We start from the raw sequence: 56234 nt of genomic DNA, 5'->3' as shown, positions 1-56234 counted from the left end.
CGCGGCCGTGGTCGACATCGCCGCCGGGACCGGCGTCTTCCTCCTCGCCTCCGCCCGCTATCTGGCGTCCTCGTGCGGGCGGCCCGTGGCCGAGATCGTCACTTGCTGCCTCTACGGTGCCGACATCGACCCGGTCGCGGTCGACATCGCCAAGCTGTCCCTCTGGCTGCTCTGCGAGGACCCCTCGCTCCCGCTGACCTTCCTCGACGACCGGATCCTGTGCGGCAACTCGCTCGTCGGGCTCGTCGACGCCGAGGAACTTCCTGGCGGCCTCGCCGACCCGAAGGCCTACGCCGACGCCATGGTCGCGGTCGCGCTGCCGTTGGGCGGTCGGCCGGGGAGGCGGCTGACCGAGGCGTACGCATCGCTGGGCCGCTGTCGGCGCCTGCCCGTTCCCGCCGTCCGGCCGATCCACTGGGCGCTTGCCGCGCCCGAGGTGATGGCCCGCGGCGGCTTCGACGCGGTGGTCGGCAACCCGCCCTACCTCGGGGTGAAGCGGGTGCGGGACGCGATCGGCCAGGAGCTGAGGGACTACCTCGCGCACACGCTCGCCGCCGGCACGACGAGGCGGGCCGACTACATCATCTACTTCCTGCTCCGGGCCGCTGCCCTCAGCCGCGGTGAGATCGGGCTGATCACGACCGACTCGATCAGCGAGGGAGACACTGCTCGCTTCGGCCTCGGCACGCTCCTGGACCGCGGCTGGCAGGTCGCTCGGGCGGAGCGATCGGCCCCGTGGCCGACGGCGGGCGTGCGGTTCGCGAAGATCTGGCTCACCACCCGGCCGCTCGAGAGCGCGTGGCTCGACGGGCGCTCGGTACCGGCGATCACCGGGACGCTCGAGGACGGCTTCTCGCTCCCGGAGCCGGCACGGCTGGACCTCGAGGTCCCCCTTCCGCACGGCTATCAGGGCACGATCGTGCTCGGGCGCTCGCTCGTGCTGACCCCGTCCGAGGCGGAGGCGCTCGGACGCGGTCCGCTCGGGCGCACCGTGCGGCCCTATCTCAGCGGTGAGGACCTGGTGACGCCCTGCGGCTCGACCGCCTCCCGCTTCGTGCTCGACGTCGGCAAGCTGGGCCTCGAGGAGCTCGCCGAGGACCGCGCGCTCGCGCGTCGGGTGCGCTCGAAGGTACGCGCCGAGCGCCGCCGCCAGTTCGTGAAGTACCCCCAGCTCAAGGAGCGCTGGTGGGGCTTCCTCAGCCCCGTCGACGAGCTCTACCGCGACGCCGCCGGGCTCTCGCACGTCATCGCGTTCAGCAAGCACAGCAAGCACCTGTGGCCCGTCCTGGTCGGTGCCGACCACGTCTTCTCCAACGGGCTGGTCGTCTACCCGACGCAGGACGCGGCGGCGTACGCGTTCCTGGCCTCCGACCTCCATCGCGTCTGGGCGGTACGCGCCGGCGGCACCATGCTCAACACCGCCTACCGCTACAACCCCTCGCGCCTGCGTGCCACCTACCCGTTCCCTGCGGACCTCGGGCCGCTGCGCCCGGCCGGCGTTGCGCTCCTCGCGGCCCTGGACCGGGTCGGCGAGGAGCGCCGGCTCGGCATCACCGGCGTACTCAACCTCGTCGGCGACCCCGACACCCACGACCCCGCGACCACCGACCTCAGGCAGGCGATCGCCGACGTCAACCACGCCACCGCCCGTCTCCACGGCATCGACGAGTCCCTGGCAACCCCCGACTTGACCCCCTCCGGCTTCGGCCTCACCCCGACCCGCCAGCGTGCCCTCATGGCCGCTCTCGTCGACCAGAACCTCGCCCTCGCCGAGAAGGCCCAAGCGCCGGCCGAGACGTCAGGTACGTCGGCCGAGACGTCACCACGGTGACGCCTCGGCCGACGGGGGTGACGCCTCGGCCGACGGGGGTGACGCCTCGGCCGACGGGGGTGACGCCTCGGCCGACGGGGGTGACGCCTCGGCTAGACCGGCGTGGCGGGACCACCCTCGCCCGGAGCGGTGAAGTCGACGGTGCGCTTGGCATTGGCCAGGGCGGTGACGGTGGCGGTGCCGATGGTGCCCTCGCGGTCGAAGACCTCGGCGGTGCCGACGGCGATGCCCTCGCGAGCGACGTGGTCGATGGTGGCGAGGCCGACCTCCATGCCGGCCGGCCGGCGGGCGAGGGCCAGCGAGATGTCGGTGTTGATCCACTCGACGCCGTTGCTGCCCCAGTTGGTGACCATCGAGGTGGCATCGGCGATGGAGGCCACGGTCTGGAACGGGGTCATCGGCTCGCCGGCGACGGTCGGTACGGCGACCTGCCAGGTGACGTGGCGCCCGGAGTTCTGGTGCTTGCCGAAGTCGTCGGACCAGGGGTTCTCGGAGACGAAGAACGGTACGTGCGGCTCGGAGGTCGGCGGCGCGATCTCGAGCGGCGGGGGAGTGGCGCGGTCGGTCGCCGACCAGACCTCACCGGCCGGGTTCTCGCCGGCGAGCAGGTAGGTGCAGGTCGCCCGGGCGACGACCCGCTCCTCGCCCTCGCCGGAGGACTGGACCATCTCGGCGTCGAGCAGCGCGATCCGCGGGCCGTTGCGTACGACCCTCGTGCGGATCCGCGTCGGCATCATCCGCGGCGGTCGGAACAGGTCCACGTGATAGCGGGAGGGCACCAGTTCCGAGGCACGTCCGAGCTCCTCGATCTGGTCCTCGAGGCCGCGGGCGATCAGGCCGCTGGCGGCCACTCCGTGCATGTGGTCCTCGGCCCACATGCTGCGAGCCATCGGCGTAGGCTCGAAACCATCATCGGTGCGCTGGAAGAATGCGAGATCCATGCGGACATTCTAGAACGTGTCCTAACTTCGGATTCAGTTGCGAAAACCGGTAAAGAGTAACGGTTCCGTCATCAAAAGCGCTCCAAAACCACGTACCATCGCACCAAAAGCAGCCCCCGATCGAAGAGGATGACGATGAGCACCACGCCTCCCTACCAGGTGACCGACCCCGCAACGGGCGAGGTGATCGAGACCTTCCCGTTCGCCACCGACGCCGAGGTGGAGGAAGCGCTGGAGCGGTCCAAGAAGGCGTACGCAGCCTGGCGCTCGACCCCGATCGAGGAGCGTTCCGCGATCGTGAAGCGCGCCGCGGACCTCTTCACCGAGCGGGCCGCGGAGCTCGGGAGGATCATCCGCACCGAGATGGGCAAGAAGGCCTCCTCCGGCGCCGGTGAGGCCGAGTTCTCCGGCGAGATCACCGCCTACTACGCGGATCGCGGCGCCGACCTGCTGAAAGAGACCGATCTTCCCGGCCACGAGGGCAAGGCGGTCATCCAGCGCCTCCCGCTCGGCCCGGTGCTCGGTGTCATGCCGTGGAACTACCCCTATTACCAGGTCGCCCGCTTCGCCGCGCCCAACCTGGTCGCCGGCAACACCGTCATCCTCAAGCACGCCGAGAACTGCCCGCGCTCCTCGGCCGCGATCGCGAAGATCTTCGAGGACGCCGGCCTTCCCGAGGGCGTCTACCAGAACCTCTACGCCACCCACGAGCAGATCGCCACGATGATCGCCGACCCGCGGGTCCGCGCGGTGTCCCTGACCGGCTCCGAGCGCGCCGGCACGGCGGTCGCCGAGGCCGCCGGCCGCCACCTGAAGAAGGTCGTCCTCGAGCTCGGCGGCTCCGACCCCTACATCATCCTCGACTCCGACGACATCGACGAGGCCGCCGAGACCGCCTGGGCGACCCGGTTGGAGAACGTCGGCCAGGTCTGCAACGGCAACAAGCGGATGATCGTGAACGAGGGCGTCTACGACGACTTCGTCGCGGCCCTCACCAAGCGCGCCGCGGCGATGAAGCCCCTCGAGGGCGAGGACGGCGACGACACCGCCTACTCCCCGCTGGTGGCCCGCAAGGCCGCCGAGGCGCTGCGTGCGCAGATCCAGGACGCCGTCGACAAGGGCGCCACGCTCCACGCCGGCGGCGAGATCTCCGACGGTCCCGACGCCTTCTTCGCCCCCGCGGTCCTCACCGGTGTCACGCCGGAGATGCGCGCCTACACCGAGGAGCTCTTCGGCCCGGTCGCCGTCGTCTACAAGGTGAGCACCGACGAGGAGGCCGTCGAGCTCGCCAACGCGGTGGAGTACGGCCTCGGCGGCGCCGTATTCTCCACCGACGAGGCGCGCGCGATCGCTGTTGCCCAGCAGCTCGAGGTCGGCATGGCCAACGTCAACACGCCGGCCGGCGAGGGTGCCGACGTCCCCTTCGGCGGCACCAAGCGCTCCGGTTTCGGTCGCGAGCTCGGCCCGCTCGGGATCGACGAGTTCCTCAACAAGCGTCTGTTCTACGTCGAGCGCTGAGCACGCCTGATCGGTCCCGCCAGATTCTGAGAGAATCCTGGCGTGGCTGAGAAGGTGACCTTCAAGAGTACGTCCGGACCCATGCTGGCCGGTCTCATCGACCTGCCCGAGGGTGTGGTGCGTGGCTGGGGCGTGTTCAGTCACGGCTTCACCCTCGGGAAGGAATCTCCGGCGGCCGCGCGGATCTGCAAGCAGCTCGCGGCCGAGGGCGTCGGGATGCTGCGCTTCGACAACCTCGGCCTGGGCGACTCCGAGGGCGACTGGGGCGACGGCTCTTTCACCCACAAGGTCGCCGACACCGTCGAGGCGACCCGCTTCATGGCCGAGCGTGGCACCCCGGCGGAGCTGCTCGTCGGCCACTCCTTCGGTGGTGCGGCTGTCCTCGCCGCAGCCAACGATGCCGTCGGTGTCGACGCCGTGGCCACCGTGGGTGCCCCGTTCCAGCCGGCACACGTCGAGCACAACTACGACGCGGTGCTCTCCCGCGTGCTCGAGGACGGCCAGTCGCCCTGGATGGCCGGCGGCAAGTCCCTGACCCTGCGCAAGCACTTCGTCCATGACGTACGCCGCGCCGATCTGCGCCAGAAGATCATGCAGCTCAAGAAGCCGCTCCTGGTCATGCACAGCCCGACCGACACCACGGTCGGCATCGAGAACGCCTCCGACATCTTCAACACCGCCCGCCACCCGCGCTCCTTCGTGGCGCTGGAGGGCTCCGACCACCTCCTCACGAAGAGGGGCCAGGCCCAGCGCGCCGCCCGGATCATCTCGGCGTGGGCGGATCAGTACCTGATCGACTGAGGCTCATCCGAGGCCTGGCTGAGCCCCGTGTTTGATCAATTGACAGAAAACGCGGAACGAGACTACCGCTAACGGGTGTGGGTGGGGTTACACTCGCTGCAAGCGCCCGGCTCGTGGACGTTCGTCGTGGGGACCGAACGAGTCACTGGCCCGGTCGATGAGGCGCCGATCGCGCGTATCCGCTGTTTGGACGCGGTCGTCAGTCGTCTGCCATTGATCTGCGTGAGCCCTGGGAGGGCGACCGGCCGATGAGGGTCGGCTTTTGGACATGCCACTCACCCGTGCGTGGCCCCAAGGAGGAATCAGTTGGCTCAGGGAGCCGCTACCCGGCGCAACAACCGGTCCGGCCGTTCGCGTAGCAACGGCAATGCCGGCAAGTCCGGGCAGAACGGTCGCCGCAAGGGCGTCCACAAGGACAACGAGGGCATCATTCCGGTGCTCGCGCAGGTCGTCCGCGAGGTGGAGTCGGCCGTGCAGCGCCGCTCGGCGATGCCCGACGTACGGACCAAGTTCCAGGTCGTCGCGCTCCTCGCCCGAGACGAGCGCCACCGCGTGCTCGAGGACGAGACCCTCAACGAGGGTCGCCGCGCCGAGCAGCTCAAGCGTCTGGACGGGATCGCCACGATCCTCGCCAAGACCGCGACCATGGACTCGCGCCTGTTCGAGCTCCTCGCCGAGGATGCCGAGATCTCCGATGCCGCCGTCGACCTCAAGCACGAGCTGATGGCCCGCGGTGGCGTCGACGTGCCGGAGGACGAGGACGAGGACGAGGACGAGACGCCCGCCGTCGTGGTACCCGACAAGCGCGTGGTCCCGACGAGCGTCATCCAGCGTCAGCTCTCCAACCCGTTCCTGGTGCCCGACTTCACCAACGCCCGCCCGCCGGTGCACGCCCGCCGCCTGTCCGGCTGGGAGCTCCTCGGGCCACTGTTCCGAAGCTTCGAGTACGCCGACTCCGGCCCCTCCTGCATGCCGCTGCCCGAGCCGCCCGCCTACGGCCCCGGCCACATCGACGCGCCCGGCAGCCGCGAGCTCATGCACCACCAGGCCCAGCTGGTCGCCTCGGCGGCCGAGGGCCACCGCTCCTACCTGCTGGCCGACGAGCCCGGCCTCGGCAAGACCGCGCAGGCGCTGCTCGCCGCGGAGGCGGCCAACGCCTACCCGCTGCTCGTGGTCGTGCCCAACGTCGTCAAGGCCAACTGGGCGCGCGAGGTCAACCTCTGGACGCCGTCGAAGAAGGCGACCGTCGTGCACGGCAACGGCGAGGACATCGACGGCTTCGCCGACATCATCGTGGTCAACTACGAGATCCTCGACCGTCACGTCGGCTGGCTCGGCGAGTTCGGCTTCAAGGGCATGGTCGTCGACGAGGCCCACTTCATCAAGAACAAGTCCTCGCAGCGCTCCCAGCACGTCCTGGCCCTCTCGGAGAAGATCCGGACGCGTACGGCCAACCCGCTGCTGATGGCGCTGACCGGCACCCCGCTGATCAACGACATCGAGGACTTCCGGGCGATCTGGCAGTTCCTCGGCTGGATCGACGACGTCAAGCCGCTCAACGGCCTGCTCGAAGGCCTCGAGGAGACCGGGCTGACCCCGCAGGACAACAGCTTCTACGGCGCCGCCCGCCGCGTCGTCGTCAACCAGGGCATCGTGCGCCGCCGCAAGATCGACGTCGCCAGCGACATCCCGGCGCGTCGCGTGGCCGACCTGCCGGTGGAGCTCGACGATGCCGAGGGCCGCTCGATCCGGGCCGCCGAGGCCGAGCTGGCCAAGCGGATGATGCAGCGTTACGACACCGCGATCGAGACCCGGGTGACCGGCGCCAAGCCGGCCCCCGGCGAGCTGGACCTCGAGCTGATCCGCCGCGTCGCCACCTGGGAGCGCGAGGACCAGGACGCCTCCACCGGCGAGAACGTCTTCGGCATGATGCGCCGCATCGGTCGCGCGAAGGCCTCGCTGGCCGCCGACTACGCCGCCCAGCTGGCGCGCAACGTCGGCAAGGTCGTCTTCTTCGCCAAGCACATCGAGGTGATGGACACCGCGCAGAAGCTCTTCGAGGAGCGCGGCATCCGCTACTCCACGGTCCGCGGCGACCAGACCTCGAAGGCCCGCGAGAAGGCCATCGACGAGTTCATGAACGACCCCGAGGTCAAGGTCATCGTCTGCTCGCTCACCGCCGCCGGTGTCGGCATCAACCTGCAGGCCGCCTCCAACCTGGTCCTGGCTGAGCTCTCCTGGACCGACGCCGAGCAGACCCAGGCGATCGACCGTGTCCACCGCATCGGTCAGACCGAGCCGGTCACCGCTTGGCGCATCATCGCCTCGCAGACCATCGACACCCGGATCGCCGAGCTGATCGACTCCAAGGCCGGCCTCGCGGCTCGCGCCCTGGACGGCTCCGACGAGGAGGTCACCGACTCCGCCGACGTGCAGCTCGAGGCCCTGGTCTCGCTGCTCACCGACGCTCTGCGCAAGCGCGAGTCCGGCCGGCGCGGCCGACGCGCCGCCTGAAGCCGACCCGGGACTCGTCCCGGCCCATCCGGGCCCCATCTCAGGGGGAATCCTGAGGCGGGGCCTGGGTGGTGCGGCGTACGCTGGATCACATGTTCTGGATTATCTTGCTGGTCATCGCAGCGGCTGTCGGTGGATACGTGTTCCGGGTTCCGATCGTCGCCAAGCTGACCGGGCAGCCACGCAGCCGCATCGAGCGGCAGATCGGGCCGAAGGCCAAGCGCCTCCCCTGATCCCCACGAGCAATCTGCACGGGGAATCCTCAGTGGTGCACGTGCGTTGAGACGTACGTGCCCGCCGATCCGGCGCGCCACCCACCCCATACCGGAAGTGAGAGCCCCATGCCCACCGTCGAGCTCGGAGCAGAGAACTTCGAGAGCACCGTCACCGACAACGAGATCGTCCTCGTCGACTTCTGGGCGTCCTGGTGCGGCCCGTGCCGCCAGTTCGGCCCGATCTACGACGCAGCCTCCGCAGAGCACCCCGAGATCGTCTTCGGGAAGGTCGACACCGAGGCCGAGCAGGCGCTCGCCGGTGCCGCCAACATCACCTCGATCCCGACGCTGATGGCCTTCAAGAAGGGCAACCTCGTCTTCTCCCAGCCCGGCGCGCTCCCCGCGCCCGCGCTCAAGCAGGTCATCGACGCCGTCGTCGAGCTCGACATCGACAAGGCGCTCGCTGACCAGGCCTCGAAGGAGTCCGGCGAGTAAGACTCGTCGCGGATCCATGGCTCGCATCAGGTTTGATAGCGCTGTGACCGAACCCGATAGTGCCGCCCACGACGAGCTCATCCGCCTGCGCGGCAGCATCGACAACCTCGACGCCGCCCTTGTCCACCTTCTCGCCGAGCGCTTCAAGTGCACCGAGCAGGTCGGCCGGCTGAAGGCGCGCGCGGGCTTCCCGCCCGCCGATCCCAGCCGCGAGGCGGTTCAGATCGAGCGACTGCGCCGGCTCTCCGACGACGCCGGCCTCGACCCCGAGTTCGCCGAGAAGATCCTCAACGTGATCATCGCCGAGGTGATCCGCAACCACCGCCAGTTCGTCGAGGACTGAGCGGACTCGACCTCAGCCGAGCACCCGGTCCAGCCAGGCGTTCCAGAACCGACGGTCCGGGTCGAAGCGGCGAACCAGCTCCTTGAAATCGTCCCAATGCGGGAAGCTCGCGCCGGGATCCGCCGTGGCGAAGAGCTTGCCCCAGTGCGGCCGGGTGCCCGCCGGAAGCCGTTCCTCCAGGTCGGGCAGGAGATCGCGTACGCCGACGGGGTCGGCCTTCCAGGTGAAGTGCAGCGCCAACGTGTCCGTGCCGTAGGCGGGGGAGAGCCACAGCTCATCGGCGGCGACTGCGCGAATCTCGCTCACCTGCAGGAGCGGCCGGACCCGGTCGGCGAGCGATCGGACGGCGTCGACCGCCTCCTGTGCACGATCGAGCGGCACCAGGTACTCGCTCTGCAGCTCCGCGCCGACGCTCGGCTGGAAGTCGAGGCGGAAGTGGGGCAGCCGCTCGTGCCAGGGTCCGGGCACGCCGAGCTGCTCGGTGCACGGGGCCGGGTCGAGGCCGGGAACGACGTGCCGCGGCCCGGTCGCGAGCACCGTCCCGGGGAGCTCCGGAGTCGTCGAGCGCGACTTCACCCAGACCCGGGCGGCCGACCCGTCCGCGCTGCGCGCGGTTACTCCCTCGCTCGGCACGAGCGGACGAGCAAGCTCGCCGCTCGACCTCGCTCCGGTCGTCTCGGGTTCGTCGGCCCAACGCGTGAAGATCGACACCGAGTAGGCCGCGCCGAGGATCTCGGTGAGGTGTTCTCGCAGGTCAGCGTAGGTGAGACCCTCGTGGACCGTCTGTGCGACCTGGTAGGTCGGGGAGGTCAGCAGCTCGAGATGGGTCACGATCCCCAGCGCGCCGATGCCGACCACGGCCCCGGCGAAGTCGGGCGAGCCGACCTCCAGCCGCACCAGGTCGCCGCGCCCGTCGACGATCTCCAGCGCGGTCACGGAGGTGGCCAGCGAGCCGTTGCCGACCCCGGAGCCATGGGTGCCGGTCGCGACCGCGCCGGCGACCGAGATGTGGGGGAGCGAGGCCAGGTTGGGCAGCGCCCGGCCGTGCTCCTGCAGCCAGGCGGCGAGCTCGCCGTAGCGCATCCCGCCGGGAACCCGGACCACGTCCCCGGCCAGGCTCGGCGACGTCCCCAAGCCGTCGAGCGAGACCAGCACCCCCGGTGTGTCCGCGAGATCGGTGAAGGAGTGCCGAGACCCCAGTGCGCGCAGCCGCGGCTCGCGCCGCACGAGGTCGCGTACGTCCTCCACGGAACGTGGTCGCGCCAGCTCGCGCGCGGTGTAGTCGTAGCTGCGTGCCCACGTCGATCCGGGAGCTTCGCGGGCAGAGGTCTCGGTGGGCATGGACCGGATCGTAGCCGGGATCCAGCTTTGGTGCCCGCCTTCAGAAAACGTTATCGACAACGATTGACAAAGTCGCGCGCCTGTCGCCATCCTGATCCCTGTCTGTGATGCCGATCACACTTAGTGCACCTGGAGGCACCGTGAAACTTCGTCACATCGTCGTGACCGTGGTCGCGGCGGCGACCGTCACCGCGACCGCGTCATCCATGGCCCAGGCCGAGCCACGTGGCTTCCGGCCCCCGTCCGACTCGCTCCGCTCCTACGCTTCCCAGATCGGGCTGCACCTCGGTGTCGCCGCCAATCCCGAAGTGCTTGCCGACGAGGATCTCGCCGGCATCGCCGCGAACGAGTTCTCCAGCATCACCCCCGAGAACGAGATGAAGTGGGAGACCGTCGAGCCGACCCGTGGCACCTACGACTGGTCGGGCGCCGACGAGGTCGTCGAGTTCGCCCGCGCCCACGGCCAGAAGGTGCGCGGCCACACCCTGCTCTGGCACAACCAGAATCCCGCCTGGCTGACGGAGGGCGTCAACAACGGCACCATCAGCAACGACGAGCTCCGCGGGATCCTCAAGAAGCACATCACCGACGAGGTCGCCCACTTCCGCGGCAAGGTCTACCAGTGGGACGTCGCCAACGAGTTCTTCACCGACACCAACCCCTCGCGGCTCAACCCGGACAACTTCTGGGTCTCCCGGCTCGGACCCGAGGTGGTCGCTGACGCCTTCCGCTGGGCCCATCGGGCCGACCCGAAGGCGCGGCTCTTCTACAACGACTACAACATCGCCGGCGAGGACGGCCACAACGCCAAGGCCGACGCGGTCTACGCCTTCGTCAAGAGCCTGGTCGCCCAGGGCGTACCCATCCACGGTGTCGGCAATCAGGGCCACCTCGACACCCAGTACGGCTTCTCCGGCGAGCGCTTCCGCGCCGACCTGCAGCGCTATGCCGACCTCGGTCTCGAGGTCGCGGTCACCGAGGCCGACGTACGCACCTTCGTCGACTCCGCCGAGACCCAGGTCCCCACGGACAACCTGGCGCTCTTCGCCCACCCCTACGAGTTCTCCCAGATGCTCCAGGCCTGCCTCGCCGTACGCGCCTGCACGTCGTTCACGGTCTGGGGCATCGACGACACCCACTCCTGGGTACCTGGCTGGTTCGAAGGGGAAGGCTATGCGCTGCTCTGGGATGTGAACCGGCAGCCCAAGGAGGCGTACACGACCTTGAAGCAGGATCTCCGCCTCGCCCTGGGGGCACCACGCCGGCGCTGAGCCGCAGCGATCCGTGGCGGCACCCGGGTGGCGGTGGTCTACTGGAGACCGAGCACACGGATCGATCTGAGCGAGGGTAGATGAGCGAGAACGCAGCAGAGGCAGACCTCGAGGAGCAGGCGACCGATGTCGTGAAGGAGGCCGTCGACGACGAGGCGCCTCTGGATGCCGAGGAGACGGTGACCTCGACGCCGGACGACGTCAACGAGGCCGACTACGCCGAGCAGAAGCTCGACGCAGTCGGCCCCGACGACGACTACGACTACTGACCCGGCTGGGACCTAGGAGTTCTGCGGGAACCCCAGGTTGATCCCGCCGTGCGACGGGTCCAGCCACCGGGTGGTGACGGCCTTCTCCCGGGTGAAGAAGTCCAGCCCCGAGGGGCCGTACGCCTTCGCGTTCCCGAACAGCGAGGCCTTCCAACCACCGAAGGAGTGGTAGGCGACGGGCACCGGGATCGGTACGTTCACGCCGACCATCCCGACCTGCACCTCACGCTGGAACCGGCGGGCGGCGCCGCCGTCGTTGGTGAAGATCGCGGTGCCGTTGCCGAACTCGCCGGAGTTGATCAGCTCGAGGCCCTCCTCGTAGCCGGAGACGCGGATGACCGAGAGCACCGGGCCGAAGATCTCCTCGGTGTAGACGATCGACGTGGTCGGCACCCGGTCGATCAGGGTTGGCAGGATCCAGAAACCGTTGGGGTCGCCGTCGACCGAGCCCTCAGAGTTCAGTGCAGCGCGGCCGTCGACGACGACCTCGGCCCCGTCGGCCGCGGCCACGTCGACGTAGCCCGCCACCTTGTCCCGGTGGGCGCCGGTGATCAGTGGCCCCATGTCGGTGTCCCGGGTGCCGTCGCCGGTCTTGAGCGTGGCCATCCGCGAGGTGATCTTCGAGATCAGGCTGTCAGCCACCGAGTCGACCGCGAGGACCACCGAGATCGCCATGCAGCGCTCGCCGGCTGATCCGAAGCCCGCGTTGACCGCCGAGTCGGCGACCAGGTCGAGGTCGGCGTCGGGCAGCACGAGCATGTGGTTCTTGGCGCCCCCGAGCGCCTGGACCCGCTTGCCGGCGGCGGTGCCGCGCTCGTAGACGTAGCGGGCGATCGGGGTGGAGCCGACGAAGGAGATCGAGGCGACGTCGGGGTTGTCGAGGAGCGCGTCGACCGCCTCCTTGTCGCCGTGCACGACGTTGTAGACGCCGTCGGGCAGCCCCGCCTCCGACCACAGCTCCGCGATCCAGCTGGACGCGGTCGGGTCCTTCTCCGAGGGCTTGATCACGACCGCGTTGCCGGCCGCGATCGCGATCGGGAAGAACCACATCGGCACCATGGCCGGGAAGTTGAACGGGCTGATGATGCCCACCACGCCGAGCGGCTGCTTGAGCGTGGTCACGTCCACGCCGGAGGAGACCTGCTCGGAGACCGTGCCCTTGAGCAGGTGGGAGAGCCCGCAGGCGAACTCGACGACCTCGATCCCGCGGGCGATCTCGCCGGCGGCGTCGGAGAGCACCTTGCCGTGCTCGGCGGTGAGGATCTCGGCGAGCTCGCCCTTGCGGGCGTTGAGCAGCTCGCGGAACTTGAAGAGCACGGCCGTACGCCGGGTGAGCGAGGTCTCGCTCCACTCTTCGAACGCCTTCTTGGCCGCGGAGACAGCGGTGTCGACGTCAGCGGCGGAGGCGAAGCGTACGCGCTTCTGGACGGTGCCGAGCGCGGGGTTGTAGACGTCGCCGAGACGGGTGCCGGTGCCGGGGTTGGTGGCCCCGCCGATCCAGTGGTCGAGGATGGGGAGGTCGGTCATGTCATGCGTCCTTTAGAGAGCTGTTACAGCGAGCCGAGCACGTCGTCGTAGATCGAGATCGCCTCGGCGACCTCGTCGGGGGTGACGACGCACGGAGGCACCACGTGGATGCGGTTTTCCATGATGAACGGGATCAGGTTGCGGGCGATGAGGTCGGACTTGATCCGGCCCACCGTGGCGGCCGGCAGCGGCTCCCGCGTCTCGCGGTCGGCGACGAGCTCGAGGGCCCAGAAGACCCCGGTGCCGCGTACCTCGCCGATCACGTCGTGCTTCTCGGCCAGCGAGGCGAGGCCGGGGGCGATGTGGTCGGTGCCGATCGTCGCGGCGTTGTCGACGATGCCCTCCTCGTTCATCGCCTCGATGGTCGCCACGATCGACGCCATCGCGAGCGGGTGGCCGGAGTAGGTGAGCCCACCGGGGAAGACCAGGTCGTCGAAGGTGGCCGCGACCGGGTCGGAGATGATCACCCCGCCGGCAGGTACGTAGCCGGAGTTGACGCCCTTGGCGAAGGTGATCAGGTCGGGAACGACGTCGTAGGCGTCCAGGGCCAGCCACTCGCCGGTGCGGCCGAAGCCGGCCATGACCTCATCGAGGATGAGCATGATCCCGAACTCGTCGGCCAGCGCCCGGACCCCGGGGAGGTAGCCCGGCGGCGGGATCATGATCCCGGCGGTGCCGGGGATGGTCTCGAGGAGGATCGCCGCGATCGACGCGGGCCCCTCGGACTCGATGACGCGGCGCAGGTGCTGAAGGGCACGCTCGGCCTCCTGCTCCGGCGTGGTCGCCCAGAACTCCGAGCGGTAGAGGTAGGGGCCGAAGAAGTGGACGTGGCCGCGGGCGTACTCGTTCGGGATCCGTCGCCAGTCGCCCGTCGCGACGATCGCCGCCCCGGTGTTGCCGTGGTAGGAGCGGTAGGTCGAGAGCACCTTGTCGCGGCCGGTGTGGATGCGCGCCATCCGGATCGCGTTCTCGACAGCGTCGGCCCCGGCGTTGGTGAAGAAGACCTTGTTGAAGCCCACCGGGGCGATGTCGGTGATCCGCTCGGCCGCCTCGCCGCGGGTCAGGTTGGCCGTCGTCGGCGCGATCGTGGTCAGCGTCTCGGCCTGCTTCTTGATCGCCTCCACCACCCGCGGGTGCTGGTGGCCGATGTTGGTGTTGACCAGCTGGGAGGAGAAGTCGAGGTACGTGTGCCCGGAGTCGTCCCACACCTTCGAGCCCAGACCGCCGGCGATGACGAGCGGTTTCAGCGACCCCTGGGCGGACCAGGAATGGAAGACGTGGGCACGGTCGAGGTCATAGGCACGGGCGTCGCTGGCGCTGGTCAAGGCTGTCCCCTGGGGTGCGTGGATGGACATGGATCTGGCTTTCGCGCTTTGCGCGCTCACTCCCTCGCTCGGCGCGAGCCGACGAGCAAGCTCGCCGCTCGACCTCGCTCAGGTCGTCTCTCACTCTACGCCGGAGGCAGCGGGGTTGCCGCTGATCCGGGATACTGATTACGACGGTATATCAGGATAGCGGCTACGTTTTCGTTACATTCTCACGCCACAATCAACGAAATCGCGCGCTCATGCCTTCGTGGTCACCGGCCGGTTGACCCTCGGGATCACCAGATCGCCGTACGCGGCCAGGGTCTGGTCCATCGCGTCGTGCTGCAGGTAGACGGCGAACTGGTCGACGCCGAGGCTCTTGAGCTGCTCGAGCTTGGCGACCTGCTCCTCGACCGAGCCGAGGAGGCAGAACCGGTCGACGATCTCGTCGGGCACGAACTGGGTGTGGGTGTTGCCGGCCCGCCCGTGCTCGTTGTAGTCGTAGCCCTCGCGGTTCTGGATGTAGTCGGTGAGCGCCTGCGGGACCACGGTGGTCGAGCCTGTCGGGGCCCCGTACTTGGAGACGATGTCGGCGACGTGGTTGCCCACCATCCCGCCGAACCACCGGCACTGCTCGCGGGCATGATCCAGCGCCTCGGGCGACCCGTCGGTGACGTACGCAGGTGCGGCCACGCAGAAGGTCAGCGACTCCGGGTCGCGGCCGGCGTCGGAGGCCGCCTTCTTGACCGCCCCGATCATCCACGCGGTGATGTCGGGGTCGGCGAGCTGCAGAATGAACCCGTCGCCGACCTCTCCGGCGGCCTTCAGCGCGAGCGGGCCGTAGGCGGCGATCCACACCTCCAGCTCGGAGCGCTTGGCCCATGGGAACTGCAGCGTGGTGCCGTTGATCTCGACCGGGCGCCGGTTGGCGAGCTCGCGGATCACCCGGGTCGCCTCGCGCATCTCCTTGATCGTCGACGGCTTCCCGTTGAGCACTCGCACCGCCGAGTCGCCGCGCCCCATCCCGCACACGGTGCGGTTGCCGAACATCTCGTTCAGGGTCGCGAAGACCGACGCGGTCACCGTCCAGTCGCGGGTCGCCGGGTTGGTCACGAACGGGCCGACCTTGATGGTGCGGGTCTCGGCGAGGATCTGGCTGTAGATGACGTACGGCTCCATCCACAGCAGGTGGCTGTCGAACGTCCAGACATAGTCGAAGCCGTACGCCTCGGCCTGCTTCGCCAGGGAGACGACCCGCCAGGCGGGCGGGTTGGTCTGGAGGACGACACCGAAGTCCATCACGTCACACCAGGTACTGGGAGAGGTCGCGCTTGAGGTAGCTGCCGTGGCCCTTGGTGCCCTTGAACTCGCCGTCGGCGACGACCACGGACCCGCGGGAGAGCACCACGTCGACGTGTCCGTCGATCTCGTAGCCCTCCCAGGCGGAGTGGTCCATGTTCATGTGATGGGTCTTGCCGACCCCGATCGAGGTGTGACCCGCAGGGTCGTAGACGACGATGTCGGCGTCCGCCCCCGGAGCAATGACCCCCTTGCGGCCGTAGAGCCCGAACATACGCGCCGGTGTGGTCGCGATCAGCTCCACCCACCGCTCGAGCGTGATCTGCCCGGTCACCACGCCCTGGTAGAGCAGGTCGACGCGGTGCTCGATCGACCCGATCCCGTTGGGGATGGCCCGGAAGTCGTCCTTGCCGAGCTCCTTCTGCTCCTTCATGCAGAAGGGGCAGTGGTCGGTGGAGACCATCTGCAGGTCGTTGGTGCGCAGCGCCTGCCACATCGCGTCCTGGTGGCCCTCCTCGCGCGAGCGCAGCGGCGTCGAGCAGACCCACTTGGCGCCCTCGAAGTCGCCCCACTCCTCCGACCTCGCGCCGAGCTGGTCCTCGAGGGTGAGGTAGAGGTACTGCGGACAGGTCTCGCCGAACACGTTCTTCCCGTGGTCGCGGGCCGCGGCCAGCTGCGCGACCGCCTGCTTGGCGCTGACGTGCACCACGTAGAGCGGGGCCCCGGTCACGTCGGCGAGCATGATCGCCCGGTGGGTGGCCTCCTCCTCCATCTGCCAGGCACGCGCGATGCCGTGGTAGTAGGGAGACGTCTTGCCGGACTCGGCCAGCTGCGCGGCGAGCACGTCGATCGCCGGCCCGTTCTCGGCGTGCATCATCGTCAGCAGCCCGTGATCGGTCGCCTTCTGCATCGCTCGCAGCACCTGCGCGTCGTCGGAGTAGAAGACACCCGGGTAGGCCATGAAGAGCTTGTAGGAGGTGATCCCCTCGTCCACGAGCGTGTCCATCGCCTTGAGCGAGTCGTCGTCGACCCCGCCGATGATCTGGTGGAACCCGTAGTCGATGGCGCAGTTGCCGGCGGCCAGCTCGTGCCAGTGCGCCAACCCGTCCTGTACGCGTTCGCCGTAGCGTTGCACCGCGAAGTCGATGATCGTCGTGGTGCCGCCCCAGGCCGCGGCCCGGGTGCCGGTCTCGAAGGTGTCGCTGGCGTTGGTGCCACCGAACGGCAGCTGCATGTGGGTGTGGGCGTCGACGCCGCCGGGGATGACGTACTTCCCGGTCGCGTCGATGGTCACGTCGGCGTTGATCTCGCCGAAGGGGCTGGCGCCGGGGGAGATCAACGCGACGATCTTCTCGCCGTCCACCAGCACGTCTGCCTGGGTGCGCCCGGTCGACGAAACGACCGTCCCGCCTTCGATGAGGGTGATCACGGGGTGCTCCTCTCCGCTGGTCGAGCCGCCGGAGCCGCAAGGCGGAGGCGTGTCGAGACCAACACGGTCGTTGTCAGGGTCGGGGGATGGCGGTGTACGAATCGGGCCGCCGGTCGCGGTAGAACTGCCAGTCGTCGCGCATCTCCTGGACCATGCTCATGTCCAGGTCGCGTACGAGCAGCTCCTCCTTCTCGCCCGAGCCGAGCTCGCCCACGTAGTTGCCGCGAGGGTCGACGACCTGCGACATCCCGTAGAAGTTGACCGCCTCCTCGCCGTACTCGTTGTCCTCCAGCCCGACCCGGTTGGGTGCGAGCACGAAGTAGCCGTTGGCGACCGCGGCGGCGGGCTGCTCTATCTCCCAGAGCCGGTTGGAGAGACCGGGCTTGGTGGCGTTGGGGTTGAAGACCATGTGGGCCCCGTTGAGTCCGAGCTCGCGCCAGCCTTCGGGGAAGTGGCGGTCGTAGCAGATGTACATCCCCACCTTCCCGACCGCGGAGTCGAAGACCGGGTAGCCCAGGTTGCCGGGGCGGAAGTAGAACTTCTCCCAGAACTTCTCCACGTGGGGCAGATGGTTCTTCCGGTACTTGCCGAGGATCGTGCCGTCGGCGTCGACGAGCACGGAGGTGTTGTAGTAGACCCCGACCTCCGCCTCCTCGTAGATCGGCAGCACCATCACGATGCCCAGCTCCTTGGCCAGGCTCGCGAAGCGCTGCACTACGGCTCCGTCGGCAGGCTCGGCGTAGCGGTAGTACTTCTTGTCCTGGGTGATCCCGAAGTAGGGCCCGTAGAAGAGCTCCTGGAAGCACATCACCTGGGCGCCCTGGGCGGCGGCGTCCCGCGCGAAGCCCTCGTGCTTGTCCAGCATGGAGACCTTGTCCCCGGTCCAGGTGGTCTGGCTGATTGCGGCTCTGACGATCGTCATGCAACTACCTCCCGACTCACATACAAGCACGCCGCCGCGACCCGTGGGGTCGCGACGGCATTTTTGCTTCAGACGATGAGGTGCTTGAAACCCTGTTGCGCTAGGCGGCGGTCGCCGGATGACGTACGACGACGTGCTCGACCGCCCTGGCGAGCTCCTCGCGGAGCTCGGGCGCGAGCTGAGGGCAGTCGACGGAGAGGAACAGCTCCATCGCGGAGCGGGTCGCACGGGCCCGCTCGCCGGGCGTGCCCTCTGAGAGGGTCGGCGCGATCTCGGCGAGATGGGCACTGGTCTCGACCACGGTGTTGCAGTCGTGCGGGGTGAGTGGGGCGCGGGCCTCCCGGCCGGCGCGGACGAGGACGCTCAGAACCTCCACCTTGGCGGCGGTGGTCAACGACATAGCGCTCCTCGACGAGTCGAACAGATGCGACCCCACACCGTCCGCTTTGTGCGACGACATGTATCTCCTCGGTGGGACGTGTGCCTCCCCCGAGGCACTCTCGACCACTCCAACGAGCAAGGGAAGGGATCGGTGATGCCCTTGGGTGCTTTGTAACTGACCTGTGGGCCAACCCGTGAGTAGCCTATAGAAACGCTGGTCCTGGTGTTGCAGATCGCCTCGCGTGGGACGACCCGGCACAATTGAGCCCATGAGTTCTCCTGGGGGCGCCGGCATCGGCGGCCTGATGGTCGAGACCGAGGCCGATGTCGTACGCCGCCAGGCACTGCGCCGCATGCGCTTCGTCGCCACCGGTCTCCTGGTCGTTGCCGCCATCGTCTATCTGTTGACCCTTCGGCTGGACGGGTTCTGGGGGTTCGTGAACGCCGGTGCCGAGGCTTCCATGGTCGGCGCGATGGCCGACTGGTTCGCGGTCACGGCGCTGTTCCGCCACCCGCTCGGGCTGCCGGTGCCGCACACCGCGCTGATCCCGAAGCGGAAGGACGAGCTCGGCGCCAGCCTGGAGGAGTTCGTCCAGGACAACTTCCTGCAGGAGGAGACGATCCGCGAGCGGCTCGGTGTCGCGATGCCGTCGCTGCGGCTCGCGCTCTGGCTCGCCGAGGAGCCCAATGCCAAGCGGGTCGTCGACGAGGTCTCCACCGTGGTCGCCGACGGGCTCTCCCGGATCAGCAACCGGCACATCGTCGAGATCATCCAGGACGGGTTCGTACCTCGCCTGCGCGAGGAGCAGATCGCACCGCTCCTCGGCGGCACGCTGCAGGCGGCGCTGGACGACGGCGTCCATCACGGTCTGGTCGACCTGGCGCTGGTCGAGCTGCACGGCTGGCTGGAGGAGAACGAGGAGATCGTCACCGAGGTGCTCGGCGAGCGGGCGCCGTGGTGGACGCCCCAGGTGCTGCGTGAGCCGGTGACCGCCCGCATCCACGTCGAGCTGGTCCGCTGGATCGCCGACATCCGCGACGACCCCGAGCACCGTGCCCGCAAGGCGATCGACACGATGCTCGCCGACCTCGCCGACAACCTGCAGCACGACCAGGCGACCATGGAGCGCGCCGAACGGCTCAAGGAGCGGGTGCTCGACCACCCCGGCGTCATCAACACCGCCATCTCCATCTGGGATGCCCTGCGCCGTGCACTGACCACCTCGCTGCGCGATCCCGAAGGCGTCGTCCGTCGCCGCGCCCTGGACGAGGTCGTCCGCTACGCCCAGAAGGTCGTCCTCGACGAGGCCCTCCAGCGCCGCTACGACGCGCTCGCCTCCGACGTGGCCGTCTATGTCGTCAAGCGCTACGGCCGCGAGGCGACCACCGTCATCACCCACACCATCCAGCGCTGGGACGGCAAGCAGGCCGCCCGCCGCATCGAGCTCTTCGTCGGCCGCGACCTGCAGTTCATCCGCATCAACGGCACCATCGTCGGTGGCCTCGTCGGCGTGATCATCCACACCGTCGCCGTCCTGATGGAGTGACCCGCCGAGGTGTCGGATACGTCGGCCGAGAGGTCACCCGCGTCGGCCGAGACGTCACGTACGTCGGCCGAGACGTCACGTACGTCGGCCGAGATGTCATCTCGTGCCAACTCGGCCGACGTACGCGACGCCTCGGCCGCCCGCAGTGACGCCTCGGCCGTTTTTTGTGACGTCTCGGCGAGAGAGGAGGATGGGTGCCGTGAGTGAACCCTTCGACGTACCCATCAGCGACGAGGTCATCCGGCTCGGTCAGTTCATGAAGCTGGCCAACCTGGTCGAGGCCGGCTCCGAGGCGCGCCCGGCGATCACCGCGGGTGAGGTGAAGGTCAACGGTGAGATCGAGCTCCGTCGAGGCCGTCAGCTCCGCCTCGGCGACGTCGTCGAGTACGCCGGCCAGGCGGCCCGGGTATCGGACGAGGCCGACTTCGACGTGCCCTGGTAGGACCTGGCCGAACAAGGAGCGAGGCGGTGACCCCGAAGGATCACCGCCTCGCTGCGTCCGAGCTGCTTACTTCTCGACCTTGACCAGGTCGCAGACGAAGATCAGGGTCTCGCCGGGCTTGATCGCGCCGCCGGCGCCGCGGTCGCCGTAGCCCAGGTGGGGCGGGATGACGAGCTGGCGGCGGCCGCCGACCTTCATGCCGAGGATGCCCTGGTCCCAGCCTTGGATGACCTGGCCGATGCCGACGCGGAAGTCGAGCGGCTCGCCTCGGTTGTAGGACGCGTCGAACTCCTCACCGGTGGACAGCGCAACACCGACGTAGTGGACCGATACGCGGTCGCGCTCAGTGGCCTCCTCGCCGTCACCGATGGTGATGTCCTTGATGACGAGGTCGGTCGGAGGGGTGGGGTCGACGAAGTCGATCTCAGGCTTCTGGCTCATGAATTCAGTCTACGTATCGAGACTCGCTGGGGCACACCACCGTCGTATCGGCCGTCCCGGGGTAGATCGTGGTCAGTCCGTCGGCCCGCTCCCGGCCGAGGTTCCACTCCAGCCAGTCGTCTTCGCGATCGCTGGGCCCGAGCACACAGCTGCGCAGGTCGTCGGGGAGCTTCTTCAGCGCCGGCACCGCGTCGTCGCTGAGCTCGGCGAGGAAGTCGGTGTCGATCTTGCCGGTCTCCTCATAGCGCGAGACGTTGTGCTCGGCGATCCACGCGTCCGGGTTGATAGCGGCGATCCCGAGCAGCGCGACAGCGCCGCTGACCAGCGCGAACCGGCCGAGCCAGAGCCCGCCGGCGATCGCCGTGCCGGTCACCGCGGCGACCAGCCCGGCGATGACCAGCAGGCCCAGCCAGGCCTCGAAGACATCTACGAGCAGACGGAGCTGGGTGAAGCCGTACGCCTCCTGGTAGAGGTGCATCCGGTACAGCGCCGACCCGACGACGACCAGAGCCTCCGCGGCGAGCAGCCCGAGCGCGATCCGCAGCCACAGCCGGTCGGCGACGGTCTCCACCGGCGCCTTGCGCGCCGCCGCCCAGATCACCAGCAGGGTCAGTGCGGTCGCGACGGTGAGCTGGCCGAACCCCTGGTGGACGTATTCGGCGTACGTCAGCCCCGTCGTCTCGCGCAGGTAGTCCTCGCCGCCGAAGACCGCGGTCGCCTGCGCGATCAGGAACGCGGCGAAGACGGCGACCACGACACCGACCGGAGCCAGCCACTCATAGCGGTTGGCGACGGGCTGGGAGGTGCGCTCGTTGCGGTCGATCCGGGGCGGATTCACAGCCAGGTACGCAGCGCCCATCACGACCCCGAAGACGAAGACGGTCATGAAGATCCGAGCCGCGAAGGTGTCAGGCCGTACGTCCGGGACGAACTGGTCGACCCAGCTGCCCAGCACCGCGTCGGCGGTGGTGAACAGGAGCCCGAAGATCACCAGCCCGAGCAGGGAGAGCACGGTGGTGCGGGCGACGGCGGCGCCGTGGCCGCGACCGGAGACGCTGGTCAGGGTCCGCCCCAACCATGGGATCCCACGCAGCCCCGCCAGCGGCCAGGAGATCCCGGTCAGCACGATCCCGAGCAGGGTCTTCGCCTGGGTGGAGGCACACAGGATCACCGCGATCGCCGTGAGCAGACACAGCACGACGAGCCACTCGGCGTCGCGGAACACCGCGACCGAGGAGAGCAGTGCGAACAGGACGTAGCAGACGATCGGGAACAGGCTGCGACGTTTCTCGCTCGCCAGCATCACGACCCCGCCGGCGGCCAGCAGCACGATGACCGTGCCGAGCCCGGCGTTGCGATCGGGGATCAGCAGGCCGCCGAGCAGGCCGGCGACCACGGCACCGATGAAGAGCCCGAACCTGCCCGCGACACCTGAATCGGGCCAGTACGTGCCGAAGATGTCGTCGAGGACCGACGGGGTGGCATACGCGGCCTTGGGATCGGCGCTGGGGGCGTCGACCGGCTGAGCTGGTTCGGCGGGCTCGGCCGCCGGGGGAGTGGTGGGCATCTGGCTCTCCTCGTGGGTGGGGGTGAGATGACTGGGACTGAGCTGATCAGGGACGGTGCGCGCGGGTGGCCGCACCGGAAGGTCGACGCGCACCCGGGCGCCGGCGGCGCCGGGGAGCGGGTCGAGGAAGGCGATGGAGCCGCCGTGCAGGTCGGTGACCCACCGGGCGATCGCGAGCCCGAGCCCGGTCCCGCCACCCTCGCCGGAGGATCTGAGCGTGCCGAACGGCTCGAAGACGCGCCCGCGGTCGGCGACGGGGATGCCGGGCCCGGAGTCGAGGACCTCGAGGTGGTAGCGCTCGCCGTCGATTCCGGCGCGCACGGTGACCACGCCGCCGCGAGGACTGTGCCGGGAGGCGTTGTCGAGCAGGTTGACGACAAGCTGGCTGAGGCGATCGGGGTCTGCGTCGACGACCAGGTCGGCCGGCGCGTCGATCTCGTAGCTGACCGGCCGCCCGTTGGCCAACGTCTCCGCGACACAGGCCTCCAGCAGCGGGCCGAGCTCGACCGAGACGGTGCTCAGCGGTGCCTTGCCGGCGTCGACCCGCGCCAGGTCGAGGAGGTCCTCGACCAGCCGGCTCAGCCGCTCGGCCTGGCCGAGCGCGGTCTGCAGCGCGGTCGGGTCGGATCCGACGCCGTCCACGAGGTTCTCGAGCACGACGGTGAGAGCCGCCAGCGGCGTACGCAGCTCGTGGGAGACGTTGGCGACCAGGTCGCGGCGCTGGCGGTCGACGGCGCCGAGGTCGCTGGCCATCGTGTTGAACGCCCGGCCCAGCTGACCGACCTCGTCGGCGCCGACGGCAGGCACCGAGACCGAGTAGTCGCCCCGTGCCATCCGCCGGGCCGCGACGGTCATCTGCCGCAGCGGCGAGGTCATCCCGGCCGCCAGCAGCTGGGTGACCGCGAGCGCGATCCCGATCGTGACCGGGATGGAGATCCACGGGGAGACCCCGGTGATCCGCCCGACGGAGGCGACGACCGCCGCCACCAGCGCGCTCGCGGCGACCAGGAGCCCGAGCTTGACCTTGATCGAGGAGACCCGTTCCAGCGGAGTCATTCGCCGGCCTCGAGCGCATAGCCGACGCCGTGCGCGGTGCGCACCCGCTCGGACCCGATCTTGGCGCGCAGCCCCTTCACGTGGCTGTCAACGGTGCGGGTGCCGGAGGCGTCGTTCCAGCCCCAGACCTCGGCGAGCAGCCGCTCGCGGGTGACCACGGCGCCGGGGTCGGCCGCCAGGCAGACCAGCAGGTCGAACTCGGTCGGCGTCAGCCGGACCTCGGACCCGTCGACCCACACCCGCCGGGCCGCCGAATCCATCCGGAGCCCCCCGATCTCAGCCGTACGCCGCGGCGACCCGGCCAGCTCGGCGGCCCGCTCCACCCGCCGTAGGAGCGCGTTGACCCGGGCCACCAGCTCGCGGGCCCGGAACGGCTTGGTCAGGTAGTCGTCGGCCCCGACGCCGAGCCCGACCAGCACGTCGGCCTCGTCGACACGCGCGGTGAGCATGAGCACCGGCACGGGGCGTACGGCCTGGATCCGGCGGCACACCTCCAGGCCGTCGTAGCCGGGCAGCATCACGTCGAGGACGACCAGGTCGGGCGAGGTCTCCTCGAAGCAGGAGACCGCCCCGGGGCCGTCCCACGCCCGGACGACGTCGTACCCCTCCGCCTCGAGCCGGTCCGAGACGGCCTGGTTGATGACCGGCTCGTCCTCGACGACGAGGACCCGGCGGGTGAGGGTCAGATGTTCTGGCACATGCTCAGGCTAGAAGCCCGAGCCGCCGGAAAGGCTGCAGAAGTTGTGCAGGTCCTGTGAAGGTCGGATCCGGAGAGGATCTCAGGTCTGGTGGACGTACGCCTCGAGCTGGTCGCGCTCGAAGGCGAGCTGGTCGATGCGGTGCTTGACCAGGTCGCCGATGCTGACGATGCCGACCAGAGCGCCGTCGGGGGAGACGACCGGCATGTGCCGGATCCGGCGGGTGGTCATGATGCCCAGGATCTCGTCGATGGTGGCCTCGGGAGCACAGGTCTCGACCTCGGCGGTCATGATCGAGGAGACCTCGGCGGCGAGCAGCGCGTCGTTCTCGTGGAGGCGCCGGACCACGTCGCGCTCGGAGACGATCCCGGCGACGGCGGTGCTGTCGCTGCTGACGACACAGGCCCCGATGCGGTGCTCGGCGAGCACGCCGAGCAGGTCACGCACGGTGGCGGTTGATGCGATCGTGACGACTTCTGCGATCGCCTTGCGAGTGAGTACGTCCGCGATCTTCATGCACCAACGGTAGCGGCCGTGACGTGCGTCACGCCAGGGTCTGTTCCGGAACGCGGCTACTCGGTGCCCGGCCGGCGGAACGCGGTGACCGATCCCGGCTGCGCGGCCGGCCAGTCGGCGTCGTTGTTGCCGTCGGGCAGCCCGCCGAGGAAGGAGAGCACGGCGTCGTGCAGGTGACCGTTGGTGGCCAGCGCGTTGCCGCCCCACGGCCCCGGGTCGCCGGCAAGTGAGGTGAACTGGCCGCCGGCCTCACGCACGATGATGTCCAGCGCGGCCATGTCGTAGAGCTCGAGCTCCGGCTCGACCGCGATGTCGACCGCGCCCTCGGCGACGAGCATGTAGGACCAGAAGTCGGAGTAGGCACGGGTGCGCCAGCAGCTGCGCATCAGCGCCAGGAAGTCCTCCAGCCGATCGCGCTCCTCCCAGCCGTGCAGCGAGGAGTAGGACATCGAGGCGTCCTCCAGGCGGCGTACGTCCGAGACCTGGCAGCGGGTCGACTTCATCAGCGACTTGCCGGTGTGGGCGCCCTGGCCCTTCGCCGCCCACCAGCGCCGCCCGAGCTGGGGCGCGGAGACGACCGACATCACGACCTCGTTGTCGACCGCGAGCGCGATCAGTGTCGCCCAGACCGGCACACCGCGCACGAAGTTCTTCGTTCCGTCGATCGGGTCGACGATCCAGCGTCGGCTGGACGATCCGGAGGATCCCGACTCCTCGCCGGTGATCGCGTCCCGCGTACGCGCGCGGGAGAGCGTACGCCGGATCGACTCCTCCACGGCCTTGTCCGCGTCCGAGACGGGGGTCAGGTCGGGCTTGGTCATGACATGCAGGTCGAGCGCCTTGAACCGCGACGTCGACAGCGAGTCGGCGTCATCGGCCAGCAGGTGCGCCAGCCGCAGGTCGTCGTTGTAGTCAGGAGTGCTCGCCACGAGGATCCACTCTAGTGGCTCCGCTCGCCGTGCGAACCCTCCCCTGGTAACCGGTTCCCCACGAAAACACCGGCCGGGGCATCGAGGGCTCGGCCCCTCAGAGGGCGTACGTCGGCACCGACCGCGCCTCGAGCAGGCGACGGAACGAGGCGACCCGTTCCGGATCGAGCCTGCCGTCCTCGATCGCGGTGTCCAACCCGCACTCCGGCGCATCGGCGGCGTGCGAGCAGCCGCGCGGGCACTCGGCCGTCGCCTCCTGCAGATCGGGGAAGGAGACGATGAGCCGTTCCGGCTCGACGTGAGCCAGCCCGAACGTACGGATCCCCGGGGTGTCGATGATCCAGCCCCCGCTGTCGGCAGAGCCCGGGAGCCGCAGCATCAACGCCGACGTGGAGGTGTGCCGCCCCCGGCCGGTGACCGCGTTGACGTGCCCGACCTCGCGGCCGGCGTCAGGAACGATCGCGTTGACCAGCGTCGACTTGCCCACCCCGCTGTGGCCGAGGAGGACCGACGTACGTCCGTCGAGCCTCTCCTGCAGCGCGCTCATGTCGCCGCCGCGCTGGGTCACCACCCACGGCACCCCCAGCGACCGGTAGATCGAGACCAGCGACTCCGGGTCGGCGAGGTCGGCCTTGGTGATGCACAGCAGCGGGTCGATGCCGGCCTCCAGGGCAGCCACCAGCGCGCGGTCGATGAACCCGGTGCGTGGCTCGGGGTCGGCGATCGCGGTGACGATCACCAGCTGGTCGGCGTTGGCGACCACGACCCGCTCGACGGGGTCGTCGTCATCGGCCGTACGCCGCAGCACCGTCTCCCGGGGCTCGAGCTCGACGATCCGCGCCAGCGCCCCCTCTGCGCCCGAGGTGTCGCCGACGACCTTCACCCGGTCGCCCACGACGACACCCTTGCGGCCCAGCGGGCGGGCCTTGACCGCCCACACCTCGACCTCGGGCGCCTCGTCCATGACCAGCGTGAACCGGCCGCGGTCGACCGTGATCACCCGGCCGAGGTCGGCCTCGTCATAGCTGGGCCGGTCCTTCGTACGCGGCCGGGTGCGGCGCCGGGGACGGTCGTAGTGCTCGACGTCCTCGGTCCCGTAGCGCCGCTGTGCCTTCGCCATCAGGTGCTCAGAACAGCCGAGCCCAGAAGGGCGCGAAGTCGGTGAAGGTCTTGCTGGTGGTGGTGATGTTCTCGACCAGGACGTCCTCGACGGCAGCCCCGATGATCACGCCGGCGTGGGCCATCCGGTGGTCGGCGTAGGTGTGGAAGACCCCACCGTGCAGCTGTGCAGGGCGGATGGTCAGCCCGTCGGGATGCTCGGTGACGTCGGCGCCGAGCGCACCCAGCTCGCGCGCGAGCGCGGCGAGGCGGTCGGTCTCGTGGCCGCGGATGTGGCCGATGCCGGTCAGGTGCGAGGGCGTCGAGGCGAGCGCGCACAGCGCGGCGACAGCCGGGGTGAGCTCGCCGATGTCGTGCATGTCCAGGTCGATCCCGATGAGCTGCTCCGGTCCAGTCACGGTCAGTCCGTCGTCGGTGATCCGCACCTCGCAGCCCATCAGCGAGAGCACCTCGCGCAGCTGGTCGCCCGGCTGGTCGGTGGCCTGCGGCCAGTCGCGCACGGTGACGGTCCCACCCGAGATCGCGGCCAGCGCCAGGAACGGCGCCGCGTTGGACAGGTCCGGCTCGATGGTGCGGTCCAGCGCCTTGATCGGTCCTGGTGCGACCGTCCACCGGTTGGCGTCAGAGTCGTCGACCGCTACGCCGTGCTCGCGCAGCATCGCGACCGTCATGTCGATGTGGGGGAGCGACGGTACGGGCTTGCCGTCGTGGCGTACGTCCACTCCCTGCTCGTAGCGCGCGCCCGCGAGCAGCAGCGCGCTGATGAACTGGCTCGAGGCGGAGGCGTCGACCACCACGGTCCCGCCGGGCACGACGCCCTGCCCCTGGATCGTGAACGGCAGCCCGTCACCCTCGATGTCCACGCCGAGATCACGGAGCGCACGCAGCACCTCGCCGACCGGCCGCTTGCGCATGTGCGGGTCGCCGTCGAAGGCGACCGTGCCGGTGGAGAGCGCCGCCACCGGAGGTACGAACCGCATCACCGTCCCCGCCAGCCCGCAGTCGACCTCGGCATCGGCGCCGAATGTGTCGGGCGTCACGACCCAGTCGTCGCCCGAAGTGTCCACCTGCGACCCCAACGACGTCAGCGCTGCCGCCATCAGCAGCGTGTCGCGGGACCGAAGCGCACGACGTACGACGCTGGGCCCGTCCGCGATCGAGGCGAGAACCAGCGCCCGGTTGGTGAGCGACTTGCTTCCGGGCAGCGACACGGTCGCCGTCACCGGACCGTGCGCACGGGGCGCCGGCCAAGGGTCGGCCGGCCCGTTGGCAGGGTCAGCGGCACGGTCGGTCGTGGTAGTCACAGGTCCAACTTTAGAGGTTCCGCCAGCAGAGGCGGCCGTCGGTCACCGGGGATGAAATCACTCGATCCCGAGCGCCTTCAGGAAACCCTTCCAGGTCAGACCGCCCGTTGCGGCGCCGCGCTCGACCTCGGGCGTCGCGCTCGGGCTGGCGCTGGGCACTTCAGGATCCTCGGGCAGCGAGGGGCTGCCGCTGGGACTGCCCGGGACGCTGGGAAGGTCCGAGGACGGCGTCGGCACCTGCGGAACATCAGGAGTCGTGGGCGGCGTGGGCACCTGCGGAACATCAGGGGTGGTGGGCGGCGTGGGCACCTGCGGTACGTCCGGCGTCGGGGTAGGCGACGGCTCAGGGGATCCGGTGCCCGCGGCGCTGACGCCGTCGTTCCCGGGCTCGGGGTCGGTGTAGCCCACAGCGGTGAGGCTCGCCTCGAACGTCCACTCACCGTCGGCAATGAAGTCGAAATGGAGTACGTCCTGGCCGTTGTTCGTGCTGGACAGGGTGCACTCGCCCTCGACGACGCCGCCTTGCGGCACAGGCGGAACGGCAAGCTGCGAGCATGCCCACATCGATTGTGGGTTCGAGGACTCCGGATACGGCTGCGCGACGCCGGTCGCCTTGTATCTGAATGTCGCGGTGTAGTCCCCTTCGGGGATGCCTTCCGCCGTGACCTCGATGTGCTCGTACCCGTCGTAGGGCAGGTGATCCAGGGCGATTTCGGCGTCGTGCACCGGCGGAGCCTCCTCGAAGGTCACCTCCACCGTGCCGACGTCCGTGCCGCCGTGGCCATCCGAGATCTGATAGCTGAAGGTGTCGCTGGTCCCGGTGTAGTCGGGCGCCATCGTGTAGACGACCTTGTCGTCCTCGATGACGGCTTCGCCGTGAGTGGGCTTCTCGGTGATCGTGACGAGCCGGAGCACGTCGTCGTCGTTGTCGTCGGTGTCGTTGGCGAGCACGTCGATGGTGGTCTTGGCCGAACGCTCCTCACCGCCGTTGCCCACGCCGTTGTTGCCGTCGTCAACGGTGACTGTCGCCGTGGCGGCGTCGTCGGCGGCCTTCGGGTCGGCGTTGGGCGTGGTCACGTCGACGGTGCCGGCGACCTCGCCGCCGTTGCCGTCGGTGAGGACGTACTCGATGGTGTCGGTTCCCCGCCAGCCGAGGTCGGCCTGGTAGGTGACCGTGGTGACGGGCTCGCCGGCCATCCGCAGACCGCCGAAGATCGCGCCACTGACGCTGCCGCCCTTACCGCCGGAGGTCGACGCGCCGCCGATGGAGACGGTGCCGTGGGCGGGGGAGGCGACGGTGGCCTCCTTGACCGAGAGCGGATCGCCGTTGGCGTCGGTCGCTCCCTGGGTCAGGTCGATGACGGTCTTGCCGCCGGGCTGCCCACTCACCGGGGAGAGTGGCGTGGTGATGACCGGCGCCCGCTGCGTCTGGGCGGGAGCCGTGTCAGCGGGCGGGTCGGCCGGCTGGTCGGCGGGAGGCGGTGCCGCTGCGGGCGGTGCCGCAGGGTTGTCGGCCGGAGGTGCGACCGGATCGGCCGGAGCCGGAGCAGGGTCGGCCGGTGCCTCGGCGGCAGGCTCGTCGGCGGCCGGGACCTCCGGAGCCGGGTCACCGCCGGTGAGTACGAGCCCGGCGGCCACGGCCGCAGCGGCCGCGACACCGGCACCCGCACCGACCGTACGTCCCACGGGATCGCCAAGGACCCAGTCCCTGACTCGCCCGAAGAAGAGCACCACGCCACCCTTGGCGGCGACGCCACTTCCGACGGCGAGGTAGCCCGCGCCCGCGGCGCCGAGCAGGGCCGGAGCGAGCCAAGCGCCCATCCCGGAGTTGACCTCGGTGAGCTCGAGGTAGATCGCGGTGCACGGACGGCAGTCCTGCAGGTGGTCGTCGACCTTCGTCGAGTCACGCTTGGACAAGCCATTGCGGATGTAGGCACCCAGGTTGGCGCGCGTGGTGGCGCAGGCCTCCTCGCCGGCGTCCTGCGCGTGCATCGAGATGAACGCCTGCTTGAGGCCCTCGCGAGCCCGGTAGGCGAGCGCGGAGACCGAGTTGGCAGACATGCCGAGCATCGGCGCGATCTCGGCCGGCTTCTGGCCCTCGACCTCGGTGTGCCACAGCACCTGCTGCCAGCGCTCCGGAAGCTGCTGGAACGCCTTCGCCGCGGCCTGGTTGTCGAAGCCCGACACCGCGGTGTCCTCGAACGGCACGCCCGGGTCGAACGGGGTCAGGTCGTCGGTCGTGGTCAGCTTCGAGGCGGCACGGATCTTGTCCACGTGGAGCCGGCGCAGCGACGTCAGCAGGTAGGCGCGGAACGCCAGGTCCGGGCCGCCGCCCCGCTGCAGCACGTTGAGCACCTTGGCGAACGCCTCGGAGACGAGGTCGTCGGCGTCGCCGGGCGACACCAGTTGGCGGGCGAGGCGGCGGGCGGCCTCGACATGGCGCTCGAACAGAGTCCCGTACGCATCCAGGTCCCCGCCGCGGACAGCGGTGATCAGCTCGGCGTCGCCAGGGGCGTCGAGGGTGGGTAGAGAGGTGGGGGTCGATTCGCTCACAGCACCAGAGACGTTAGAAGGACGGAGGTATGACGCGGGTTGCGCCGACGGGAGACATGCGTTGTGCTAACGACTACGGAAGCCCGCACGTCACGCCCCCTCCCCGGATCTGACAACAACTTTCGCGAAAACCCAGAAAATGTGGGTCGCCACCGCGTCATGGTTGCCGATTTAGTACGTCAAGTCCATGTGCAGCGCGATCGGTTTACGCGCGCACCACTGTATCCGTGACCCAGCAGCTTCGGACAAGGAACGACACCAACGCCAGGAAACACGAGGAAAGAGGTGAGTTGTGCGGCTGTTCTCCCGAGGTCGGCGTGCGCCTGCATCCACCTCGCCTGAACTCATAGAGCTCTCCGACGAGCAGCGCGCGGCGCTCCCGCCGCGGTTCGAGGCTGTCGCGGAGGCGCTCGTCGAGCGCAGCAGCTACGTCGCCGAGGCCTGTTGGGTCGCCGGCCATGACCTCGCCGAGTCAGGCGTGTCCCTCGGGGAGAGCCTCGAGGACCTTCGGATGACGACTCAGGCCTTGGAGGACCGCGACCCGGCGTTCACCGAGATGCACGCGCTGTCCGTCGCCTGGAGCGAGGCGACGCTGGGCTACCTGCACACCATCTCCTGCGCCGACCCGCTCACCGGTCTCGCCACCCTCGCGCACCTGCGCGAACGCATCTCGGACCTCTACCGTGAGGCCACGGCGCGCAGCCACGCGCTGGTCGTCACCGACGCCCACCTCCCGGGCGCCCCCGGTGGGAGGACCGACAGCATCGCCACCGCCCGCCGGATGTCGCTGCTGGGCCAGACCGCTCGCACCGTCTTCGCGACCGCGGCCGCCGTCGGACAGGTCGGCCACAGTCGGATGGTCGTGGTCGCCCCGCGTGACGAGACGCTGGTCAAACGGCTCGGGCTCCTCAAGCGGATGGTCGAGCACAGCGCCGACCGGATCTGGATCGAGGGACTCCCTGAGAACGACCGGTCTGCGGGCATCCTGCTCGACGAGCTCGCCCGCGGAGCCTAGGAATACCTCCGAACACCACTGCCGCGCGGCGCTATGGTGAACGTATGTGCGGTCGTTACGCATCCAGCCGCCAACCCGACGAGCTGGCCGAGGAGTTCGAGATCGATGAGCTGCGCCTGCAGGAGCCGCTCACCGAGAGCTACAACGTAGCCCCGACCGACGATGTCTATGCCGTCCTCGAGCGTCCGCCGCGCGAGGACGGTGATGTGTCCAGCGAGCGCCAGCTCCGTTCCGTACGTTGGGGCCTGGTCCCGTCGTGGGCCAAGGACGTCAAGATCGGCAACCGGATGATCAACGCCCGGATGGAGACCGTGGGCGAGAAGCCCGCCTACCGCCGGGCCTTCGCCAAGCGCCGCTGTCTGCTGCCGGCCGACGGCTACTTCGAGTGGTACGCCACCGAGGCCAAGGACGCGAAGGTGCTGAGTGGAAAGGGACGGGCCCGCAAGCAGCCGTACTTCATCACTCCGAAGGACGGGGGAGTGCTGGCGATGGCCGGGCTCTACGAGCTGTGGCCCGACCCTGCCAAGGCCGAGGACGACCCCGGCCGGTGGCTGTGGAGCTGCACGGTGATCACCACCGAGGCGGAGGACTCCCTCGGGCGGATCCACGACCGGATGCCGCTCATGGTGGAACGTGAGCGTTGGGACCAGTGGCTCGACCCGACCCGTCCGGGCGACCTGGATCTGCTGACCCCGGCGGCGCCCGGCCGGCTGGAGGCCTACCCGGTCTCGACGCTGGTGAGCAACGTACGCAACAACGGCCGCGAGCTCGTCGAGCCGCTGCCGATCGAGGAAGCCTGGGGATGACATGGGTGGAACCACGACGCAGATGATCGACACGCCCTACGGACAGGGGCGGCTCTACACCCGCCGGGCGCGGCGACCACAGGCGACCCTGCTGCTCTCCCACGGTGCCGGCAACGGCATCGACACCCACGACCTGATGGCGCTCAACGACGCGCTGCCGGCCCAGGGCATCACCGTGGTCCGCTTCGAGCAGCCCTGGCGGGTCAAGGGGAAGCCGGTGGCCACGCCGCCCAAGTCCCTCGACACGGCGCTGACCCTGGCCGCCAACTGGATGCGGGTGCGCACACCGCTGGTGGTCGGAGGCCGCTCCGCCGGGGCCCGCTCGGCGGTCCGTACGGCGCGGGGGTTCGGCGCCGCCGGGGCGCTCTGCCTGGCCTTCCCGCTGCATCCGATCGCCAAACCGGGCATCTCGCGCGCCTACGAGCTCTTGGAGTCCAGGGTGCCGACGCTGGTGCTGCAGGGCACCCGGGACAGGTTCGGCAAGCCCGAGGAGTTCCCGGAGGGGATCGAGGTCACCCCGATCCCGGGGGCGGACCATTCTCTCGTCGTCGGCAAACGTGGCCCGATCACCCAGGCCGACGCCGACGCGATCCTGATCGAGTCCACCTTGGAGTGGCTGGTCCGCGAGGTCATCGTCTAGCCGGATCGACGTCGTACCGGCGGGTCGCTGGCCCGCCGAGTCGGGACATGGGCGATTTCGGGGCGAGCCGTGAGTGTCGGCGCTAGGGTTTACAACGTGGTAAACGCCCCTCGCCTGCGCAGCCGGGACTGGTTCGACAACCCGGCCAATCCCCCGATGACGGCGCTCTACATCGAGCGCTACATGAACTGGGGAGTGACGCGCGAGGAGCTCCAGTCGGGCAAGCCGGTGATCGGCATCGCGCAGACCGGCTCGGACCTGTCGCCCTGCAACCGGCACCACCTCGGGCTGGCGCAGCGCGTACGCGACGGGATCCGGGAGATGGGCGGGATCGCGTTCGAGTTCCCGGTGCACCCGATCCATGAGATGGGGAAGCGGCCGACGGCGGCGCTGGACCGCAACCTCGCCTACCTCGGTCTGGTGGAGATCCTCTACGGATATCCCCTCGACGCGGTGGTGCTGACGACGGGGTGTGACAAGACCACGCCGGCGTGCGTGATGGCGGCGGCCACGGTGAACATCCCGGCGATCGTGCTCTCGGGCGGGCCGATGCTCAACGGCTGGCTCAAGGGGGAGCGCATCGGCTCGGGCACGATCATCTGGAAGGCGCGCCAGATGCTCGCGGCGGGGGAGATCGACGAGGCGGAGTTCACCGAGCTGATCGCATCCTCTGCGCCCTCGCCCGGCCACTGCAACACCATGGGTACCGCAGCGACGATGAACAGCCTCGCCGAGACCCTCGGGATGAGCCTGCCCGGCTCCGCGGCGATCCCGGCTCCGCACCGTGATCGCGGTCGGGTGGCCTACCTGACGGGCAGGCGCATCGTCGAGATGGTGCACGAGGACCTCAAACCCTCCGACGTCCTGACCAGGGACGCGTTCGAGAACGCGATCGTCGTGAACTCGGCGATCGGAGGCTCCACCAACGCTCCGGTCCACATCAACGCGATCGCCCGCCACATCGGGGTCGACCTCGGCATCGAGGAGTGGGAGAGCCTCGGGCACCGGATCCCGCTCCTGGTCGACATGCAGCCCGCCGGCAGGTTCCTCGGCGAGGAGTTCCACCGCGCGGGCGGGGTGCCTGCCGTTGTCCACGAGCTGATGGCCCACGGGCTGATCCACGAGGATGCGCTCACCGTCAACGGACGGACCATCGGCGAGAACTGCCGCGAGACGGTGAGCGAGGACGCCGAGGTGATCCGCGGCTTCGACAACCCGCTCGTGGAGCAGGCCGGCTTCATCGTGATGACGGGGAACCTGTTCGACAGCGCGATCATGAAGACCAGCGTGATCTCGGACGAGTTCCGGGAACGCTACCTCTCCGACCCCGAGCACCCGAACATGTTCGAGGGCCGCGCGATCGTGTTCGAAGGGCCCGAGGACTACCACGCCCGCATCGACGACCCCTCGCTCGAGATCGACGAGGGGTGCATCCTGTTCATCCGGGGTGTCGGCCCGATCGGCTATCCCGGCTCGGCCGAGGTCGTGAACATGCAGCCACCTGCCGCACTCATCGAGCGGGGTGTGCACTCGTTGCCGTGCATGGGCGACGGTCGCCAGTCCGGTACGTCAGGCTCGCCCTCGATCCTCAACGCCTCGCCCGAGGCCGCCGCCGGCGGAGGCCTGGCGCTGCTGCGTACGGGCGATCGTGTCCGGATCGACCTCACCGCGGGAAGGGCGGACATGCTGGTCTCGGACGAGGAGCTGGCCGAGCGGCGCGAGGCGCTCGGGGAGTTCCCGGTGCCGGAGTCGCAGACCCCGTGGCAGGAGATCCAGCGGTCCATGGTCGGCCAGCTCGCCGATGGCATGGTCCTGGAGCCTGCGGTGAAGTATCAGCGCGTGGCGCAGACCAAGGGCACCCCGCGCGACAACCATTGAGGAGCTGCCGATGCACCTTGTCCGATACGACAGCGGGAACGGCCCGCAGGTCGGCGTACTCAAGGACGACTCGATCACCCCGGTGAGCGGTGTCGATTCCATGGCGGATCTCCTCGCGATGCCGCGCGACGAGCTCCGGGCGACCGTCGAGTCCGCGTCCGCGGCACCGGTCCCGGTCTCGTCCGCACGCCTGCTCGCTCCGCTGGACGGGAGGGCCGAGCTGTGGTGTGCGGGCGTCACCTATGCCCGCTCGCGCAGCGCCCGGATGGAGGAGAGCGCCGAGCAGTCGGTCTACGACAAGGTCTACTCCGCGCAGCGGCCCGAGCTGTTCCTGAAGGCGCCGGCCTGGCGCCTGGTCACCGACGGCGAGCCGGTCGGCATCCGGGCCGACTCCGGCCACGACGTACCCGAGCCGGAGCTTGCCGTCGTGGTCAACGCCCACGGCGAGATCATCGGCTACTCGGTCTGCAACGACATGAGCTCCCGCTCGATCGAGGGCGAGAACCCGCTCTACCTGCCCCAGGCCAAGGTGTACGCCGGCGCAGCAGCGCTCGCGGCAGGCATCAGACCCGTATGGGAGGTCCCCGACGCCACCGGTCTTGCCATCACCCTGGTGGTCCGCCGGAGCGACCACGAGGTGGTCGCGGCAAAGACATCGTCCAACCAGCTCGTACGTCCGATTCAGCAGCTCGTCGACTACCTGTTCGCCGCCAACGACTTCCCTGACGGTGCGGTGCTGGCGACGGGCACCGGGATCGTCCCCGACATGGACTTCAGTCTTCAGCCCGGCGACACGGTGGAGATCGAGGTCGCTGAGGTCGGAAGGCTCATCAACCGGGTGGAGGTCGGGAAGGAGCCCTTCGGGTGGCTCAACCGCTGAGTGTCTGAGCCGTCGCGCCGGACCTCCGCGAAGAGGTCGCCGGTGTTCCGGAGGCGGTCCCGCCGGACGACTCCCGCACGATGACGTCGAAGGCAGCCTTGTGCAGCCGCGCGGGCCGCGATGAGCCTGCGCCCCACTCGATGCGTTCGACGAGCATGCCGACCGCCGTCTCGGCGATCTCCGACCGGCCGGGGTCGATGCTGGAGAGCGAGGGAATGGTCAGGTGGCTGATGGTGATGTTGTCGAAGCCGATCACGGCCACATCGTCGGGCACGACGCGCCCCGCTTCGCCGAGAGCTCGGAGCGCACCCAGCCCGAGCGAGTCGGTCAGGGTGAAGATGGCGTCGAACTCCAGCCCTGACTCGATCAGCTGCCGCGCCGCGTCGGCGCCGTCCTCCGGATGCCAGGGCGCGACGACGCGCTCGAGGCGGGGATCGTGCTCGATACCCGCGGCCGCCAGAGCTTCCCGGTAGCCCTGGATCCTCAGGTTCGAAGGCCCCATCACCCGGGTCTCGTCGTCCGGATGGGCGCCGATCACGGCGATCCGCCGTCGCCCCAGAGAGATCAGGTGCTCGACGGCTGCGCGGGCCGCACTGACGTTGTGCATCGTCACGTGGTCGGTGGGTCCGCCGAAGATCCACTCGCCCAGCATGACCAGCGGAAAATCGACGTACGCCAACAGGTCGCGGTCCTCGGTGCCGAGTCGCTCGGGGCTGAAGAGCAGGCCGTCGGTCTGGGGGAGCCCGTGGGTGAGGAGCTCGATCTCGTGCTCGCGGTCGCCTCCGAGCTGTCCGACGATGACGCTCAGTCCGCGCTTGGCCGCAGCCGCGATGACGGCATCGGCCAGCTCAGCGAAGTAGGCCTGCCTCAGCTCCGGCACCGCCAGCCCGATGACGCCGGTGCGGCCGGAGCGCAGGCCGCGTGCGGAATGGTTCGGCCGGTAGCCCAGCTCGGCGATCGCCTGCTGCACGCGGGCACGCGTGTCCGGGTGCACGTTCGGATGGTCGTTCACCACGTTGGACACGGTCTTGGGCGAGACACGGGCAACGGCCGCGACTTCGCGCATCGTCACAGCCATCGTCGCCTCGTGTTCCCTCGTGCCCCCGGTTCAGGGGCAGCCTACATCGGTATTTTGCCTCGGCCCCCGCCTGCCCTTCCGGCCACTCCGTGTGGCGAATGTCACGTTCGGGTCTTGACAGGGTCTGAGTGCAGGACAAGGATATGCGCTGATTACCACGTGGTAAACCCGCTGGTGAGAGGCGTGCATCGTCGTAAATCGGCGGTTCGCCCACCCGGTGGATACCTCAGCGAAGAGGAGCCTTCAGATGGTCGTTCTCCGGCGGCTGCTGTACTCGCAGAGGGCAGCGCCCTACCTCTTCATCGCGCCGTTCGTCATCACGCTGCTCGCCTTCTGGCTGCTCCCGCTCGCGCGGACGTTCCTCATGAGCACTCAAGAGGTGGTGTTCGGACAGGCCGCCTTCATCGGTCTGGACAACTACCAGCGGCTCTGGGAGGACCGGCTCTTCTGGAAGGCGATGTTCAACAGTGCCCGCTACATGGTGCTGACCATCGCGCTCCTGATCCCGATCCCCCTGGTGCTGGCCGCGCTCATCAACTCCAAGATCGGCAGTGAGCGCGTCAAGGCGGTCTTCAAGGCCTCGATGTTCGTGCCGGCGCTGACCTCTGTTGTCGTCGCCGGGATCATCTTCCGGCTGATGTTCGCCGAGACCGGCACCGGACTGATGAACCAGATCGTCGGGGTGTTCGGCCTCGACCCGGTTCGGTGGCTTCGCATCGACACCGGCGGGCTGATCGCCCTGCTGGCGCTGGCGATGTGGCGCTGGACCGGCGTCAACATCCTCTACTTCCTCGCCGGCATGCAGGCCATCCCGGAGGAGTACTACGAGGCCGCGACCATCGACGGGGCCAGCAAGCTGCAGCAGTTCTTTCACATCACCCTGCCCAACCTGAAGCCGACCATCGTCTACGTCACCACCATCAGCGTGTACGGCGGTCTGGCGATGTTCCTGGAGAGCTTCATGCTCTACCGCGGCAACGCCTCGCCCAACGACCAGGGGCTCACGGTGGTCGGCTACCTCTACCGGCGGGGGATCGAGCAGAACGATCCCGGCTTCGCCTCGGCGGTCGGTGTCGTGCTGCTCGTGGTCATCATGACCATCAACCTGACGTTCCTCACGCTCAGCGGAACCTTCAAGAAGGAGAGTGCGCGATGAGCGCCGAGCCGACTCCGCGTACGAAGGTCCAGCTGCCGTACTGGCTCCACGGCTCGGTCCAGACCGCGCTCCTGATGACGATCTTCCTGCTGGTGCTGACCCTTGTCGTGCTCGCTCCGCTGCTGATCATGTTCGTGGCGACGTTCCAGGACGGCAACGACGTCATCCGGCGGGGACTCTCCTTCGACATCGACCTCGGGTCGCTGTCGCTGGACAACTACGTGATGCTCTTCACCGACTCCGGGCCGTACTTCCGCTGGTTCGCCAACTCGATCCTGCTCACCGTCGTGCAGGTGGCCGGGACGCTGTTGGTCAGCTCGTTCGTGGCGTACGGCTTCGCGGTCTACGACTTCAAGGGCAAGACCGCGCTGTTCATCGCCGTGCTGCTGCTCATGGCCGTGCCGTTCGAGATCATGATGCTTCCGCTGTACGTGCTGGTGAACGACGTCGGCCTGGCCGACTCCTACTCGGTGATCGTGCTGCCGTTCCTGGCCGCTTCGGTGACGATCTTCTACTTCCGGCAGTACTTCCTCGGCATCCCGAAGGACCTGCTCGAGGCGGGCCGCATGGACGGCGCCACGGAGTTCGGCATCTTCTTCAAGATCGTGGTGCCGGTGGCGAAACCGGCATTCGCGGCGATGGCCATCCTCAACGGGATGATCATCTGGAACAACTTCCTCTGGCCGCTGCTGGTGCTGCGGTCGGAGTCGAAGTTCACCCTCCCGATCGGGCTCAACACCCTGCTCACCCCGCATGAGAACAACTACGAGCTTCTCATCATCGGATCTTTGTTCTCGCTCCTTCCCGTCCTGGTGCTGTTCCTGCTGTTCCAGCGGTTCTTCGTCGCTGGGATGACGGCCGGGGCGCTCAAGGGGTGACCCCTTGCACAACCTCACAGATGGAGAGAACCATGACGACAACGCGGAGAATCACCTCCCTCCTCGCCGCAGGACTCGCCGCGACGCTCGCACTGAGCGCCTGCGGCGGCTCCGAGGACGAAGGCGGACCTGACGCCGAGGGCCGCACCAGCATCGACATGTGGGTGTTCGCTGAGCTGCACGGCACCTACTACGAGGCGATGGCCGAGCAGTGGAACGAGAAGAACCCCGACAAGGAGATCAAGCTCGACGTCACGGTCTTCCCGTACGACGAGATGCACAACAAGCTCCAGCTGGCGGTCAACTCCGGCAAGGGGCTCCCGGACGTCGTGGACATCGAGGTGAACAAGTTCTCCAACTTCGTCTCCGAAGACGGGCGTACGCCGCTGGCAGAGCTGTCCGAGGCCGCCGAGCCGTACCAGGACGACATCGTGCAGGCCCGGATGGACCTGTACAACCGGGAAGGGAAGCAGCTCGGATATCCGACCCACGTGGGGGCCCAGGTGGCCTTCTACAACGTCCCGTTGATGGAGAAGGCCGGGGTCGACTACAAGACCATCGAGACCTGGGACGACTTCAAGGCGGCCGGCACGAAGTACAACAAGGCGACCGGCAAGGCGTTCGGCATCGCCAGCACCGACACCAACATCGTGCAGCCGCTGGTCATGGCGCAGGTCGGCGGCAACCTGTTCGACGAGGACGGCAACGTCACCGTGAACAGCCCGGAGGTCGTGGAGGCGATCGAGCTGCTGCAGGAGATGCAGAAAGCCGGCGCGATCTCGACCATCCCGGGCGGCAGCCCGGACATCGAGGAGGCCTACGGCCCCATCAACAACGGCGAGTACGCGGCCGTCGTCTACCCGGCCTGGTACACCTCCCGGTTCGTCGACTACATGCCCGACCTGGCCGGCGACATCGCGATCGCGCCGGCGCCGGTCATCGAGGGCGGTGAGGTCGCCACGATCGGTGGCGGCGGCACCGGCACCGCGGTGATCGACAGCTCCCCGGACAAGGAGTTCGCCATGGAGTGGCTCGCCTTCGCGAAGCTGTCGCCGGAGGCCAACGTCGCCGTCTGGGAGGAGCTCGGCTTCGACCCGGTGAACATGTCGGTGTGGGAGGACGAGGAGGTCACCCACAACCCGGAGAACAAGTACAACAAGTACTTCCGGACCAACCTCTTCGACGTGCTCAACCAGGTCAAGGGCGACATCGGCCACTTCGAGTCCTTCGCGGACCCGAACCTTCCCAAGGTCGACGAGGTGTTCACGACCAGCACGTACAACCAGATCTTCGGGGACGGTGTCCCGGCCAAGGAGGCGCTGGACCAGGCGCAGGCCGATCTGGAGAACGAGCTCGAGTAGCTGCAGGTGCCCGCTGCCCCGGACCAGAGAGAGGAACCCATGGAGAACGGCAAGCTGACGATCGATCCGGCGTTCACCGTCGCCCCCGTCAACAGGAGGATCTTCGGGTCGTTCGTAGAGCACATGGGGCGATGTGTCTACGGCGGCATCTTCGAGCCGGGGCATCCGACGGCGGACGGCGACGGCCTGCGAGGGGACGTACTGGATCTCGTACGCGAGCTCGGGGTGTCCGCTGTTCGCTACCCCGGGGGCAACTTCGTCTCCGGCTACAAGTGGGAGGACGGAGTGGGACCGCGCGACCAGCGGCCGACCCGCCTGGATCCTGCGTGGCGGACCATCGAGACCAACGCGTTCGGTCTCGACGAGTTCATGACCTGGGCCAGGAAGGCCGCTATCGAGCCCATCATGGCCGTCAACCTGGGGACTCGCGGCCTGCCGGAGGCACTCGAGCTGCTCGAGTACGCCAACCACCCCAGCGGAACCGAGCTGTCCGGGCGTCGTATCGCGCACGGCGCCATCGAGCCGTACGGCATCCGGATGTGGTGTCTCGGCAACGAGATGGACGGCCCCTGGCAGCTGGGCCACAAGACGGCCGAGGAGTACGGCCGCCTGGCCAAGGAGGTGGCCAGCGGTATGCGTCAGCACGACGCCGACCTCGAGCTGGTCGCCTGCGGCAGCTCGGGCCGGTCGATGCCGACCTTCGGCGCGTGGGAGGCGACGGTGCTCGAGCACACCTACGACGTCGTCGACTTCGTCTCGGCGCACGCCTACTACGAGCTCGAGGGTGACGACGTCGCCAGCTTCCTCGCCTCGTCGGTCGACATGGACCTCTTCATCCGGGAGGTCGTCGCGACCACCGACCACATCGGGGCGAAGCTCTCCTCGTCGAAGCGGATCAACATCTCCTTCGACGAGTGGAACGTCTGGTACCTGAAGAAGTTCCAGCAGGAGGGCATGCCGGAGGAATGGACCTCCGCCCCTCGGCTCAGCGAGGACGCCTACACGGTGCTCGACGCCGTCGTCGTCGGCTCTCTGCTCATCACGCTGCTCAAGCACAGCGACCGGGTGACCGCCGCCTGTCAGGCCCAGCTGGTCAACACCATCGGCTCGATCAGGTGCGAGCCCGGCGGGCCGGCGTGGCGGCAGTCGATCTTCCACCCGTTCTCGCTGACTGCCCGGTTCGCGCAGGGCGAGGTGCTCGAGCCGCGGGTGGTCGCGCCGACGATGGCGACGGCGAAGCACGGTGACGTCTCCGTCCTCGACGCCGTGGCGACCCACGACCCGGAGAACAGCCGGGTGGCGGTGTTCGTCGTCAACCGGCACCCGTCGGAGGCCATGGCGTTCTCCACCGATCTGCGCCACTTCGGCGGCGTGGAGCTGGTCGAGGCGTCGGTCCTGGGTGGCGAGGACCTGTTCGCGGTGAACAGCATGGAGGATCCCGACCGGGTGGTGCCGAAGGCGTACGACTCGGCGAAGGTCGTGGGGGGCGCGCTCGAGGCCGAGCTGCCACCGGCCTCGTGGAGCATGTTCGTCCTGCAGACGTCCTGACGCGGCGGTCGGCCGGGTCCTCGGACAGCAGGGAATGTTTGGCGGCCGTCGTGGCGTTCACGCAACATGACCATTCTGCTCGAACGCCCGGCGGCGAACATGTCGCCGATGAGCGCCCCGATGGTCGCGCGCGTACCCTGGGACGTGATGAGCGACAACATTGAGACGGATGAGGTCGTAGACCTGGCCACCGAGACCCCTGAGGAGCGCGCGCTGCGCTTCGAGCGGGACGCGCTGCCCTTCCTCGACCAGCTCTACTCTGCGGCGATGCGGATGACCCGCAACCCGTCCGATGCGGAGGATCTGGTGCAGGAGACGTTCGCCAAGGCCTACTCCTCCTTCCACCAGTTCAAGCCCGGCACCAACCTGAAGGCCTGGCTCTACCGCATCCTCACGAACACCTTCATCAACACCTACCGCAAGAAGCAGCGCCAGCCGCAGCAGTCGATGTCCGAGGACGTCGAGGACTGGCAGCTGGCGCGGGCCGAGTCGCACAGCTCGACCGGGCTGAAGTCCGCGGAGATGGAGGCGCTCGAGCACCTGCCCGACTCTCAGGTGAAGGACGCGCTGCAGCGCCTCCCGGAGGAGTTCCGGCTCGCTGTCTACCTCGCCGACGTCGAGGGATTCGCCTACAAGGAGATCGCCGAGATCATGGAAACCCCGATCGGCACCGTGATGTCGCGGCTTCACCGCGGCCGCCGCCAGCTGCGCGATCTTCTCTCGGACTACGTCCGAACAAGCGACTCTTCGACAAGCTCAGGACAGCGCCTGACCGGCGCTCGTGGAGGTGCGTCATGAGTGCCCACGAACATGACGCATCACCGACGGACTGCGCGGACTTCCTCGAGCAGATCGTCTTCCTGATCGACAACGAGCTCACCGCGGCCGATGCCGACCAGGTCAAGCTCCACCTGCAGAGCTGCAACCCCTGCCTGGAGACGTACGACCAGCAGCGCATCGTCAAGGCGGTCGTGGCACGCTCGTGCACCGAGATCGCCCCGGGCGAGCTGCGCGCGAAGATCATGGTTCAGATCCAGGAGCTCCGCACCAGGTCCTGAACCCGCCACAGACACGACGAGAGCCCCAGCCGATTGGCTGGGGCTCTTACGTCTTGACAGCTCTGACCCTAGAAGAGGGACAGCGGTCAGGCGTTGGGGCGCTTGCCGTGGTTCGCGCCCTTCTTGCGGCGCGCGCGGCGCTTGCGGCCAGTCTTGCCCATGATGATCTCCTCCATTGGGGTACGTAGACCCCGAGGGGCCTCGGCACAGTCTCTCAAACCCAAGTGCGGGAGGGCGAATCTCGACCGGCCGTCAGGACAGGTAGGTGGCGTTCGACTTCTTCAGAGCCGCGACGACGACCAGCAGCAGGTCGCCGCGGATCTGCGGGATGTCGTTGCTGAGCGCGAGCTGGATGTAGAGGGCCCGCAGGAAGGCCTCGGCGTTGCCGGTGAGCAGGAACGGGTCGCGGTCGGGCGTCTCCGGGGTGGCGGTGGCGACGGTGACGATCCGGTTGATCCACGGCTCCATGATGTTGAGCGGGACCAGGTTGCGGCGCAGCACGGACATCGTCGCCGCCGCCAGCCGGTCGGGCTCGCCGTGAGCGTAGATGGTGTCGCCTCGGGCGAGCACCCGGTCGGCGACCACGTCGAGGATCACCGTCAGCTCGGGCTTGCCGAGGTGCTCGGAGGCGGCCAGGGTGCCGAGCGCGTCGGCGCCGCGGGCGACCGCGTGCGCCCAGCCACGCTCGGGAACGAAGGCGCGCAGGTCACGCTCGCGCAGCAGCCAGGTGGCGATCCGGTCGCCCCACTCCAGCACCTTCTCCGCGCGCACCAGCGAGCGGGCGTTGTCGCGGGCGATGCACTGGGCCAGGGCCTCGACCGAGGAGGCCCGGCGGAAGACGCCGTTGTTGCCGGAGTCGCCGAGACCGACCACGAGCCCGGCCGCCATGCCGTCACCCAGGCCCCCCAGCAGGTCGTCGTAGACGCCGCGCTGGATCCACGTCGACAGGGCCGGCACGGCCAGCCCGCTGCGTACGTCAGGATCCGGGTCGCCGAGCATCCGGGTGAGCTCGATGGTGAGGTCACCCAGCGGCCGGTCGGTGGGTACGGCGAGGCCGGTTGAATGAACCTCCCGCCAGTACGCCTCCGACATGGGGAACATCCTGCCAAACCCGGCCACGCGCCGACCACCGACCCGCGCAATGCGCATACCTTGGTCTACATCTACGCTGTCCGCGTGCCCACCCTGAGTGAGCTCGCGCAGAGCCACACCGAACTCGACAGCGATGATGTCGAGTGGCTTCAGCTGCTCATGGCCGACTGGCAGATCCTGGCCGACCTGTCCTTCGCAGACCTGGTGCTGTGGCTGCCGGACAAGTCCGGGAACGGCTTCTGGGCGGCCGGCCAGATGCGTCCCACGACCGGCCCCACGGCCTACGTGGACGACATCGTCGGCATGTTCGTGCCGAAGGGGCGCCACGCCACCCTCGACGACGCCGTCGACGCCGGCAGGCTCGTCCGCGAGGGTGACCCGGAGTGGCGCGACGATCTCCCGGTGCGGGTCGAGACCATTCCCGTACGCCGGGCCGGCCGCATCATCGCGGTGCTGAGCCGCAACACCAACCTGCTCGGCGTACGCACGCCCTCGAAGCTCGAGCTGTCCTACCTGCAGACCGCCGCCGACCTGACCCAGATGGTCGCCAACGGCTACTTCCCCGCGGTGGGCCAGCGCAGCGACCACACCGACACCCCTCGGGTCGGGGACGGGTTCGTGCGGGTGGATGCCGACGGCGTCGTCGACTACGCCAGCCCCAACGCGCTCTCCGTCTTCCGCCGGCTGGGGCTCTCCGGCGACCTCGCCGGCCAGTCCCTGGCAGGGATGACCCGCGCCCTGGTGCCGCCGCGCAAGCGCCCCGACGAGGAGACGCTGAGCGCTGTCCTCGGCGGTCGGGCGCACCGCGACACCGAGATCGACACCGGGGTGATGGCGATCATCATGCGTTCGATCCCGCTGCGGCCGCGGGGTGAGGCGATCGGGGCGCTGGTGCTGCTGCGCGACGTCACCGACCTGCGTCGGCGTGATCGTGAGCTCGTCACCAAGGACGCGACGATCCGCGAGATCCACCATCGAGTGAAGAACAACCTACAAACCGTGGCCGCGCTGCTCCGGATGCAGTCGCGCCGGGTCGACTCCGGTGTCGCACAGGACGCGCTGAACGAGGCCGTACGGCGTGTCGGATCCATTGCACTGGTCCACGAGATCCTCTCGCAGCAGGCCGTCGAGGAGACCGTCGAGTTCGACGAGATCGCCGACCGGCTAGCCTCCATGGTCGGAGAGGTCAGCTCGGTCGGCGTCGCGGTGCGGGTGCGCCGGGAGGGATCGTTCGGGTCGCTGCCCTCGGAGGTGGCCACGCCGATGGCGATGGTCGTCACCGAGCTGCTGCAGAACGCAGTCGAGCACGGCTACCGCGGCAACGGTCCTGGCGATCCCGAGACCGGCAAGATCGTGATGTCCGTACGACAGCAACCCGCCGGGCATCTCCAGGTGACCATCGAGGATGACGGTCATGGACTACCCGACGGGTTCAGTCTCGACACATCGACAAACTTGGGGTTGTCGATCGTGAAGACTCTCGTCGAAGGCGAGCTCGGGGGCCGGCTCTCGTTGGGGCCCCGGCCTGACGGCCATGGGGCGAGAGCTGCGGTCGAGCTGCCGTTGGAGCTCTAGGTGGAACGCTAGGGGTTGATGGCCTCTAGGGCTTGGTCAGACGGCGGTGCGGACACGGGAGCGGGCGTTGCGGCGCTTCAGCGCACGACGCTCGTCCTCGCTCAGTCCACCCCACACGCCGTGGTCCTGACCGGCCTCAAGAGCCCACTGAAGACACTGCTCCCGGACGTCGCAACGCCGGCAGACCTGCTTGGCTTCCTCGATCTGGAGGATGGCCGGACCGGTGTTTCCGATGGGGAAGAACAGTTCCGGGTCTTCATCGAGACAAGCCGAACGGTGGCGCCAATCCATGGCTGGGTAGACCCTCTTTCTGACGTAGGATGGGCAAGGCCCTGGTGGTTCGAGACCCTGCGAGTCGGCACGTGGCGGGGATGTGTGAATGTCTTCACGTGCGTGCTGGTCTCTAGAGTTCCAAGAAATGGACGCCGAAACAACCCCTAACCAGTGTCTGGTTCGTCACCGGACCGTAACACTCAGTCTTCCTGGGGCTAGACAATTCGGTAACGCGGTGAGTTACCCGCAAATCACGTGGTGTATGCTACTGCGGATTTTCTCACGCTTGGCGAGGGTTCTAGGCTGCTGAGGTGACCGCGCCGCATCGCCCCTGGACCCTCCTGCTGACCGTGATCGCCGCAGGCGTCGAGACCGCGGCGATGCTGGTGTGGGGAGCGCTGGAGTTCGTACGCATCCCCGACGCCGCCTCGCTCACGACCGCGATCGCGGGCGGCGTGTTCTTCCTGCTCTGCGCCGCCGGCATCGGCTGGTGCGCCGCCATGTTCTGGCGACTGGAGTCGTGGGCGCGTGCACCGCTGGTGCTCGTCCAGCTGATCGTGCTCGGTCTGGCCTGGAACCTGCGCGACGACCTCGCGATCGCAGGTGGCCTGGCGCTGGTCGCGGTCGTCGCCCTCGTCGGCATCTTCGCGCCGGCGAGCATCGCCGCGCTCGAGGAGCGCGGCTAGGAACTAGTCCTCCTCCAGCGCCTTGCGGAGCTGGGCGAGCGAGCGGTTGAGCAGCCGGGAGACCTGCATCTGGGAGACCCCGAGCTCGGCGGCGATCTCGGTCTGGGTCTTGTTGCGGAAGAACTTCAGCATCAGCACCTGCTTCTCGTGGGCGGAGAGGCTGTCGAGCACCGGCTTGATCGACTCCCGCACCTCGACGTCGTCCAGGCGCAGGTCGTGGGCGGTCAGCGAGTCGAGCATCGGCGCGGTCTCGTCGCTCTCGGAGTCGAGGGACAGCGCTGCGTACGCGTTGCTGGACTCCAGACCCTCGACGACGGTCTCGAGGCTGACCCCGAGCCGGGTCGCGAGGTCGCGGGCCGTGGGGGAGCGGCCGAGCTCCTGGGAGAGCTCGGCGGTGGCGTCGCGGAGGTTCTGCTGCAGGTCCCGAAGGCGGCGCGGCACGCTGACGGCCCACCGGCTGTCGCGGAAGTAGCGCTTGATCTCGCCGAGGATCGTGGGCACGGCGTACGTCGAGAACTCCACGTCACGGGAGAGGTCGTAGCGGTCCACGGCGTTGAGGAGGCCCACGACGCCGACCTGGACGAGGTCCTCGTGCGGCTCGCCGCGGCCGTAGAACTGGGAGGCGCAGTACTCGACCAACGCCATGTTGAGGTGGACCAGCTCGTCGCGAGCGGCGGTCCGTTCCGCGTCGGGCAGGTCCGGCCCGGCGAGGGCCCTGAAGAGCTCACGGGAGCGTGCGCGGGCGTCATCCACCTCGCTGGTGCTCCTGGACCTCGACGACCGAATCGTCTCCGGCGCCATGTCAGCGCGCGGCTCCAAGCGGGGTCGCTCCCGCGACCAGGGAGATCCTGAGCTGATCACCGTCGGGGGTGGCGGTGACCTCCCTGGCCAGCGTGGTGAGCACCTGCCAGGCGAAGCTCTCCTCGTCGATCTCCGCCTCGGCGTCGCAGGTCGTGGTCACGGTGACTCCGATCGTGTCCTCGCCCAGGTCGAAGACGACGTCCAGGTCAGCGGTCTCCGTGGCGCACTCCAGGCAGATCGCCGCCGCCTCGCTGACCGCCATCCGCAGGTCCTCGATGTCCTCGAGCGTGAAGTCGAGGCGCGCGGCGAGCGCGGCGGTGGTCGTACGCAGCACGGAGACGTAAGCGCCTTCTGCGGGAAGGCGCAGCTCGACCTGGGGCATCTGGGTTTGTCAGTCCTTCTGTGGGAGTCCCGACGATTATGCAACGAGACCGGTCTCGTTGTGCCGTTAACGCACCACAGCCGCTCCGGGAACGGAGCGGCTGTGGCGTACGAGCTGAATCGAGAGAGGCTCAGGCCTTCTTGTCTTCAGATCCCGGCTGACGCCGTGAGATCTGGCTTCTCGCAAGTCGGCCTGCGTTCCTCAGGCCTTCTTGGTCGCCCAGAAGATCTCGGCGATCTCGTCGATCTTGGCGAGGAGCTTGTCGGCGACCTCGAGGTCGAGGGTGCCCTTGGTGCCGGAGGCGCCGGCCAGCTTGGTGGCCTCGTTGACGAGGGTGTGGAGCTGGGGGTAGGCCTCGAAGTGCGGGGGCTTGAAGTAGTCGGTCCACAGCACCCAGAGGTGGTGCTTGACCAGCTCGGAGCGCTGCTCCTTGATGAGCACCGCGCGGGTGCGGAAGTCGGGGTCGTCGCTGTCCAGGGCCTTGGCGATGACGGCCTTGACGGACTCGGCCTCGATGCGGGCCTGGGCGGGGTCGTAGACGCCGCAGGGCAGGTCGCAGTGGGCCGAGACCTCGATGGTGGGAGCGAAAAGTCGCGCGAACATGCGGGTCCTCTCAAAGAGTGTTCATGTGTCCTACGGATTGCGACACTACTCCGCATGGAAGACATCGCGGCCAGGGCACCCCGACACAGCTGGGGGATGGCGAAGGTCGTAGGGGTCTCGATGGAGCCGACGCTGCGGGCGGGAGACAGGTTGTGGGTCTCCTACGGACGTACGCCGGAGCCTGGGTGCGTGGTCGTCGCTCGGCTCGCCGACGGGGCGGTCGTGGTGAAGCGGGCGGTGGAGCGGCGTACGACCGTCTCCGAGCGCGCCGGGTGGTGGTTGCTCTCGGACAACCCGGCTGCTCCGGGGGTGATCGACTCCCGTCACCGGGGGCCTGTCGCGGACGCCGACGTGATCGGCGTCGTCGTGGCCCGACTCTGGCCACGCCCACGCATCCTGGGGTGAATCTCTGGACGAGGGCTTCAGATGAGGGCTTCGTCACCTTGTAGGAAACATCAACGGCTTCCTCCGGTAGCCTGTGGGAAACTGCCATCCGGGCATCACATCCCTGTAGATGGCGCCTTGCGCGGCTCCACCCCTCGGCTCGCGTTCGACCGCCCGACGTCCGAGTCCGTAGTTTTCTGGAGGCCCCCAATGACCGAGTCCACCCTGTCCACCGAGACCACCGCCTATGACGGCGACCCGGTGTTCGAGCTTCACCGAGGCGGCAAGATGGCGATCTCGGCGACCGCATCGGTCTCCGACAAGGCGTCGCTGTCGATGGCCTACACCCCCGGTGTCGCCCGGGTCTGCACCGCGATCGCCGAGAACCCGGAGCTGGCCCAGACCTACACCTGGGTGCCCAACACCGTCGCGGTCGTGACCGACGGCACCGCTGTGCTCGGTCTCGGTGACATCGGCCCGGCCGCCGCGATGCCGGTGATGGAGGGCAAGGCTGTCCTGTTCAAGGAGTTCGGCGGCGTCGACTCCATCCCGATCTGTCTGGACACCACCGACGTGGACGAGATCGTCGAGACCGTCATCCGGATGGCGCCGAGCTTCGGCGGGATCAACCTCGAGGACATCTCCGCGCCGCGCTGCTTCGAGATCGAGGACCGCCTCAAGGAGGCGCTCGACATCCCCGTCTTCCACGACGACCAGCACGGCACCGCCGTGGTCACGCTGGCCGCACTGATGAACGCGCTGAAGCTGACCGGCCGCAACCCGGAGTCGACCCGCGTGGTCATCTCGGGGGCCGGCGCCGCCGGCGTCGCGGTCGCCAAGATCCTGCTCGAGTTCGGGATCAAGGACCTCGCCCTGCTCGACCGCAAGGGCGTCATCTCCTCCACCCGCTCGGACCTGACCGAGTCGAAGAAGGCGATCGCCGAGGTGACCGCTGACGTCACCGGCCGCTCGGGCTCGCTGGCCGACGCTCTGGCCGGCGCCGACGTCTACGTCGGCGTCTCCGGCGGCACCGTCCCCGAGGAGCTCGTCGCGACCATGGCCCCGCAGGCCATCGTCTTCGCGATGGCCAACCCGAACCCCGAGATCCACCCCGACGTGGCGCACAAGTACGCCAGCATCGTCGCCACCGGGCGCTCGGACTTCCCCAACCAGATCAACAACGTCCTCGCCTTCCCCGGCATCTTCCGGGGTGCGATCGACGTGCACGCCTCCTCGATCACCGAGGGGATGAAGCTCGCCGCCGCGCAGGCGCTGGCCGCCCTGGTCACTGACGAGATGTCCGCGGACAAGATCATCCCCGAGCCGTTCGACCCCCGCGTCGGCCCCGCCGTCTCCGCCGCGGTCGCCGAGGCCGCTCGGATCGACGGGGTCGCTCGCGCCTGAGCGTTCCTTCAGGAAGGGATGCAGGCGAAGGCACACATCCCCGGCGGAGCTCAGCTGGGGATGTGTCCCGCGATCTGCACACCTTGATCGAGGAACCGTCCAGGTCGGTAGTGTCGGGTGCATGTTCGCTGCGTACGCCGAGAAGTTCTCATCCGACGATCCGATCTCCGGCCTCGTGCTGGGGGAGCGGCCCGACCCTGTCGCTCCGGACGGGTGGACGACGGTCACCGTCAAGGCGGCCTCGCTCAATCACCACGACCTGTGGTCGCTGCAGGGGGTCGGGCTGAAGGCCGAGGCGCTGCCGATGATCCTGGGCTGCGACGCGGCCGGCTTCGACGAGGACGGCAACGAGGTCGTGGTGCACTCGGTGATCTCCTCGCCCGACTGGACCGGCGACGAGACCCTCGACCCGAAGCGGTCGCTGCTCTCCGAGCGACACCAGGGCACCTTCGCCGAGAAGGTGATCGTGCCGCGGCGCAACGTTGTGCCGAAGCCCGCCGGGATGTCGTTCGAGGAGGCCGCCTGCCTGCCGACCGCATGGCTGACGGCCTACCGGATGCTGTTCACCCAGGGCGGGCTCAAGGCCGGCGACTCGGTGCTGGTGCAGGGCGCCGGCGGGGGAGTGGCGACCGCGGCGATCACGCTCGCGCGGGCGGCCGGTCTGAAGGTCTACGCGACCTCGCGTGACGAGGCGAAGCAGAAGCGTGCCCTCGAGCTCGGTGCCCACGAGGCTCTGCCGTCGGGGGAGAGGCTGCCGGTGAAGGTCGACGCGGTGATCGAGACCGTCGGGCGCGCGACCTGGAAGCACTCGGTGCGCTCGCTGCGTCCGGGCGGGGCGATCATCATCAGCGGCACCACGTCGGGGGCGAACCTCGACGACGCGATGCTGACCAACATCTTCTTCCTGCAGCTGAAGGTGATCGGCTCGACGATGGGCACCCGCAACGAGCTGGCCAGCCTGGTCTCGCTGCTCGAGGCCACCGGCGCCCGCCCGCTGATCGACCGCACCATGCCGCTGACCGAGGCCAAGGCCGGCTTCGAGGCGATGCACGCCGGTGATCTCTTCGGGAAGGTCGCCTTCACTCTTTGACACAGCACCCTGTGACGCCGACCGTGTGACGTACGGAATATCGTTCGACTCTCCCCGGTTCAACAAGGGACCATTGAGTGTCACTGCCGGGGGCTCGAAAAGTTTCTCGTGACGTGATGTCGAAATCGGCCCCGCCCGTTCGATCTATGTATAGAGCGGGCGGCAACGGGCCCCTGCGTACGACCCGAGGAACTCGTCATGACTGCTGCCGTCACAACATCGCACCGTCCCGTGGACGGTGAGAAGCGGCGTACGCCTGCCGTCATCACTCTGCTCGTGCTGGCCACCTTCGTGGTGATCCTCAACGAGACGATCATGCTCAACGCGATCCCGAACCTGATGAACAGCTTCGGGGTCACCGAGCATGCCGCCCAGTGGGTCTCGACCGCGTTCATGCTGACCATGGCGTCGGTGATCCCGGTGACCGGCTGGTTCCTGCAGAGGGTGACGACCAGGACGGCGTACGCGACGGCCATGGCCGTCTTCATCGCCGGCACCCTGATCTCGGCGATCGCGCCGGTCTTCGGGATCCTGCTCGCCGGCCGGGTCATCCAGGCCGCCGGCACCGCGGTGATGATGCCGCTGCTGATGACCACGCTGATGACGGTGGTCGACGAGCACGACCGGGGCCGGGTGATGGGCAACGTCACCATGGCGATCTCGGTCGCGCCGGCGCTCGGGCCGACCGTGTCCGGGCTGATCCTGGGCTTCGGTTCGTGGCGACTGCTCTTCCTGCTGGTCCTGCCGATCGCAATCGGCGTCGCCTGGTCCGGTCTGCGCCGGCTGGAGAATGTGGGTGAGACCTCCGAGTCGACCGTGGACTGGGCGTCCGTGGTGATCGCCGCACTCGGGTTCGGATCTCTGGTCTACGGGCTGAGCCGCTTCGCCGAGGGTGAGGTCGGGCGTCCGGTGGTGATCGCCGCCTTCGGCGCGGTGCTGATCGTCGGGTTCGTGTTCCGTCAGCTCCACCTGCAGCGGGTCGGCACGCCGTTGCTGGACCTGCGCGCGTTCCTGCACTCCACCTTCACCAAGGCGCTGGTGCTGATGGCGATCGCGTTCCTGGCGATGATGGGCTCGATGATCCTGCTGCCGCTCTACCTGCAGACCGTGCGCGGCCTGTCCCCGCTGATGACCGGTCTGCTGGTCATGCCCGGTGGCTTGGCCATGGGTCTGCTCGGGCCGACCGTGGGGCGGATCTTCGACACCTACGGTGGCCGGGTGCTCGTCATCCCGGGCTCCGTCGGCATCGTGGTCGCTCTCGCCGGACTCTCCCAGATCTCGCTGACCACGCCTTATCTGCTCGTGCTGGTGCTCCACCTGGTCCTGATGGTCAGCCTGGCCGCTGCCTTCACCCCGGTCTTCACGCTGGGTCTCGGGTCGCTGCCATCGCACCTCTACTCCCACGGCTCCTCGATCCTGGGCACGCTCCAGCAGGTCGCGGCCGCGTTCGGCACCGCCCTGGCGGTCACCGTGATGTCCGTACGCAGCGACCAGGTCATCGACGAGGTCGGTGCCGTCGCGGCCCAGGTGAGCGGCCTGCAGGCCGCGTTCATGGTCAGCGCCGCGCTTGCTCTGATCGTGGTCGTGATGGCCGTCCTGCTGCCCGCTCGGGCCGAGGGGTACGGCGAGTCCGACGAGGAGTCTGCTGAGGACTCTGCTGAGGACTCTGCTGGGGAGCCGGGTGCCGATATCGATGCCGAGCTCGCCGAGCTGTGCGAGCACGGGCGCAAGCCTGCGGTGTGCGGCTGCTGAGTCGGTCCTACGACTCCGAGCGCCACTGATAGACGCCGATCAGCAGCATCCTCAGCTGGGCGCGCACGGTGGCGACGATCTGCTCCTCCTGCTCGGGGCGGGCGGTGGAGAGGATCTGCTCGGCGGTCGCGACCAGGACGGTCACGAACAGCGACGAGAGCACGTGCAGGTCCTTGGCCGTCCAGGTGTCGGTGCCGGTCATCAGCGCCAGGTCGGTGGCGAGCTCGCGCTCGCAGAGCTCGATCTCGCGCCGGATGGCCTCGCGTACCGAACGCGGGCCCGCGACGCGCTCACGGGCGATGAACCCGAAGTGGTCGCGGCGCCGGTGGACGTGGTCGACGAGGGCGTCGATCGAGCCGTCGACGACATCCTGGTCGGCCCGGGCGTTGCGGCGTACGTCTCGGAAGAGGTCGCGCAGCGAGTCGAAGGACTCCTCGACCAGCGCCAGCCCGAGCGACTCGATGGAGTCGAAGTGGCGGTAGAACGCGGTCGGCACGATGCCGACCTGCTTGGCGACCTGGCGTAGCGATAGAGCCGTCAGCGAGCTGTCGGTGCACAGCTCCAGCGTCGCGTCCAGGATCGCTCGCCGGGTCCGGAGCTTGCGCTCCGCACGGCTCTCCGGCTCCGCACCCGTATCGATCACCAGACCATCCTAGGGGCAGCGGCCGGTGGGCCGTCAGGTGCACACCTGTACACCGTGATCTGGACCACGTCCGTAGCGTCTTGACGCGTGCCGCGAAGACCCGCCATGGTTGTCGGTGTACAGATGTTCACTGAAAGGCGAAACACATGGCACTCGACCTCGGCGGCCGGATCCTCCGCTCCCGCACGGTTGCGGCGCTCGCCTCACCGCACGGCATCGACCGCTACCTGACCCAGATCAACCCGATGCTGGCCGCGCACGAGGTGCGCGCCCGCATCACCGACATCCACCCGGAGGTGAGCGCGCCTGGCGCGCCCCGGGTGGCGACCGTGACGCTCCAGCCCACCTCCACCTGGCGCGGCCACCGTGCCGGCCAGCACGTCAGTGTCGGCATCGACACGGGGGAGGGGCGACGCACCACCCGCGTCTTCACCGTCTCCAACACCGAGGGGAAGCCGGGTGAGCCGCTCACCATCACGGTGCGTGCCCACGACGACGAGCACGCGACCCCCTACAGCATCTCCAAGTACCTGACCGAGCGGGCCACCGTCGGCACCCTGGTCCACCTGTCCCAGGCCGAGGGCGACTTCGTCCTTCCCGACCGCGTGCCCGAGCACATCCTGCTCATCTCCGGGGGCTCCGGCATCACCCCGGTGATGTCGATGCTGCGCTCCCTGCAGCGGCGTACGCACCGGGGCAAGGTCACCTTCCTGCACTGGGCGCCCAGCGCCGACCGCCAGATCTTCGCCGACGAGCTCGAGGAGATCCGTCACCAGGGCCACGGCGTCGACCTGCACATCCTCCACACCGACGACGGGGCGCCCTACCTCTCCCCGGCGCTGCTGGAGAAGCTCGTCCCGGGCTACCGCGAGGTGCCGGCCTGGGCCTGCGGGCCGGCGTCGCTCATCGAGGCGGCTCAGGCGGCGTACGACGGGACCGAGTCGCTCCGCGTGGAGTACTTCAAACCGCCCAAGAACGCCGGCGTGGCCGGCGGCGAGATGGAGTTCGCGCGCACCGGCAAGACCGTCGCCAACGACGGCGCCACGATCCTCGACCAGGCCGAGGCCGCGGGGCTGACCCCCGAGTCCGGCTGCCGGATGGGGATCTGCTTCTCCTGCACGACCAACAAGAGCTCCGGACGGGTCCGCAACGTACTGACCGGCGAGACCTCCGAGCTCCCCGACGAACAGATCCGGATCTGCGTGAGCACGCCCGAGGGCGACTGCTCCGTGGACCTCTGACGATTCCCTCAAGGAGACACCCCCATGACCACTGTTGAGAAGACCGGTAACCGCCGGCTGAGCCCCGCGGAGCTGGAGGCGTTCGGCGCCGAGATGGAAGCCATCCGCCAGCGGATCGTCGCCGACCTGGGCGAGAAGGACTCGGCGTACATCTACGACATCGTCAAGAAGCAGCGCGCCTTCGAGCTCGCCGGCCGCGCGCTCTTCTACCTGCCCGTGATCGGCTGGGTCCCGGCCGTCGCCTGTCTGTCGATCTCCAAGATCCTCGACAACATGGAGATCGGGCACAACGTCATGCACGGCCAGTACGACTGGATGGGCGACCCCGACCTCAACTCGCGCATGTTCGACTGGGACACGATGGCGCCGGCCGACAACTGGAAGTACGGCCACAACTACATGCACCACACGTTCACGAACATCCTGGGCAAGGACCGCGACGTGGGCTACGGCATCCTCCGGATGGACGAGGACCAGAAGTGGCACCCGTACTATCTCGGCAACCCGCTCTACGCGTTCCTGCTGATGACGTTCTTCGAGTGGGGCGTGGCGCTGCACGACCTCGAGGTCGACGAGCTCGTCGCCGGTCGCCGGACCTGGGCCGAGAACAAGGAGGTCGGCGCCCGGATCTGGCGCAAGGTGAAGAAGCAGACGCTCAAGGACTACGTCCTCTTCCCGCTGCTCACCGGTCCCTTGGCGCCGCTCACCTTCGCGGGGAACTTCACCGCCAACATCATCCGCAACGTGTGGACGTTCAACATCATCTTCTGTGGCCACTTCCCGGCGGGCGTCGCCTCCTTCTCGCAGGAGGAGTGCGAGGACGAGACTCAGGGTCACTGGTACTACCGCCAGCTCCTCGGCTCCGCGAACATCACCGGCGGCCGCACCTTCCACATCATGTCGGGGAACCTGTCCCACCAGATCGAGCACCACCTCTTCCCCGACCTCCCCGCGCGCCGCTACCCGGAGATCGCCGAAGAGGTCCGTGAGATCTGCGAGCGCTACGGCCTCTCCTACAACACCGGCCCGCTGCACCAGCAGCTGTGGGGCGTCTTCAAGAAGATCTGCAAGTACGCCCTCCCCGACCGCAAGAAGCCGGCTTCCGCGGGTGTGGAGAGCGCCCCTGCCCTGGAGGGGGTCGCGGCATGACGCCTGACCAGCCACAATGGGTTGTCATGGAGCCCGAGCTGAGCAAGAACGAGATCCGCAAGGATGTCGCCCAGAGCGCTGTCGAGGTCACCGCGACCACCGTCGGCCAGGTCGCGGTCATCATCACCGGCGCCGTACGTGACGTTGCCGGTGCCATCGGCGGCATGGCCACCGAGCTCTTCGAGCTCCGCGCGGCAGCCAAGCGAGCCGAGAAAGACCTCGCCGAATAGTCACCCCCGTCGGCCGAGACGTCACGTAGGTCGGTCGAGTTGGCATCTGACTGCC

Annotated in this window: 55 protein-coding genes (1 of these 55 running past the window's edge); 31 read left to right on the top strand and 24 right to left on the bottom strand. The window is 68.7% G+C overall.

From position 1 onward, the window contains the following. Positions 1-1831 carry the 3' portion of an Eco57I restriction-modification methylase domain-containing protein gene (locus tag ACFWQC_RS16425; RefSeq protein WP_378679898.1) on the top strand. The gene continues 380 nt to the left of window position 1, outside the view, so 1831 of the gene's 2211 nt are visible here — the last part of the coding sequence; its start codon lies off the left edge, out of view; its stop codon occupies positions 1829-1831. Positions 1832-1923: 92 nt separating this feature from the next. On the opposite strand, the gene ACFWQC_RS16420 is transcribed toward ACFWQC_RS16425, so the two are convergent. Beyond that, a complete protein-coding gene (locus tag ACFWQC_RS16420; RefSeq protein ID WP_378679895.1) occupies positions 1924-2772 on the bottom strand; it encodes an acyl-CoA thioesterase domain-containing protein in 849 nt (282 codons plus the stop codon). Between the two features lie 135 nt (positions 2773-2907). Between ACFWQC_RS16420 and ACFWQC_RS16415 the strand changes: the two genes are divergently transcribed. The 6 genes from ACFWQC_RS16415 to ACFWQC_RS16390 all read left to right on the top strand — a co-directional run bounded on the left by ACFWQC_RS16415 (position 2908) and on the right by ACFWQC_RS16390 (position 8658). Continuing rightward, positions 2908-4290 (top strand): NAD-dependent succinate-semialdehyde dehydrogenase, encoded by a 1383-nt coding sequence (locus tag ACFWQC_RS16415; protein ID WP_378679892.1) that lies wholly within the window; start codon positions 2908-2910, stop codon positions 4288-4290. A 42-nt stretch (positions 4291-4332) separates the two neighbouring features. Next, positions 4333-5091 carry an alpha/beta hydrolase family protein gene (locus tag ACFWQC_RS16410; protein ID WP_378679889.1) on the top strand — a complete coding sequence of 253 codons (759 nt, stop codon included), beginning with the start codon at positions 4333-4335 and terminating at the stop codon, positions 5089-5091. Between the two features lie 306 nt (positions 5092-5397). Continuing rightward, positions 5398-7605: a DEAD/DEAH box helicase gene (locus ACFWQC_RS16405; protein WP_378679886.1), complete on the top strand. Its 2208-nt coding sequence runs from the start codon at positions 5398-5400 to the stop codon at positions 7603-7605. A 92-nt stretch (positions 7606-7697) separates the two neighbouring features. Then, entirely contained in the window at positions 7698-7838 is a 141-nt protein-coding gene (locus tag ACFWQC_RS16400) for a hypothetical protein (protein ID WP_350659602.1), read from the top strand. A 108-nt stretch (positions 7839-7946) separates the two neighbouring features. Continuing rightward, positions 7947-8315 (top strand): thioredoxin, encoded by a 369-nt coding sequence (gene trxA / locus ACFWQC_RS16395; RefSeq protein WP_378679882.1) that lies wholly within the window; start codon positions 7947-7949, stop codon positions 8313-8315. 43 nt (positions 8316-8358) lie between these two features. Further along, positions 8359-8658: a chorismate mutase gene (locus ACFWQC_RS16390; protein ID WP_378679880.1), complete on the top strand. Its 300-nt coding sequence runs from the start codon at positions 8359-8361 to the stop codon at positions 8656-8658. A 12-nt stretch (positions 8659-8670) separates the two neighbouring features. Here ACFWQC_RS16390 and ACFWQC_RS16385 read toward each other — a convergent pair whose 3' ends face one another. After that, positions 8671-9999, bottom strand: a complete 1329-nt coding sequence (locus tag ACFWQC_RS16385; protein WP_378679877.1) for an FAD-binding protein — start codon at positions 9997-9999, stop codon at positions 8671-8673. Between the two features lie 140 nt (positions 10000-10139). Here ACFWQC_RS16385 and ACFWQC_RS16380 point away from each other — a divergent pair, with 140 nt between their 5' ends. Beyond that, on the top strand, positions 10140-11270 hold the full coding sequence (locus ACFWQC_RS16380; protein ID WP_378679874.1) for an endo-1,4-beta-xylanase: 1131 nt from the start codon (positions 10140-10142) through the stop codon (positions 11268-11270). A gap of 80 nt (positions 11271-11350) precedes the next feature. Next, positions 11351-11539, top strand: a complete 189-nt coding sequence (locus ACFWQC_RS16375) for a hypothetical protein (RefSeq protein ID WP_350844385.1) — start codon at positions 11351-11353, stop codon at positions 11537-11539. 12 nt (positions 11540-11551) lie between these two features. Here ACFWQC_RS16375 and ACFWQC_RS16370 read toward each other — a convergent pair whose 3' ends face one another. The 6 genes from ACFWQC_RS16370 to ACFWQC_RS16345 form a co-directional block, all read right to left on the bottom strand. Then, a complete protein-coding gene (locus ACFWQC_RS16370; RefSeq protein ID WP_378679871.1) occupies positions 11552-13066 on the bottom strand; it encodes a CoA-acylating methylmalonate-semialdehyde dehydrogenase in 1515 nt (504 codons plus the stop codon). 23 nt (positions 13067-13089) lie between these two features. Continuing rightward, positions 13090-14391, bottom strand: a complete 1302-nt coding sequence (locus tag ACFWQC_RS16365; protein WP_378679868.1) for an aspartate aminotransferase family protein — start codon at positions 14389-14391, stop codon at positions 13090-13092. A gap of 240 nt (positions 14392-14631) precedes the next feature. Beyond that, positions 14632-15672 (bottom strand): TIGR03842 family LLM class F420-dependent oxidoreductase, encoded by a 1041-nt coding sequence (locus tag ACFWQC_RS16360; RefSeq protein WP_378679867.1) that lies wholly within the window; start codon positions 15670-15672, stop codon positions 14632-14634. A 4-nt stretch (positions 15673-15676) separates the two neighbouring features. Continuing rightward, complete coding sequence (gene hydA, locus ACFWQC_RS16355) at positions 15677-17101, bottom strand: dihydropyrimidinase (protein WP_378679865.1); 1425 nt, start codon at positions 17099-17101, stop codon at positions 15677-15679. A 73-nt stretch (positions 17102-17174) separates the two neighbouring features. Then, complete coding sequence (locus ACFWQC_RS16350) at positions 17175-18023, bottom strand: nitrilase-related carbon-nitrogen hydrolase (RefSeq protein ID WP_378679862.1); 849 nt, start codon at positions 18021-18023, stop codon at positions 17175-17177. A 100-nt stretch (positions 18024-18123) separates the two neighbouring features. Then, positions 18124-18423 carry a hypothetical protein gene (locus tag ACFWQC_RS16345; protein ID WP_141803049.1) on the bottom strand — a complete coding sequence of 100 codons (300 nt, stop codon included), beginning with the start codon at positions 18421-18423 and terminating at the stop codon, positions 18124-18126. Between the two features lie 250 nt (positions 18424-18673). On the opposite strand from ACFWQC_RS16345, the gene ACFWQC_RS16340 reads away from it, so the two are divergent. Together ACFWQC_RS16340 and ACFWQC_RS16335 are read left to right on the top strand one after the other, a co-directional pair. Further along, positions 18674-19951 carry a DUF445 domain-containing protein gene (locus tag ACFWQC_RS16340; RefSeq protein ID WP_378679859.1) on the top strand — a complete coding sequence of 426 codons (1278 nt, stop codon included), beginning with the start codon at positions 18674-18676 and terminating at the stop codon, positions 19949-19951. Positions 19952-20150: 199 nt separating this feature from the next. Beyond that, on the top strand, positions 20151-20393 hold the full coding sequence (locus ACFWQC_RS16335) for an RNA-binding S4 domain-containing protein (protein WP_141803051.1): 243 nt from the start codon (positions 20151-20153) through the stop codon (positions 20391-20393). Between the two features lie 66 nt (positions 20394-20459). Here the strand turns inward: ACFWQC_RS16335 and ACFWQC_RS16330 are convergent, their stop codons facing one another. The 8 genes from ACFWQC_RS16330 to ACFWQC_RS16295 form a co-directional block, all read right to left on the bottom strand. Beyond that, complete coding sequence (locus ACFWQC_RS16330) at positions 20460-20834, bottom strand: FKBP-type peptidyl-prolyl cis-trans isomerase (RefSeq protein ID WP_141795436.1); 375 nt, start codon at positions 20832-20834, stop codon at positions 20460-20462. 4 nt (positions 20835-20838) lie between these two features. Continuing rightward, positions 20839-23457: a DUF4153 domain-containing protein gene (locus ACFWQC_RS16325; protein ID WP_378679854.1), complete on the bottom strand. Its 2619-nt coding sequence runs from the start codon at positions 23455-23457 to the stop codon at positions 20839-20841. Next, positions 23454-24155 (bottom strand): response regulator, encoded by a 702-nt coding sequence (locus tag ACFWQC_RS16320; RefSeq protein ID WP_378679851.1) that lies wholly within the window; start codon positions 24153-24155, stop codon positions 23454-23456. Before ACFWQC_RS16320 ends, ACFWQC_RS16325 begins: the two co-directional genes overlap by 4 nt. 81 nt (positions 24156-24236) lie before the next feature. Continuing rightward, on the bottom strand, positions 24237-24671 hold the full coding sequence (locus tag ACFWQC_RS16315; protein ID WP_378679848.1) for a CBS domain-containing protein: 435 nt from the start codon (positions 24669-24671) through the stop codon (positions 24237-24239). A 56-nt stretch (positions 24672-24727) separates the two neighbouring features. After that, on the bottom strand, positions 24728-25600 hold the full coding sequence (locus ACFWQC_RS16310; protein ID WP_355019191.1) for an inositol monophosphatase family protein: 873 nt from the start codon (positions 25598-25600) through the stop codon (positions 24728-24730). 97 nt (positions 25601-25697) lie between these two features. Then, a complete protein-coding gene (gene rsgA / locus ACFWQC_RS16305; RefSeq protein WP_378679844.1) occupies positions 25698-26720 on the bottom strand; it encodes a ribosome small subunit-dependent GTPase A in 1023 nt (340 codons plus the stop codon). A gap of 7 nt (positions 26721-26727) precedes the next feature. Then, positions 26728-28023 carry a 3-phosphoshikimate 1-carboxyvinyltransferase gene (gene aroA, locus ACFWQC_RS16300; protein WP_378679841.1) on the bottom strand — a complete coding sequence of 432 codons (1296 nt, stop codon included), beginning with the start codon at positions 28021-28023 and terminating at the stop codon, positions 26728-26730. A gap of 57 nt (positions 28024-28080) precedes the next feature. Next, a complete protein-coding gene (locus ACFWQC_RS16295; RefSeq protein ID WP_378679838.1) occupies positions 28081-30576 on the bottom strand; it encodes a sigma-70 family RNA polymerase sigma factor in 2496 nt (831 codons plus the stop codon). Between the two features lie 292 nt (positions 30577-30868). On the opposite strand from ACFWQC_RS16295, the gene ACFWQC_RS16290 reads away from it, so the two are divergent. The 5 genes from ACFWQC_RS16290 to ACFWQC_RS16270 all read left to right on the top strand — a co-directional run bounded on the left by ACFWQC_RS16290 (position 30869) and on the right by ACFWQC_RS16270 (position 35795). Then, positions 30869-31591, top strand: coding sequence for a hypothetical protein (locus ACFWQC_RS16290; RefSeq protein WP_378679835.1), 723 nt, complete (start codon positions 30869-30871; stop codon positions 31589-31591). Between the two features lie 44 nt (positions 31592-31635). After that, positions 31636-32397 carry an SOS response-associated peptidase gene (locus ACFWQC_RS16285; protein WP_378679832.1) on the top strand — a complete coding sequence of 254 codons (762 nt, stop codon included), beginning with the start codon at positions 31636-31638 and terminating at the stop codon, positions 32395-32397. A 1-nt stretch (position 32398) separates the two neighbouring features. After that, positions 32399-33037, top strand: coding sequence for an alpha/beta family hydrolase (locus ACFWQC_RS16280; RefSeq protein ID WP_378679829.1), 639 nt, complete (start codon positions 32399-32401; stop codon positions 33035-33037). Between the two features lie 96 nt (positions 33038-33133). Further along, a complete protein-coding gene (locus ACFWQC_RS16275) occupies positions 33134-34915 on the top strand; it encodes an IlvD/Edd family dehydratase (protein ID WP_378679826.1) in 1782 nt (593 codons plus the stop codon). 10 nt (positions 34916-34925) lie between these two features. Then, a complete protein-coding gene (locus tag ACFWQC_RS16270; RefSeq protein ID WP_378679823.1) occupies positions 34926-35795 on the top strand; it encodes a fumarylacetoacetate hydrolase family protein in 870 nt (289 codons plus the stop codon). Here the strand turns inward: ACFWQC_RS16270 and ACFWQC_RS16265 are convergent. After that, positions 35785-36873: a LacI family DNA-binding transcriptional regulator gene (locus ACFWQC_RS16265; protein WP_378679820.1), complete on the bottom strand. Its 1089-nt coding sequence runs from the start codon at positions 36871-36873 to the stop codon at positions 35785-35787. The genes ACFWQC_RS16270 and ACFWQC_RS16265 overlap by 11 nt on opposite strands. Positions 36874-37120: 247 nt before the next feature. Here ACFWQC_RS16265 and ACFWQC_RS16260 point away from each other — a divergent pair, with 247 nt between their 5' ends. The 6 genes from ACFWQC_RS16260 to rsrA all read left to right on the top strand — a co-directional run bounded on the left by ACFWQC_RS16260 (position 37121) and on the right by rsrA (position 42874). Beyond that, complete coding sequence (locus ACFWQC_RS16260) at positions 37121-38029, top strand: carbohydrate ABC transporter permease (RefSeq protein ID WP_378679817.1); 909 nt, start codon at positions 37121-37123, stop codon at positions 38027-38029. Further along, a complete protein-coding gene (locus ACFWQC_RS16255; RefSeq protein WP_378679814.1) occupies positions 38026-38907 on the top strand; it encodes a carbohydrate ABC transporter permease in 882 nt (293 codons plus the stop codon). Before ACFWQC_RS16260 ends, ACFWQC_RS16255 begins: the two co-directional genes overlap by 4 nt. Before the next feature lie 32 nt (positions 38908-38939). After that, positions 38940-40268 (top strand): ABC transporter substrate-binding protein, encoded by a 1329-nt coding sequence (locus ACFWQC_RS16250; RefSeq protein ID WP_378679811.1) that lies wholly within the window; start codon positions 38940-38942, stop codon positions 40266-40268. Between the two features lie 39 nt (positions 40269-40307). After that, a complete protein-coding gene (locus ACFWQC_RS16245) occupies positions 40308-41816 on the top strand; it encodes an alpha-N-arabinofuranosidase (RefSeq protein WP_378679808.1) in 1509 nt (502 codons plus the stop codon). 120 nt (positions 41817-41936) lie between these two features. Continuing rightward, complete coding sequence (locus ACFWQC_RS16240) at positions 41937-42614, top strand: sigma-70 family RNA polymerase sigma factor (RefSeq protein ID WP_378680042.1); 678 nt, start codon at positions 41937-41939, stop codon at positions 42612-42614. After that, positions 42611-42874: a mycothiol system anti-sigma-R factor gene (gene rsrA / locus ACFWQC_RS16235; RefSeq protein WP_378679805.1), complete on the top strand. Its 264-nt coding sequence runs from the start codon at positions 42611-42613 to the stop codon at positions 42872-42874. The genes ACFWQC_RS16240 and rsrA overlap by 4 nt, the downstream gene beginning before the upstream one ends. A gap of 86 nt (positions 42875-42960) precedes the next feature. Here the strand turns inward: rsrA and ACFWQC_RS16230 are convergent, their stop codons facing one another. Beyond that, positions 42961-43035 (bottom strand): 50S ribosomal protein bL37, encoded by a 75-nt coding sequence (locus ACFWQC_RS16230; RefSeq protein WP_369797015.1) that lies wholly within the window; start codon positions 43033-43035, stop codon positions 42961-42963. A gap of 91 nt (positions 43036-43126) precedes the next feature. Beyond that, positions 43127-43966 (bottom strand): DUF2785 domain-containing protein, encoded by an 840-nt coding sequence (locus ACFWQC_RS16225; protein WP_378679802.1) that lies wholly within the window; start codon positions 43964-43966, stop codon positions 43127-43129. 84 nt (positions 43967-44050) lie between these two features. Between ACFWQC_RS16225 and ACFWQC_RS16220 the strand changes: the two genes are divergently transcribed. After that, complete coding sequence (locus tag ACFWQC_RS16220) at positions 44051-45541, top strand: histidine kinase N-terminal domain-containing protein (RefSeq protein ID WP_355019183.1); 1491 nt, start codon at positions 44051-44053, stop codon at positions 45539-45541. Positions 45542-45577: 36 nt separating this feature from the next. Here the strand turns inward: ACFWQC_RS16220 and ACFWQC_RS16215 are convergent, their stop codons facing one another. Then, positions 45578-45832, bottom strand: coding sequence for a WhiB family transcriptional regulator (locus ACFWQC_RS16215; RefSeq protein WP_008362075.1), 255 nt, complete (start codon positions 45830-45832; stop codon positions 45578-45580). A 293-nt stretch (positions 45833-46125) separates the two neighbouring features. Here ACFWQC_RS16215 and ACFWQC_RS16210 point away from each other — a divergent pair, with 293 nt between their 5' ends. Then, on the top strand, positions 46126-46500 hold the full coding sequence (locus tag ACFWQC_RS16210; protein ID WP_378679797.1) for a hypothetical protein: 375 nt from the start codon (positions 46126-46128) through the stop codon (positions 46498-46500). 3 nt (positions 46501-46503) lie between these two features. Here ACFWQC_RS16210 and ACFWQC_RS16205 read toward each other — a convergent pair whose 3' ends face one another. The 3 genes from ACFWQC_RS16205 to sodN form a co-directional block, all read right to left on the bottom strand. Further along, positions 46504-47253, bottom strand: a complete 750-nt coding sequence (locus ACFWQC_RS16205) for a SigB/SigF/SigG family RNA polymerase sigma factor (protein WP_350844350.1) — start codon at positions 47251-47253, stop codon at positions 46504-46506. 49 nt (positions 47254-47302) lie between these two features. Next, positions 47303-47683 carry an anti-sigma factor gene (locus ACFWQC_RS16200; RefSeq protein WP_378679794.1) on the bottom strand — a complete coding sequence of 127 codons (381 nt, stop codon included), beginning with the start codon at positions 47681-47683 and terminating at the stop codon, positions 47303-47305. A gap of 201 nt (positions 47684-47884) precedes the next feature. Continuing rightward, on the bottom strand, positions 47885-48286 hold the full coding sequence (sodN, locus tag ACFWQC_RS16195) for a superoxide dismutase, Ni (protein WP_350659643.1): 402 nt from the start codon (positions 48284-48286) through the stop codon (positions 47885-47887). A 54-nt stretch (positions 48287-48340) separates the two neighbouring features. Here sodN and ACFWQC_RS16190 point away from each other — a divergent pair, with 54 nt between their 5' ends. The 4 genes from ACFWQC_RS16190 to ACFWQC_RS16175 all read left to right on the top strand — a co-directional run bounded on the left by ACFWQC_RS16190 (position 48341) and on the right by ACFWQC_RS16175 (position 52916). After that, positions 48341-48691 (top strand): S24 family peptidase, encoded by a 351-nt coding sequence (locus ACFWQC_RS16190; RefSeq protein WP_378679791.1) that lies wholly within the window; start codon positions 48341-48343, stop codon positions 48689-48691. Positions 48692-48880: 189 nt separating this feature from the next. Further along, the gene (locus tag ACFWQC_RS16185) at positions 48881-50074 is read left to right on the top strand and encodes an NADP-dependent malic enzyme (RefSeq protein WP_378679788.1); all 1194 of its coding nucleotides are present in this window, start codon (positions 48881-48883) and stop codon (positions 50072-50074) included. Positions 50075-50195: 121 nt separating this feature from the next. Next, positions 50196-51164, top strand: a complete 969-nt coding sequence (locus ACFWQC_RS16180; protein WP_378679784.1) for a zinc-binding dehydrogenase — start codon at positions 50196-50198, stop codon at positions 51162-51164. Between the two features lie 198 nt (positions 51165-51362). Then, on the top strand, positions 51363-52916 hold the full coding sequence (locus tag ACFWQC_RS16175) for an MDR family MFS transporter (RefSeq protein WP_378679781.1): 1554 nt from the start codon (positions 51363-51365) through the stop codon (positions 52914-52916). Between the two features lie 7 nt (positions 52917-52923). On the opposite strand, the gene ACFWQC_RS16170 is transcribed toward ACFWQC_RS16175, so the two are convergent. Next, on the bottom strand, positions 52924-53559 hold the full coding sequence (locus ACFWQC_RS16170; RefSeq protein WP_378679778.1) for a TetR family transcriptional regulator: 636 nt from the start codon (positions 53557-53559) through the stop codon (positions 52924-52926). 146 nt (positions 53560-53705) lie between these two features. On the opposite strand from ACFWQC_RS16170, the gene ACFWQC_RS16165 reads away from it, so the two are divergent. Genes ACFWQC_RS16165 through ACFWQC_RS16155 form a run of 3 tightly spaced genes read left to right on the top strand, consistent with a single transcriptional unit; the run spans position 53706 to position 56179 of the window. Next, the gene (locus tag ACFWQC_RS16165) at positions 53706-54800 is read left to right on the top strand and encodes a flavin reductase family protein (RefSeq protein ID WP_378679775.1); all 1095 of its coding nucleotides are present in this window, start codon (positions 53706-53708) and stop codon (positions 54798-54800) included. Positions 54801-54824: 24 nt separating this feature from the next. Further along, positions 54825-55949, top strand: coding sequence for a fatty acid desaturase family protein (locus ACFWQC_RS16160; protein ID WP_378679773.1), 1125 nt, complete (start codon positions 54825-54827; stop codon positions 55947-55949). A 26-nt stretch (positions 55950-55975) separates the two neighbouring features. Then, a complete protein-coding gene (locus ACFWQC_RS16155; RefSeq protein ID WP_357338703.1) occupies positions 55976-56179 on the top strand; it encodes a hypothetical protein in 204 nt (67 codons plus the stop codon). Positions 56180-56234: the final 55 nt, after the last annotated feature.

This window comes from Nocardioides sp. NPDC058538, assembly GCF_042719275.1.
In the GTDB taxonomy this organism is placed as follows: Bacteria; Actinomycetota; Actinomycetes; order Propionibacteriales; family Nocardioidaceae; genus Nocardioides.
The sequence above is the reverse complement of the archived record's forward strand: the minus strand, read 5'-3'. Positions and strand labels throughout refer to the sequence as shown.

What these genes read in the sequence shown, in the direction of transcription:
- ACFWQC_RS16420 (WP_378679895.1), bottom strand. Translation starts at nt 2,772, where the DNA reads ATGGATCTCGCATTCTTCCAGCGCACCGATGATGGTTTCGAGCCTACG.
- ACFWQC_RS16415 (WP_378679892.1), top strand. Translation starts at nt 2,908, where the DNA reads ATGAGCACCACGCCTCCCTACCAGGTGACCGACCCCGCAACGGGCGAG.
- ACFWQC_RS16400 (WP_350659602.1), top strand. Translation starts at nt 7,698, where the DNA reads ATGTTCTGGATTATCTTGCTGGTCATCGCAGCGGCTGTCGGTGGATAC.
- trxA (WP_378679882.1), top strand. Translation starts at nt 7,947, where the DNA reads ATGCCCACCGTCGAGCTCGGAGCAGAGAACTTCGAGAGCACCGTCACC.
- ACFWQC_RS16385 (WP_378679877.1), bottom strand. Translation starts at nt 9,999, where the DNA reads ATGCCCACCGAGACCTCTGCCCGCGAAGCTCCCGGATCGACGTGGGCA.
- ACFWQC_RS16375 (WP_350844385.1), top strand. Translation starts at nt 11,351, where the DNA reads ATGAGCGAGAACGCAGCAGAGGCAGACCTCGAGGAGCAGGCGACCGAT.
- ACFWQC_RS16370 (WP_378679871.1), bottom strand. Translation starts at nt 13,066, where the DNA reads ATGACCGACCTCCCCATCCTCGACCACTGGATCGGCGGGGCCACCAAC.
- ACFWQC_RS16360 (WP_378679867.1), bottom strand. Translation starts at nt 15,672, where the DNA reads ATGGACTTCGGTGTCGTCCTCCAGACCAACCCGCCCGCCTGGCGGGTC.
- ACFWQC_RS16350 (WP_378679862.1), bottom strand. Translation starts at nt 18,023, where the DNA reads ATGACGATCGTCAGAGCCGCAATCAGCCAGACCACCTGGACCGGGGAC.
- ACFWQC_RS16345 (WP_141803049.1), bottom strand. Translation starts at nt 18,423, where the DNA reads ATGTCGTTGACCACCGCCGCCAAGGTGGAGGTTCTGAGCGTCCTCGTC.
- ACFWQC_RS16340 (WP_378679859.1), top strand. Translation starts at nt 18,674, where the DNA reads ATGAGTTCTCCTGGGGGCGCCGGCATCGGCGGCCTGATGGTCGAGACC.
- ACFWQC_RS16330 (WP_141795436.1), bottom strand. Translation starts at nt 20,834, where the DNA reads ATGAGCCAGAAGCCTGAGATCGACTTCGTCGACCCCACCCCTCCGACC.
- ACFWQC_RS16325 (WP_378679854.1), bottom strand. Translation starts at nt 23,457, where the DNA reads ATGACTCCGCTGGAACGGGTCTCCTCGATCAAGGTCAAGCTCGGGCTC.
- ACFWQC_RS16315 (WP_378679848.1), bottom strand. Translation starts at nt 24,671, where the DNA reads ATGAAGATCGCGGACGTACTCACTCGCAAGGCGATCGCAGAAGTCGTC.
- rsgA (WP_378679844.1), bottom strand. Translation starts at nt 26,720, where the DNA reads ATGGCGAAGGCACAGCGGCGCTACGGGACCGAGGACGTCGAGCACTAC.
- ACFWQC_RS16285 (WP_378679832.1), top strand. Translation starts at nt 31,636, where the DNA reads ATGTGCGGTCGTTACGCATCCAGCCGCCAACCCGACGAGCTGGCCGAG.
- ACFWQC_RS16280 (WP_378679829.1), top strand. Translation starts at nt 32,399, where the DNA reads ATGGGTGGAACCACGACGCAGATGATCGACACGCCCTACGGACAGGGG.
- ACFWQC_RS16270 (WP_378679823.1), top strand. Translation starts at nt 34,926, where the DNA reads ATGCACCTTGTCCGATACGACAGCGGGAACGGCCCGCAGGTCGGCGTA.
- ACFWQC_RS16265 (WP_378679820.1), bottom strand. Translation starts at nt 36,873, where the DNA reads ATGGCTGTGACGATGCGCGAAGTCGCGGCCGTTGCCCGTGTCTCGCCC.
- ACFWQC_RS16260 (WP_378679817.1), top strand. Translation starts at nt 37,121, where the DNA reads ATGGTCGTTCTCCGGCGGCTGCTGTACTCGCAGAGGGCAGCGCCCTAC.
- ACFWQC_RS16255 (WP_378679814.1), top strand. Translation starts at nt 38,026, where the DNA reads ATGAGCGCCGAGCCGACTCCGCGTACGAAGGTCCAGCTGCCGTACTGG.
- ACFWQC_RS16250 (WP_378679811.1), top strand. Translation starts at nt 38,940, where the DNA reads ATGACGACAACGCGGAGAATCACCTCCCTCCTCGCCGCAGGACTCGCC.
- ACFWQC_RS16245 (WP_378679808.1), top strand. Translation starts at nt 40,308, where the DNA reads ATGGAGAACGGCAAGCTGACGATCGATCCGGCGTTCACCGTCGCCCCC.
- ACFWQC_RS16240 (WP_378680042.1), top strand. Translation starts at nt 41,937, where the DNA reads ATGGTCGCGCGCGTACCCTGGGACGTGATGAGCGACAACATTGAGACG.
- rsrA (WP_378679805.1), top strand. Translation starts at nt 42,611, where the DNA reads ATGAGTGCCCACGAACATGACGCATCACCGACGGACTGCGCGGACTTC.
- ACFWQC_RS16225 (WP_378679802.1), bottom strand. Translation starts at nt 43,966, where the DNA reads ATGTCGGAGGCGTACTGGCGGGAGGTTCATTCAACCGGCCTCGCCGTA.
- ACFWQC_RS16215 (WP_008362075.1), bottom strand. Translation starts at nt 45,832, where the DNA reads ATGGATTGGCGCCACCGTTCGGCTTGTCTCGATGAAGACCCGGAACTG.
- ACFWQC_RS16200 (WP_378679794.1), bottom strand. Translation starts at nt 47,683, where the DNA reads ATGCCCCAGGTCGAGCTGCGCCTTCCCGCAGAAGGCGCTTACGTCTCC.
- sodN (WP_350659643.1), bottom strand. Translation starts at nt 48,286, where the DNA reads ATGTTCGCGCGACTTTTCGCTCCCACCATCGAGGTCTCGGCCCACTGC.
- ACFWQC_RS16190 (WP_378679791.1), top strand. Translation starts at nt 48,341, where the DNA reads ATGGAAGACATCGCGGCCAGGGCACCCCGACACAGCTGGGGGATGGCG.
- ACFWQC_RS16185 (WP_378679788.1), top strand. Translation starts at nt 48,881, where the DNA reads ATGACCGAGTCCACCCTGTCCACCGAGACCACCGCCTATGACGGCGAC.
- ACFWQC_RS16180 (WP_378679784.1), top strand. Translation starts at nt 50,196, where the DNA reads ATGTTCGCTGCGTACGCCGAGAAGTTCTCATCCGACGATCCGATCTCC.
- ACFWQC_RS16175 (WP_378679781.1), top strand. Translation starts at nt 51,363, where the DNA reads ATGACTGCTGCCGTCACAACATCGCACCGTCCCGTGGACGGTGAGAAG.
- ACFWQC_RS16165 (WP_378679775.1), top strand. Translation starts at nt 53,706, where the DNA reads ATGGCACTCGACCTCGGCGGCCGGATCCTCCGCTCCCGCACGGTTGCG.
- ACFWQC_RS16160 (WP_378679773.1), top strand. Translation starts at nt 54,825, where the DNA reads ATGACCACTGTTGAGAAGACCGGTAACCGCCGGCTGAGCCCCGCGGAG.
- ACFWQC_RS16155 (WP_357338703.1), top strand. Translation starts at nt 55,976, where the DNA reads ATGGAGCCCGAGCTGAGCAAGAACGAGATCCGCAAGGATGTCGCCCAG.